At 69.8% G+C, this 56548-nt stretch carries 54 protein-coding genes (1 of these 54 cut by a window edge); 24 read left to right on the forward strand and 30 right to left on the reverse strand.

The genetic code is table 11. The annotated features are described in order from the left end of the window. From BMY74_RS28340 to BMY74_RS28355, 4 genes are all read left to right on the forward strand, one after another. The coding region (locus BMY74_RS28340; protein ID WP_177229963.1) for an alpha-glucosidase C-terminal domain-containing protein at nucleotides 1-480 on the forward strand (480 nt) is incomplete at its 5' end. Nucleotides 481-488: 8 nt separating this feature from the next. Further along, on the forward strand, nucleotides 489-1799 hold the full coding sequence (locus BMY74_RS28345) for an aminoglycoside phosphotransferase (RefSeq protein WP_089921515.1): 1311 nt from the start codon (nucleotides 489-491) through the stop codon (nucleotides 1797-1799). 3 nt (nucleotides 1800-1802) lie between these two features. Continuing rightward, nucleotides 1803-3977 (forward strand): 1,4-alpha-glucan branching protein GlgB, encoded by a 2175-nt coding sequence (gene glgB / locus BMY74_RS28350; RefSeq protein WP_089921516.1) that lies wholly within the window; start codon nucleotides 1803-1805, stop codon nucleotides 3975-3977. Nucleotides 3978-4100: 123 nt separating this feature from the next. After that, on the forward strand, nucleotides 4101-5471 hold the full coding sequence (locus BMY74_RS28355; RefSeq protein WP_089921517.1) for a neutral zinc metallopeptidase: 1371 nt from the start codon (nucleotides 4101-4103) through the stop codon (nucleotides 5469-5471). A 35-nt stretch (nucleotides 5472-5506) separates the two neighbouring features. On the opposite strand, the gene BMY74_RS28360 is transcribed toward BMY74_RS28355, so the two are convergent. The 3 genes from BMY74_RS28360 to BMY74_RS28370 are packed head-to-tail and all read right to left on the reverse strand — an operon-like array spanning nucleotide 5507 to nucleotide 7199. Beyond that, the gene (locus BMY74_RS28360) at nucleotides 5507-6205 is read right to left on the reverse strand and encodes a hypothetical protein (protein ID WP_143091733.1); all 699 of its coding nucleotides are present in this window, start codon (nucleotides 6203-6205) and stop codon (nucleotides 5507-5509) included. Next, the gene (locus BMY74_RS28365) at nucleotides 6205-6618 is read right to left on the reverse strand and encodes a DUF6114 domain-containing protein (RefSeq protein ID WP_089921519.1); all 414 of its coding nucleotides are present in this window, start codon (nucleotides 6616-6618) and stop codon (nucleotides 6205-6207) included. Before BMY74_RS28365 ends, BMY74_RS28360 begins: the two co-directional genes overlap by 1 nt. Next, entirely contained in the window at nucleotides 6609-7199 is a 591-nt protein-coding gene (locus BMY74_RS28370) for a DUF6230 family protein (RefSeq protein WP_089921520.1), read from the reverse strand. The genes BMY74_RS28365 and BMY74_RS28370 overlap by 10 nt, the downstream gene beginning before the upstream one ends. Before the next feature lie 181 nt (nucleotides 7200-7380). On the opposite strand from BMY74_RS28370, the gene BMY74_RS28375 reads away from it, so the two are divergent. Then, nucleotides 7381-8823, forward strand: coding sequence for a neutral zinc metallopeptidase (locus BMY74_RS28375; protein ID WP_089921521.1), 1443 nt, complete (start codon nucleotides 7381-7383; stop codon nucleotides 8821-8823). Nucleotides 8824-8856: 33 nt separating this feature from the next. After that, nucleotides 8857-9651 carry a helix-turn-helix domain-containing GNAT family N-acetyltransferase gene (locus BMY74_RS28380; RefSeq protein ID WP_245786414.1) on the forward strand — a complete coding sequence of 265 codons (795 nt, stop codon included), beginning with the start codon at nucleotides 8857-8859 and terminating at the stop codon, nucleotides 9649-9651. A gap of 378 nt (nucleotides 9652-10029) precedes the next feature. On the opposite strand, the gene BMY74_RS28385 is transcribed toward BMY74_RS28380, so the two are convergent. The 3 genes from BMY74_RS28385 to BMY74_RS28395 form a co-directional block, all read right to left on the reverse strand. Beyond that, a complete protein-coding gene (locus BMY74_RS28385) occupies nucleotides 10030-11001 on the reverse strand; it encodes a tetratricopeptide repeat protein (protein WP_089921523.1) in 972 nt (323 codons plus the stop codon). Beyond that, a complete protein-coding gene (locus BMY74_RS28390) occupies nucleotides 10998-11822 on the reverse strand; it encodes an SCO6745 family protein (protein WP_089921751.1) in 825 nt (274 codons plus the stop codon). The genes BMY74_RS28385 and BMY74_RS28390 overlap by 4 nt, the downstream gene beginning before the upstream one ends. A gap of 84 nt (nucleotides 11823-11906) precedes the next feature. Next, nucleotides 11907-12212 carry an MTH1187 family thiamine-binding protein gene (locus tag BMY74_RS28395; RefSeq protein WP_089921524.1) on the reverse strand — a complete coding sequence of 102 codons (306 nt, stop codon included), beginning with the start codon at nucleotides 12210-12212 and terminating at the stop codon, nucleotides 11907-11909. Nucleotides 12213-12262: 50 nt separating this feature from the next. Between BMY74_RS28395 and BMY74_RS28400 the strand changes: the two genes are divergently transcribed. The 3 genes from BMY74_RS28400 to BMY74_RS28410 are packed head-to-tail and all read left to right on the forward strand — an operon-like array spanning nucleotide 12263 to nucleotide 14898. Next, nucleotides 12263-12760, forward strand: coding sequence for a MarR family winged helix-turn-helix transcriptional regulator (locus BMY74_RS28400; RefSeq protein ID WP_089921525.1), 498 nt, complete (start codon nucleotides 12263-12265; stop codon nucleotides 12758-12760). A 42-nt stretch (nucleotides 12761-12802) separates the two neighbouring features. Beyond that, nucleotides 12803-13858, forward strand: a complete 1056-nt coding sequence (locus tag BMY74_RS28405; protein WP_177229964.1) for a phosphotransferase — start codon at nucleotides 12803-12805, stop codon at nucleotides 13856-13858. Further along, entirely contained in the window at nucleotides 13855-14898 is a 1044-nt protein-coding gene (locus BMY74_RS28410; protein ID WP_089921527.1) for a phosphotransferase family protein, read from the forward strand. Before BMY74_RS28405 ends, BMY74_RS28410 begins: the two co-directional genes overlap by 4 nt. On the opposite strand, the gene BMY74_RS28415 is transcribed toward BMY74_RS28410, so the two are convergent. From BMY74_RS28415 to BMY74_RS28440, 6 genes are all read right to left on the reverse strand, one after another. Beyond that, complete coding sequence (locus BMY74_RS28415; protein ID WP_089921528.1) at nucleotides 14870-15193, reverse strand: DUF3817 domain-containing protein; 324 nt, start codon at nucleotides 15191-15193, stop codon at nucleotides 14870-14872. The two genes, BMY74_RS28410 and BMY74_RS28415, sit on opposite strands and share 29 nt — an antisense overlap. A 59-nt stretch (nucleotides 15194-15252) precedes the next feature. Next, nucleotides 15253-16296, reverse strand: a complete 1044-nt coding sequence (locus BMY74_RS28420; protein WP_089921529.1) for an ABC transporter permease — start codon at nucleotides 16294-16296, stop codon at nucleotides 15253-15255. Next, complete coding sequence (locus BMY74_RS28425) at nucleotides 16293-17204, reverse strand: ABC transporter ATP-binding protein (protein WP_089921530.1); 912 nt, start codon at nucleotides 17202-17204, stop codon at nucleotides 16293-16295. The genes BMY74_RS28420 and BMY74_RS28425 overlap by 4 nt, the downstream gene beginning before the upstream one ends. Before the next feature lie 77 nt (nucleotides 17205-17281). Then, nucleotides 17282-18076 carry a hypothetical protein gene (locus BMY74_RS28430; RefSeq protein ID WP_089921531.1) on the reverse strand — a complete coding sequence of 265 codons (795 nt, stop codon included), beginning with the start codon at nucleotides 18074-18076 and terminating at the stop codon, nucleotides 17282-17284. 92 nt (nucleotides 18077-18168) lie between these two features. Next, the gene (locus BMY74_RS28435) at nucleotides 18169-20409 is read right to left on the reverse strand and encodes a helix-turn-helix transcriptional regulator (RefSeq protein ID WP_089921532.1); all 2241 of its coding nucleotides are present in this window, start codon (nucleotides 20407-20409) and stop codon (nucleotides 18169-18171) included. A gap of 28 nt (nucleotides 20410-20437) precedes the next feature. Beyond that, nucleotides 20438-22645 carry a GH92 family glycosyl hydrolase gene (locus BMY74_RS28440; RefSeq protein WP_089921533.1) on the reverse strand — a complete coding sequence of 736 codons (2208 nt, stop codon included), beginning with the start codon at nucleotides 22643-22645 and terminating at the stop codon, nucleotides 20438-20440. Nucleotides 22646-23163: 518 nt separating this feature from the next. Between BMY74_RS28440 and BMY74_RS28445 the strand changes: the two genes are divergently transcribed. The 8 genes from BMY74_RS28445 (at nucleotide 23164) to BMY74_RS28480 (ending at nucleotide 32707) form a co-directional block, all read left to right on the forward strand. Beyond that, nucleotides 23164-24147, forward strand: coding sequence for a LacI family DNA-binding transcriptional regulator (locus BMY74_RS28445; protein ID WP_089921534.1), 984 nt, complete (start codon nucleotides 23164-23166; stop codon nucleotides 24145-24147). A gap of 29 nt (nucleotides 24148-24176) precedes the next feature. Continuing rightward, nucleotides 24177-25169, forward strand: coding sequence for a class I mannose-6-phosphate isomerase (locus BMY74_RS28450; protein ID WP_245786415.1), 993 nt, complete (start codon nucleotides 24177-24179; stop codon nucleotides 25167-25169). A 2-nt stretch (nucleotides 25170-25171) separates the two neighbouring features. Then, nucleotides 25172-25939: an ATP-binding cassette domain-containing protein gene (locus tag BMY74_RS28455; protein WP_089921536.1), complete on the forward strand. Its 768-nt coding sequence runs from the start codon at nucleotides 25172-25174 to the stop codon at nucleotides 25937-25939. Nucleotides 25940-25959: 20 nt separating this feature from the next. After that, entirely contained in the window at nucleotides 25960-26973 is a 1014-nt protein-coding gene (locus BMY74_RS28460; RefSeq protein ID WP_425434865.1) for an ABC transporter permease, read from the forward strand. A 14-nt stretch (nucleotides 26974-26987) separates the two neighbouring features. Next, nucleotides 26988-27962 carry an ABC transporter substrate-binding protein gene (locus BMY74_RS28465; protein WP_089921538.1) on the forward strand — a complete coding sequence of 325 codons (975 nt, stop codon included), beginning with the start codon at nucleotides 26988-26990 and terminating at the stop codon, nucleotides 27960-27962. Nucleotides 27963-28143: 181 nt separating this feature from the next. Beyond that, on the forward strand, nucleotides 28144-29670 hold the full coding sequence (locus tag BMY74_RS28470) for an alpha/beta hydrolase (protein ID WP_089921539.1): 1527 nt from the start codon (nucleotides 28144-28146) through the stop codon (nucleotides 29668-29670). Between the two features lie 11 nt (nucleotides 29671-29681). Next, nucleotides 29682-31196: an alpha/beta hydrolase gene (locus tag BMY74_RS28475; RefSeq protein ID WP_089921540.1), complete on the forward strand. Its 1515-nt coding sequence runs from the start codon at nucleotides 29682-29684 to the stop codon at nucleotides 31194-31196. Next, the gene (locus BMY74_RS28480; protein WP_089921541.1) at nucleotides 31193-32707 is read left to right on the forward strand and encodes an alpha/beta hydrolase; all 1515 of its coding nucleotides are present in this window, start codon (nucleotides 31193-31195) and stop codon (nucleotides 32705-32707) included. Before BMY74_RS28475 ends, BMY74_RS28480 begins: the two co-directional genes overlap by 4 nt. A gap of 4 nt (nucleotides 32708-32711) precedes the next feature. Here the strand turns inward: BMY74_RS28480 and BMY74_RS28485 are convergent, their stop codons facing one another. The 5 genes from BMY74_RS28485 to BMY74_RS28505 all read right to left on the reverse strand — a co-directional run bounded on the left by BMY74_RS28485 (nucleotide 32712) and on the right by BMY74_RS28505 (nucleotide 37876). Further along, on the reverse strand, nucleotides 32712-33365 hold the full coding sequence (locus BMY74_RS28485) for a response regulator (protein ID WP_089921542.1): 654 nt from the start codon (nucleotides 33363-33365) through the stop codon (nucleotides 32712-32714). Beyond that, the gene (locus BMY74_RS28490; RefSeq protein WP_177229965.1) at nucleotides 33356-34855 is read right to left on the reverse strand and encodes a sensor histidine kinase; all 1500 of its coding nucleotides are present in this window, start codon (nucleotides 34853-34855) and stop codon (nucleotides 33356-33358) included. The genes BMY74_RS28485 and BMY74_RS28490 overlap by 10 nt, the downstream gene beginning before the upstream one ends. A 265-nt stretch (nucleotides 34856-35120) precedes the next feature. Continuing rightward, entirely contained in the window at nucleotides 35121-35729 is a 609-nt protein-coding gene (locus BMY74_RS28495) for a hypothetical protein (protein ID WP_089921544.1), read from the reverse strand. After that, nucleotides 35726-36676: a methylmalonyl Co-A mutase-associated GTPase MeaB gene (gene meaB, locus BMY74_RS28500; RefSeq protein WP_089921545.1), complete on the reverse strand. Its 951-nt coding sequence runs from the start codon at nucleotides 36674-36676 to the stop codon at nucleotides 35726-35728. Before meaB ends, BMY74_RS28495 begins: the two co-directional genes overlap by 4 nt. Before the next feature lie 9 nt (nucleotides 36677-36685). After that, the gene (locus BMY74_RS28505; RefSeq protein WP_089921546.1) at nucleotides 36686-37876 is read right to left on the reverse strand and encodes an acetyl-CoA C-acetyltransferase; all 1191 of its coding nucleotides are present in this window, start codon (nucleotides 37874-37876) and stop codon (nucleotides 36686-36688) included. A 125-nt stretch (nucleotides 37877-38001) separates the two neighbouring features. Here BMY74_RS28505 and mce point away from each other — a divergent pair, with 125 nt between their 5' ends. Beyond that, complete coding sequence (gene mce, locus BMY74_RS28510) at nucleotides 38002-38451, forward strand: methylmalonyl-CoA epimerase (RefSeq protein ID WP_089921547.1); 450 nt, start codon at nucleotides 38002-38004, stop codon at nucleotides 38449-38451. On the opposite strand, the gene BMY74_RS28515 is transcribed toward mce, so the two are convergent. Then, nucleotides 38411-38980, reverse strand: a complete 570-nt coding sequence (locus tag BMY74_RS28515) for a TetR/AcrR family transcriptional regulator (protein ID WP_089921548.1) — start codon at nucleotides 38978-38980, stop codon at nucleotides 38411-38413. The genes mce and BMY74_RS28515 overlap by 41 nt on opposite strands. A 62-nt stretch (nucleotides 38981-39042) precedes the next feature. Then, complete coding sequence (locus BMY74_RS28520) at nucleotides 39043-39402, reverse strand: SPW repeat protein (RefSeq protein WP_089921752.1); 360 nt, start codon at nucleotides 39400-39402, stop codon at nucleotides 39043-39045. Between the two features lie 164 nt (nucleotides 39403-39566). Between BMY74_RS28520 and ccrA the strand changes: the two genes are divergently transcribed. Beyond that, on the forward strand, nucleotides 39567-40880 hold the full coding sequence (gene ccrA / locus BMY74_RS28525) for a crotonyl-CoA carboxylase/reductase (protein WP_089921549.1): 1314 nt from the start codon (nucleotides 39567-39569) through the stop codon (nucleotides 40878-40880). 36 nt (nucleotides 40881-40916) lie between these two features. Next, the gene (locus BMY74_RS28530) at nucleotides 40917-42323 is read left to right on the forward strand and encodes a coiled-coil domain-containing protein (RefSeq protein ID WP_089921550.1); all 1407 of its coding nucleotides are present in this window, start codon (nucleotides 40917-40919) and stop codon (nucleotides 42321-42323) included. Nucleotides 42324-42428: 105 nt separating this feature from the next. On the opposite strand, the gene BMY74_RS28535 is transcribed toward BMY74_RS28530, so the two are convergent. Continuing rightward, the gene (locus BMY74_RS28535; protein ID WP_177229966.1) at nucleotides 42429-42956 is read right to left on the reverse strand and encodes a histidine phosphatase family protein; all 528 of its coding nucleotides are present in this window, start codon (nucleotides 42954-42956) and stop codon (nucleotides 42429-42431) included. Nucleotides 42957-42978: 22 nt separating this feature from the next. On the opposite strand from BMY74_RS28535, the gene BMY74_RS28540 reads away from it, so the two are divergent. Together BMY74_RS28540 and BMY74_RS28545 are read left to right on the forward strand one after the other, a co-directional pair. Further along, entirely contained in the window at nucleotides 42979-43521 is a 543-nt protein-coding gene (locus BMY74_RS28540; protein WP_089921551.1) for a GNAT family N-acetyltransferase, read from the forward strand. Next, complete coding sequence (locus tag BMY74_RS28545; RefSeq protein ID WP_089921754.1) at nucleotides 43521-44213, forward strand: alpha/beta fold hydrolase; 693 nt, start codon at nucleotides 43521-43523, stop codon at nucleotides 44211-44213. The genes BMY74_RS28540 and BMY74_RS28545 overlap by 1 nt, the downstream gene beginning before the upstream one ends. Here the strand turns inward: BMY74_RS28545 and BMY74_RS28550 are convergent. After that, the gene (locus BMY74_RS28550) at nucleotides 44210-44503 is read right to left on the reverse strand and encodes a hypothetical protein (RefSeq protein ID WP_089921755.1); all 294 of its coding nucleotides are present in this window, start codon (nucleotides 44501-44503) and stop codon (nucleotides 44210-44212) included. The two genes, BMY74_RS28545 and BMY74_RS28550, sit on opposite strands and share 4 nt — an antisense overlap. A 33-nt stretch (nucleotides 44504-44536) precedes the next feature. Here BMY74_RS28550 and BMY74_RS28555 point away from each other — a divergent pair, with 33 nt between their 5' ends. Beyond that, the gene (locus BMY74_RS28555) at nucleotides 44537-44743 is read left to right on the forward strand and encodes an FmdB family zinc ribbon protein (protein WP_089921552.1); all 207 of its coding nucleotides are present in this window, start codon (nucleotides 44537-44539) and stop codon (nucleotides 44741-44743) included. Between the two features lie 6 nt (nucleotides 44744-44749). Here BMY74_RS28555 and BMY74_RS28560 read toward each other — a convergent pair whose 3' ends face one another. The 5 genes from BMY74_RS28560 to dhaK all read right to left on the reverse strand — a co-directional run bounded on the left by BMY74_RS28560 (nucleotide 44750) and on the right by dhaK (nucleotide 50640). Continuing rightward, nucleotides 44750-45355 (reverse strand): DUF3558 family protein, encoded by a 606-nt coding sequence (locus BMY74_RS28560; RefSeq protein WP_177229967.1) that lies wholly within the window; start codon nucleotides 45353-45355, stop codon nucleotides 44750-44752. Nucleotides 45356-45399: 44 nt separating this feature from the next. Next, a complete protein-coding gene (locus BMY74_RS28565; RefSeq protein ID WP_089921554.1) occupies nucleotides 45400-47175 on the reverse strand; it encodes a 3-hydroxyacyl-CoA dehydrogenase family protein in 1776 nt (591 codons plus the stop codon). 1149 nt (nucleotides 47176-48324) lie between these two features. Continuing rightward, a complete protein-coding gene (gene dhaM / locus BMY74_RS28570) occupies nucleotides 48325-49023 on the reverse strand; it encodes a dihydroxyacetone kinase phosphoryl donor subunit DhaM (protein WP_089921555.1) in 699 nt (232 codons plus the stop codon). Further along, nucleotides 49020-49646 carry a dihydroxyacetone kinase subunit DhaL gene (gene dhaL / locus BMY74_RS28575; RefSeq protein ID WP_089921556.1) on the reverse strand — a complete coding sequence of 209 codons (627 nt, stop codon included), beginning with the start codon at nucleotides 49644-49646 and terminating at the stop codon, nucleotides 49020-49022. The genes dhaM and dhaL overlap by 4 nt, the downstream gene beginning before the upstream one ends. A 1-nt stretch (nucleotide 49647) precedes the next feature. Continuing rightward, nucleotides 49648-50640, reverse strand: coding sequence for a dihydroxyacetone kinase subunit DhaK (gene dhaK, locus BMY74_RS28580; protein WP_089921557.1), 993 nt, complete (start codon nucleotides 50638-50640; stop codon nucleotides 49648-49650). 144 nt (nucleotides 50641-50784) lie between these two features. Here dhaK and BMY74_RS28585 point away from each other — a divergent pair, with 144 nt between their 5' ends. After that, the gene (locus tag BMY74_RS28585; RefSeq protein ID WP_089921558.1) at nucleotides 50785-51777 is read left to right on the forward strand and encodes an ABC transporter substrate-binding protein; all 993 of its coding nucleotides are present in this window, start codon (nucleotides 50785-50787) and stop codon (nucleotides 51775-51777) included. A 22-nt stretch (nucleotides 51778-51799) separates the two neighbouring features. Here BMY74_RS28585 and BMY74_RS28590 read toward each other — a convergent pair whose 3' ends face one another. The 4 genes from BMY74_RS28590 to BMY74_RS28605 form a co-directional block, all read right to left on the reverse strand. Further along, a complete protein-coding gene (locus BMY74_RS28590; RefSeq protein WP_177229968.1) occupies nucleotides 51800-53305 on the reverse strand; it encodes an aldehyde dehydrogenase family protein in 1506 nt (501 codons plus the stop codon). A gap of 76 nt (nucleotides 53306-53381) precedes the next feature. Continuing rightward, on the reverse strand, nucleotides 53382-54392 hold the full coding sequence (locus tag BMY74_RS28595; RefSeq protein WP_143091734.1) for a DUF3558 domain-containing protein: 1011 nt from the start codon (nucleotides 54390-54392) through the stop codon (nucleotides 53382-53384). 228 nt (nucleotides 54393-54620) lie between these two features. Next, nucleotides 54621-54857 carry a hypothetical protein gene (locus BMY74_RS28600; RefSeq protein ID WP_089921560.1) on the reverse strand — a complete coding sequence of 79 codons (237 nt, stop codon included), beginning with the start codon at nucleotides 54855-54857 and terminating at the stop codon, nucleotides 54621-54623. 11 nt (nucleotides 54858-54868) lie between these two features. Then, nucleotides 54869-56548, reverse strand: partial view of a sodium:solute symporter family protein gene (locus BMY74_RS28605; RefSeq protein ID WP_089921561.1) — the 3' portion only. The gene runs 12 nt beyond the window's last position; only the last 1680 of its 1692 coding nucleotides appear in the window; the start codon falls outside the window, past its right edge; its stop codon occupies nucleotides 54869-54871.

The following is a 56548-nucleotide window of genomic DNA, read 5'->3' on the forward strand; positions in this document are numbered from 1 at the left end:
TGGACCCCGGACCGCAACGCCGGGTTCTCGAGCTGCGACCCCGGCCGGATCTACCTGCCGGTGATCATGGACCCGGTCTACGGCTACCAGGGCCTGAACGTCGAGGCGCAGCTCAACAGCTCGACGTCGCTGCTCAACTGGACGCGGCACATGATCGAGGTGCGCAAGCAGCACCACGCGTTCGCCGAGGGCGACTTCACCGAGCTCGGTGGCTCCAACCCGAGCGTGCTCGCCTACAAGAGGCAGTGGAAGCGCCCGGACGGCCGCGAGGACATCGTGCTCTGCGTGAACAACCTGTCACGCTTCCCGCAACCCGTCGAGCTCGACCTCTCCGAGCACCGCGACCACACGCCGGTGGAGCTCACCGGAGGTGTCAAATTCCCCGCGATCGGGGAACTCCCTTACCTGTTGACCCTCCCGGGTCACGGTTTCTACTGGTTCCAGCTGGTAGAGGCGGGCGACGACGGTGAAATGAGGTGAATCGCGGCGTGACCGATCCCCACGAGCTCGTCGAGAAGCTCGTCGCCTCACTGCCCGACCTGCTCCCGAACGCACGGTGGTTCGGCGGCAAGGACAAGCCGATCACGGCCGTCCGTCCACTCAGGACGACGGTGGTCGACGGCGACCTGGTGCACGTGGTCTTCGAGGTCGAACAACCCGGCCGCACCGAGAACTACCAGGGCGCGTTGAGCCTGAGCACCGGCGCTTGGGACGTGCTGCTCGACCCCGAGCACAACGGCGTCCTGCTCGACCGGATCGCCACCGGGCACGAGGTCGACGGCATCGTCTTCGCGCACGAGCCCGGCACGGAGCTGAAGTCGGGCCTGCGCGGGCGGCCGATCGGCGTCGAGCAGTCCAACACGTCCCTGATCTACGGCCAGCAGTACATCCTGAAGATCTTCCGCAAGCTCGCGAACGGCGAGAACCGGGACCTGACGATGCACCGCGCGCTGCGGTCCGTCGGCTGCGAGCACATCGCGCTGCCGCTGGGGTCGATCTCCACGAAGCTCCACGGGCAGCCGGTCACGCTCGCGATGCTGCAGGAGTTCCTGCCGGACGCGGTCGAGGGCTGGGACATGGCCAAGACGTCGGTCCGCGACCTGATGGCCGAGGCCGACCTGCACGCGTTCGAGGTGGGCGGCGACTTCGCCGGCGAGGCGCAACGACTCGGCCACGCCGTCGCGAAGGTGCACGCCGACCTGGCGGAGGCGCTGGGCACGAAGATCGCCGACGAGGACGCGATCTCCCGCGCGATCGAGGGCATGCAACGCAGGCTTGGCGTCGTGCTGGAGGCGGTGCCGGAGCTCGGCCGCTACGAGGAGCCGCTGCGCGCCTCGTTCGAGCAGGCGCGCGAGCACGTCGGCGCGTTGCCGATCCAGCACATCCACGGCGACCTGCACCTCGGTCAGGTGCTGCGGACCGTGCACGGCTGGCTGCTGATCGACTTCGAGGGCGAGCCGGCGGCGAGCGTCGAGGACCGCCTCGCGTTGCGGTCGCCGTTGCGCGACGTGGCGGGGATGCTGAGGTCGTTCGACTACGCGGCACGGCAGCTGCTGGTCGGCCAGCCCGACGACGACCAGCTCGCCTACCGCGCGATGGAGTGGACGAAGCGCAACCGCGCCGCGTTCTGCGACGGCTACGCCGAGGTGGCGGCCGACCCGCGGGACAACGTGCCGCTGCTGCGCGCTTTCGAGCTGGACAAGGCGGTCTACGAGGTCGCTTACGAGCACGCCAACAGGCCGGAGTGGTTGACGGTTCCCCTGTCGTCGATCGCCCGGATGACCAGCGGAGGAGAGTAGACCGTGAAGGCCGACCTGGACCGGCTCCTGTCAGGTGCGCACCACGACCCGCACTCGGTGCTGGGTGTGCACACCGTCGGCGACCAGGTGATCGCGCGGGCCCTGCGCCCAGGCGCGACGTCGGTCGCCATCTCCTGGGGCGACAAGCAGGTCGAACTGCCGCGCATCGCGGACGCCCTGTTCGAAGGCGAGCTGCCCGAGGCGCCCGGTGACTACCGGCTGCTGGTCAGCTACGGCGACCACACGGTCGAGGTCGACGACCCGTACCGGTGGCTGCCGACCGTGGGCGAGCTCGACCTGCACCTGATCGGCGAGGGCCGGCACGAGCGGCTGTGGGACGTGCTGGGCGCGCACGTCCGTTGCTACGAAACGGTTTCCGGTGACGTCACCGGTGTCTCGTTCGCGGTGTGGGCCCCGAACGCGCGCGGCGTGCGTGTGACCGGTGACTTCGACGGCTGGGACGGGCGCGCGAACCCGTTGCGCTCCATGGGTTCCAGCGGTGTCTGGGAGGTGTTCCTGCCGAACGTCGTGCCGGGGTCGCGGTACAAGTTCCGCATCCTCGGCCAGGACGGCGTGTGGCACGAGAAGGCCGACCCGATGGCGTTCGCCACGGAGGTCCCGCCGCAGACGGCCTCGGTCGTCACGCGGTCGGAGTACGAGTGGCAGGACGAGGAGTGGACGGCGAAGCGCGCGGCCACGCAGTGGGCGAACGCGCCGATGTCGATCTACGAGGTGCACCTGGGCTCGTGGAAGCCGGGGCTGAGCTACCGCGAGCTCGCGACCGAGCTCGCGGACTACTGCGTGGACATGGGCTTCACGCACGTCGAGATGCTGCCGGTGGCCGAGCACCCGTTCGGTGGTTCGTGGGGCTACCAGGTCACGTCGTACTACGCGCCGACCTCGCGGTTCGGCACGCCGGACGACTTCCGGTACTTCGTCGACACGCTGCACCAGCGCGGCATCGGCGTGCTGGTCGACTGGGTGCCCGCGCACTTCCCGAAGGACGCCTGGGCGCTCGCGAAGTTCGACGGCACACCGCTGTACGAGCACGCCGACCCGCGCCGCGGTGAGCAGCTCGACTGGGGCACGTACGTCTTCGACTTCGGGCGCAACGAGGTCCGGAACTTCCTGGTGGCGAACGCGCTGTACTGGATCGAGGAGTTCCACCTCGACGGCCTGCGCGTGGACGCCGTGGCGTCGATGCTCTACCTCGACTACTCACGGCCGGAGGGCCAGTGGCTGCCGAACGAGTTCGGCGGGCGCGAGAACCTCGACGCGGTCCGGTTCCTGCAGGAGCTGAACGCGACGGTCTACAAGCGGCACCCCGGCATCGTCATGATCGCCGAGGAGTCGACGGCGTGGCCGGGCGTCACGCGGCCGACGCACCTGGGCGGACTCGGGTTCGGCTTCAAGTGGAACATGGGCTGGATGCACGACACGCTGCACTACCTGTCGCGTGAGCCGGTGCACCGCTCGTTCCACCACAACGAGATGACGTTCTCGCTGGTCTACGCGTGGAGCGAGAACTTCGTGCTGCCGCTCTCGCACGACGAGGTGGTGCACGGCAAGGGCTCGCTGTGGGAGCGGATGCCGGGCGACGACTGGAACAAGGCCGCGGGCGTGCGGTCGCTGCTGGCGTTCATGTGGGCGCACCCCGGCAAGCAGCTGCTCTTCATGGGCGGCGAGTTCGGGCAGCGGCAGGAGTGGTCGGAGTCGCGGTCGCTCGACTGGCACCTCGTCGAGCAGGAGCCGCTGCACCAGGGCATCCAGAAGCTGATGCGCGACCTGAACGCGGTGTACAAGCAGGCGGCGGCGCTGTTCAGCCACGACATCACGCCCGAGGGCTTCCAGTGGATCGACGCGAACGACTCCGGCGGCAACGTCCTGTCGTTCCTGCGGATCGGTGAGGACGGCTCGACGCTCGCCTGCGTGGCGAACTTCTCCGGCTCGCCGCACCACGACTACCGGGTCGGTCTGCCGTCGTCCGGGCGCTGGAAGGAGCTCGTGAACACCGACGCCGCGCACTACGGCGGGTCGGGCGTGGGCAACATGGGCGGCGTCGAGGCCGAGGCCAGGCCGTGGCACGGACGCCCGTACTCGGCGATCCTGCAGCTGCCGCCGGCCGGTGTGCTGTGGCTCGTTCCCGAGACCCCCGGCGTGCTGGGCGAGGCGGACTGACGCGGCGCGGCGGGCTGATCCGGTCAGGTGAACCTGTTCAGCCCGCCGCACGTTGCCCCTTGTATGCGCCTGACTTGGACGAGAAGGACGCCCCTCGAGCCGGCCGGCAGGCACAATGGGTTCATGCGGCACCGGAGCATCGCGCTGATCGTCGCCACCGCCCTGCTCGCGGTGGGTTGCACCGCTGAGATCCCTGGGCGGCCCCGCGCCGCCAAGGTGGTGAAGAAGGAGGCGTCCAGCCCCACCGTCCAGGTGCGGGGTTCGGACAACGGCCCCATCGACAAGCTGGCCGCCACCGCGCTGACGGACATCGAGGAGTTCTGGACGGACTCGTTCCAGAGCACTTTCAACAAGCCGTGGAAGCCGCTGACCGGCGGATACTTCTCGGTCGACACGGCCGACGCCACCGCGAAGCCGCCGCCGTGCACGCAGAAGGCCGCGGACGTGGAGGGCAACGCCTTCTACTGCCCCGCCGCCGACGCGATCGCGTGGGACCGCGCGTCGCTGCTGCCGGTGCTGCAGGACCGCTTCGGCGAGGCCGCGGTGGTCGTGGTGCTCGCGCACGAGATGGGTCACGCGGTGCAGAACCGCATGGGCATCACCCCCGAGGCGGAGCGCCGCGAGCCGGACCGGTACCCGACGATCCTCACCGAGGCGCAGGCCGACTGCTTCGCGGGCGCGTTCGTGCGCAACGTGACGGACGGCAAGTCGCCGCGCCTCGACATCAACGCGGACGCCCTGGACAAGGCGCTGGGCGCGCTGATCACGTTCCGCGACCCGGTCGGCACCTCGCCGGAGGACGAGCAGGCGCACGGCAGCGCGTTCGACCGCGTGGCGGCGTTCCAGGACGGCTACGAGCAGGGCACGAAGTTCTGCTCCCAGATGACGGTCCAGAACCGCCAGTTCACGCAGCGCGCGTTCACCAGCACCACGGACCGCGCGAACGGCGGCAACCTGCCGTTCGACGACATGCTCGAGGCCGTCACGCCCGACCTCGACGGCTTCTTCAAGGACGTGGCCACGAAGGCGGGCAAGACCTGGCAGTCGCCGCGTGCCGAGGCCTCCCAGACCGAGCCGACGTGCTCCGGTGACCAGGGTCCCGTCGCGTACTGCCCGTCGGACAAGACGATCAAGATCGACACCAAGGAAGAGCTGCCGGACCTGCACAAGGAGTTCGGCGACTACGCCACGGGCACGCTGATCGCGACCCGGTACGCGATGGCCGAGCTCGCGGTGCTGGGCAAGCCGACCGAGGGTGAGAAGGCGTCCGCGGCGGCGCTGTGCCTGGCCGGGGCCTACACGGGCGCGGTGTTCCAGCGGCAGGACGGCTTCGGGCTCTCGCCGGGCGACTTCGACGAGGCCGTGACGGTGCTGCTGCAGTTCGACTACGCGGCCCGTGACGCGAAGGGCGGCAACCCGGTGGACCCCGGCTTCCAGCGCGTGGCCCGGTTCCGCGAGGGCGTGTTCGAGGGCGCGAAGAAGTGTGGCGTCTGACGTTCTGAGAGCCCGCACCGGTGCCGGTGCGGGCTTCAGCGCCTTTCGGCCGGTGCCTGGTCGGACACGACCGAGATCCGCGCGCCCGGGATCTTGAGCGTGCCGCCCCTGAGGTCGGTGTTGCGCACCGTGACCTCGGTGAACGTCACGAACGGCACGATCAGCGGCGGTGGGTGTGCCGCGGTGTAGTCGACCGGGATCTTGACCCCGAGCAGGTCGAGGTTGCCCTTGAGCTGCAGCGTGTACAGCTCGATGCGGCCCGGCGACACCGTGGACGTGCTGCCCGGCCGTGCCGCCGTGACGAGCTTGACGCCCGGCGAGACCTCGGCGGACTGCACCAGGTCCCTGATCTTCATGTCCGACGCGGTGAACTTCAGGACCTTGACGACCTGGCCGTTCAGCAGCGCGTCGACCACTCCGGCGAAGTTCAGCCCGCCGAGGTCGAGCCTGGACGCCGTGAGCGTCCACTCGCGCCCTCCACCCGCCACCGGGGCAGGGACCGGTGGCGGGGGCGCCGGCGTCGAAGGCTCCGTGCTGGTCGGCGGAACGGACGCGGACGACGCCGGCGGCGGAGTGGCGCTGGTGCTCGACGCGGGTGGTGGCTCCGACGTGGTGCTGGTCGGCGCCGGTGAGCTGCTGCCGGGAGCGGACGACGGCGGTGGCTCGGTGCTCGACGGCGGTTGCAGCGCCAGCACCGCGGCCATCGCCGCGGCGGCCAGCGGATGTGCTCGCATCACGTGGGCTGGACCGTCTGCGAAGACACTTCCGCCGCCTTCGGCTTCTTGGGCTCGTCGGTCCACGCCACGGCGAGCGCACCGCCGAGCAGGCTGAGGACCGTGCCCGCCAGGAAGCCGCCGAGGTTGGTCACCACGAGCGCGACCAGCGACAGCAGCACCGTGACGATGCCCGCCGCGAGCCGGAACTTCGGCTGCACCCACAGCGACACCGCGCAGATCGCGAGCAGCGTGCCGATCAGCAACGCGGACGTGCCGCCGATCGTCTTGATCGAGATGACCATGTCGCCGAGCTTCACGCCGACGAACGGTGGGAACAGGATGATGAGCGCGCCCGCGGCCACGAAGAGACCGGCCCAGAAGGGCCGGCCACGCCGCCACGCGGTGAAGCCGCGCCAGAACGTCAGAAGCACTCTTGCTTCCCCTGGCGAATGGTCAGGTTCATGCCCTTGAACCTGATGGTCTGGGCCGTGGTGGCCCAGGCGGTCTGCTGCAGCGAGGTGATGTTCGCCGTGTCGGCCTGCAGGCCGAACGAGCCCGGCAGACCCCGGAGGTTCTCCGGTCCCTTGGTCACCTTGTTGGCGTCGATGCCGATCTCGGGGTTGCCGAGGACCAGGTCCCCGTTGAGGTCGGTGAGGTTGACGACCAGGTTCTCGGCCGACATGCCGCCCACGCCGTCCGCGGTGATGCGCATCGTGATGTCACCGACGATCGGCATGTTCGCGACGAACACCGACTGGCAGAACTTGTCGAGCCTCGCCGTCTTGAACCCGCTGACCGCGACGACGTGCGTCTTGCCCGCGCCCGCGTCCACCCCGCCGAACTGGACGAACCCCTGGCCCACCAGGTTGTCGGCGGACACCTTGAAGTTGGTGCCGGACACCGCGAACGAGGCGGCCAGCGCTCCCTGGGACATGCCGAAGAGGAGGGCACCGGCGCCTATCGCGCCGATGCCGAGCACCCCGGCGAACCGTGCCCAGCGCGTTCTACCCATACCCCCGGACTCCTTCCACGCTGAAGGCTTGCGTGAGAGGGACTTTGGGCCGGAAACATCGGCGGGACAACGAAAACGAGCCCGCGCAGTTTTGAAATCACCCCAGGGAGTGAGCAGGTTTCACGTTCGGCCCTGGCACTTGCTGCACGTGGCCGAACGCCGCTTAGTAGGGTCTGACCTCATGGGATTCGGACGAATCGCCGTCGCGCTGGCCGTGACCGCGACCTTGACGGCGTGCGCCTCCGTGGTCGAGGGCGACCCGAAGGGCGAGCGACCCGACCCCACGAAGGTCGCGGGACTGGAGATCTCCAACGGCCCGTCCGGCCCCAAGCAGGGCGTACCGGACGCGGACCTGAGCGTCGAGAACGGTGACGGCGGCGAGATGGACCGCCTCGCCATCAACACCCTCGCCGACGTGCAGGAGTTCTGGAAGGCCGAGATCCCCAAGTCGTTCCCCGGCAAGACCTTCGAGCCGGTGAAGCGCTTCCTGTCCTACGACTCGAACGGCAAGGGCGTCGAGGTCTGCAGGCTCAACACCACGGGCATCGCCAACGCGTTCTACTGCGCCCTCGACGACAGCATCACGTGGGACCGCGGCGAGCTCCTCCCGATGCTGCAGGACTCGTTCGGCCCGATGGCCGTCGTGACGGTCCTCGCGCACGAGATGGGCCACGCCGTGCAGTACAAGCTCGGCCCCGCCTCGAACATCGGCCCCAACACGTCGTCGATCGTGAAGGAGCAGCAGGCCGACTGCTACACCGGCGTCTTCATGCGCTGGGTCGCCGAGAACAAGGCGAAGCACTTCGAGCTCTCCACCGGCGAGGGCCTCAACCAGGTGCTGCAGACGATGTTCTTCATCCGCGACAGCGCCGGCACGTCGTTCGAGAAGCAGGGCGCCCACGGCAGCGCGTTCGACCGCGTCTCGGCCTTCCAGTTCGGCTTCGTGCGCGGCGCCGCCCGCTGCGCCGAGATCAACGAGGCCGAGATCAACAAGCGCATCACCGAACGCCCCTTCGACCTCTCCGACACCGACCAGGGCCAGGGCCGCGGCAACGCCAAGATCGACGAGGAGAAGTACCTCAGGGCCCTCGAGGAGTCGCTGCGCGACGCCTACAAGTCGAGCGGCGCCGTCTTCCCCGCCTTCGACCGCGCGGGCATCAAGCCCTGCTCCGACGCCCAGACCACATCTCCGGCCTCCTACTGCCCGGCCGTCAACCAGGTGCAGCTGGACCTCCCGCAACTGGTCAAGATCGGCACACCCCCGAAGAAGGGCACGAAGGGAGGCATCGGCGACTTCGCGGCGTTCGCCGTCATCGCCTCCCGCTTCTCCCTGTCGATCCAGCACGCCACGGGCTTCAAACTGGACGACGACGCCGCAGGCCAGCGCACCGCGTGCCTCACCGGAGCCTGGGCGGGCCTCACCAACCGCCCGGACGCGGCGGCGAACCTCAAACTCTCCCCCGGCGACCTCGACGAAGCCGTGGCGGAACTCCTGGCCGACGACAGCCTCATCGCGGCAGACGTCAACGGCAAAGCCGTCCCCTCCGGCTTCGCCCGCGTGGAAGCCTTCGGCGACGGCTTCTTCCGAGGCCTCTCGTTCTGCGTGAAGAAGTACTCGGTTTGATCAACCGATCGACCCCGGCCGATACTCGCTGACGTGCTCACCGATGAAGCCACGACCTACGCCTCGTGGTTCGCGACCCTGTCCGACCCGACCAGGGTCCGCCTGCTCCACCACGTGGCCTCGGCGCCGGCCCCGGTCACCGTGGGAGAGCTGACCACCCTGCTGGGCGTGAGCCAGTCCACCTGCTCGCACCACGTCCGCAAACTGGCCGAGGTCGGCTTCCTCCAGATCCAGCGCGAGGGCACCACCACCCTCGTCACCGTGAACCCGGCCTGCTGCACAGGCCTCCCCCACGCAGCGGACGCGGTCATGGGCGCCCTCTCCACAGGCACCCTCCGCCCAGCGGAGGGCGTCGCGATGCGCGCGATGACCGCCGCCGACTGGCCAGAGGTCCGCCGCATCTACGGCGAGGGCATCGCGTCGGGCAACGCCACCTTCGAGACCGAGGTCCCGTCCCGCAGAACCCTGGAGTCCAAGTGGCTACCGGACCACCGCTGGATAGCCGAGGTGGACGGCACCGTGGCGGGCTGGGCGGCGGCCACCCCGGTCTCGGCGCGCGAGTGCTACGCGGGCGTGGCGGAGACGTCGATCTACGTGGCCGACAGCGCGCAGGGCAGGGGCGTGGGCAAAACCCTGCTGCACCACCAGGTCGCGGCCGCGGACGCGGCGGGCCTGTGGACGCTGCAGGCGGTCATCTTCCCGGAGAACCGGGCCAGCATCGCGCTGCACCACAAGGCGGGGTTCCGCACGGTGGGATTGCGGGAGCGGATCGCGCAGCACCACGGCAGGTGGCGGGACACCGTCCTTTTGGAACGGCGACGCGCCTAGGGCGGGGTGGCACGCCTGACGGCCGCGATGCCGCAGGCGAGCCGTCCTGAGCAAAGAGGTACCGGCGGTGGGGTCCCATCACGAGTCGCGCCACAGCTCTTGCTGCATGCCTGAGGGGGTGTCAACTCGACACGCTTTTCGTCGAGTTGACACCCCCTCAGGCATGTGGCCCGCTCTTGGTGCGGCTTGGGATGGGACCCCACCGCCACCGCAACCAAACCAAGCAACCGGCAGCCGCTCTACGCAGCAGGCGTGCCATCAACCTGCCCCCAGCGCTGGCCCCCATCTCAGATTGCCGGGGTCTGGGGCAGAGCCCCAGAGGAAGCACGCAAAGCGACCAGGCCGCCCGCAACAGGGGTACGCGCCAAAACCGACGCGTCAGTACAACGCAGAAGCCAACGCCCGCCGAGCAGCGGCAACCCGAGGATCGTCAGCCGGGAACAGCTCGAACAACCCCACCAAATGGGCCCGAACCCGATCCCGGTCCTCCCCGAAAACCCGCCGAACGGTGGAAACCAACCGAGAGAACGCTTCCTCGACCATCTGCCCGGCAACCTGGGCATCGGCGGCAGCCAACTGAGCGTCGATGTCCTCAGGCGCCCCATCGGCCTTGGCGATCACCGCAGGGTCAACGGCCTCGGCCCGCTCAGCGAACCGAGCCTGCGCAAGCCCTTCCTTGGCCAACTCGTTCGAAGGCTCAGAAGCGAGAATCTCCGAGTAGAACCCCTGAGCGGCAACGTAGTCCCCCCGCTCGAAGGCCTCCTCAGCAGCAACGATCCGAGGGTCCTCAGGAATCTCCTCGGGCTCGACCGGACCCCCGGCCCGAGCCTCCCCGGCACGAATCCCGGGCAACCGGTCCCGCAGAGCGTCCAGCAACCGGGCGATCCACTGCGACAGCTCGGCGTCGGCAATGGGCCCGCCGAAAGCGTCGATGGGCTGACCAGCGGCAACGGCCACGGTGGTCGGCACGGACTGCACCCCGAACGCCTGCCCGATCCGCGGCGCGGTCTCCAGATCGACCCGCGCCAGGATCCAGGCGCCGCCGGACGCCGACGCGTGGCGGGTCAGGGTCGCGGCCAGCTGCTGCGACTCCGGGCTGTACGAGGCGCCCAGCAGCACCACGACGGGCACCTGCAGGGACTGTTCGACGACCGCCTGGAAGGAGGCCTCGGTGACGTCCACGATCCACGGCACGGAAGAGCCGTTGTCAGGCGCCGGGGCACCGGCGGGGGCGGGGGACGCCGCGGCGGTGCGGGCCGCGTCGGCTCGGGCCTTCAGGGCGCCCAGGTCGACGGCGCCCGAGAGCGCGGCGGACAGTGCGGCGGTCTTGCGAGGATCAGGCCTTGTCACGTGTTCCATCCTGGCACGGCTAGTTCCCGGACCGGGTCCAGGGCCATCGGGTTGACGCGCATCGCCTCGTTGGCCGAGGCGATGCGTAGAGCGAGCGGTGTCATCAGGTCGATGAACCGCGATGTGCGTTCCTCACCCAACGCCTCCCACGGCGCCCGAGCGGCCTCATCGGTCGCTCGTTCCACCGCGGGGAGGTCGCCGGGCAGGTCCGCGACTTCTTCCCACTCCTCGACAGTCCAACCACGCGCGGTGCGCATGTATGCCGGGTCGAGGGAATGCTCGCGCGCGTAGAGCGCAAGCGCTTGGCACGGGCCCACGCCGGCCGCGACCAGCGCTGCCACGTGGCCGTCGCCGCGGGCCTCGCGCAGGATCGTGCAGGCGTGCCACAACGCCAGGTGGGGCTCGGAGGGCCACGGCAACGCGCGGTTCGCCGCGGCCAGCGGCCGGCCTGCCAACGGGCTCGCCAGAGCGGCCTCACGAGCCAGAGCAGCGGCTTCCGCGATCTCCGGCGTGTCCACCGAGCCCAGCAACCGGCGCAGAGCTCCGTCGACGCCCTCCAGCCGGGCATCGAGAAAAGCAGAAGGCGACGCCACCTCCCACGCGTCCGGCAACGCGCGGTGGACCATGCGCGGCGCGAAGTTGTAGAAGACCGCCGTCACCAGTTCCGGAGACGCGGCGCCCAGGGGTGCGGCGCGCATGCCGAAGTAGCCCATCCAGCCGCCCTTGCAGCCCAGCGCGTCGGTCGCCGCGCGGGATTCGGGCGTGAAGTACGTGACGTCGTGGTAGGGCTCGAACCTCAACCACAGCTGCCTCGCGTCCACGCCCGACACGCTAACCCAGCCGGAGCCGCCGCACGGGTCCACTCACCGTGGCGGCGTAGAGCGTTCGGCCATCCGAGGACGCTCTCACGGCGTGTCGGCGAGGTGTTCCTCGATCCGGTCGACCTTGGCCTTGAGCTGACCGGTGTAGCCGGGCCTGATGTCGGCCTTGAGCACGAGGGACACGCGTGGCGCGGCGGCCTGCACGGCCTCCGTCGCGCGCTTCACGACGTCCATCACCTCGTCCCACTCCCCCTCGACCAACGTGAACATCGCGTTGGTCTCGTTGGGCAGTCCGGACTCCCGCACGACGCGGACCGCCTCGGCCACGGCCTTCGCGACGCCTCCCGACGAGTCCGAACCGGACGGAGCAACGCTGAACGCGACGAGCACACGAGCCTCCTGCTGATCACGGGTTGTACTGACTGGTAGCTTCGGTGCCCATGACACCGCTGCCGTTCGATCCGATCGCCCGCGCGGCCGAGCTGTGGGACGACCGGGTGGGGTCGTCCACGTCGATGGCCGCGGTCACGAGCGTCATGCGTGTCCAGCAAATCATCCAGTCCGCCGTGGACGCAGCCCTCAAGCCGCACGGTCTCACGTTCGCGCGCTACGAGGCGTTGGTGCTCCTCTACTTCTCCCGCAAGGGCGCGCTGCCGATGAGGGTGATGGGCGAGCGCCTGCAGTTGCACCCGACGAGCGTCACGAACATCGTCGACCGGCTGGAGAGCGACGGCCTCGTCCGCCGCACGCCGCACCCGACCGACCGCCGCACCACGCTGGTCGAGATCACCGAGGCGGGCCTGCAGCGCCGGGAGAACGCGACCGCGGCCGTCGTCGACGTCAACCTCGGCCTCAAGGGCCTCACCGACCGCCAGACCGAGCAGCTCACCGACCTGCTCGCGAAGGTGCGCCGGGCGAGCGGCGACTTCGAGGATTAATTCGGCTGCGCGGCCGGGCCCGCCTGTGGCCTGATGGGGCGCATGTGGGATCGACCGGACCGTTCTGTCGTCGCGCTCGTCAGCACCCCCGGCGGGTTCACCGGGCGCACCGGGGTGATCCCGGTCGGGACACCCGACTGGAACCACGTCGAGCCGGTCAACACCGCCCTGCGCGCCCTGCTGGACGTCGAGACGAGCGTCCTGCGCCTGCTCTCGACCGAGGGCGGCAAGGTGCCTTTCGGCGGCGTCGTCACCTACCACGTCGAGGCGCACGACGAGCCCGACCACGACCTCCTCGAACCCGCTGAGGCGCCGGCACCGGACGCCGAGCACCGGCTGCCGTGGGCACGACCGGGAGGTCCGTCCGAACTCGTCGCGTGGGCCGACTCGGTGATCACCCGCACCGGCCCGGCCGCGCAGGTCCGCACCTGGAACCTGTCGAGCGTGCACCGCCTGCCCACCGCGAACGGACCGGTGTGGCTCAAGGCCGTGCCGCCGTTCTTCGCCGACGAGGGCTCGGTGATCAAGATGGTCGCCGCCCACGACCCGGCGCTCGTGCCCGAGGTGCTGGCCTGGGCACCCGGCCGCGTGCTGATGAGCCAGGCCGAGGGCACCAAGTGCTGGCCGGTCACCGCCGGACACGTCGAGGAGGTCGTGCCGCGCTGGGTCGCCGTCCAGCACGCGCTCGCGGGAGAACCCCAGCTCAGGCCGTCCGCCGTGCCGATGCCGGACTTCGGTCTGCCCGACACGCTCACCCACGGCGACTTCCACCCCGGCAACTGGCTCGACAGCGGCGTCGTCATCGACTGGTCCGACGCCGTCTGGGGCCACCCGGCGCTCGACGCGTGCCGGCTCATGGAGTACGCGCAGCCCGAACTGCACGACCTCATCCGTCGCGTGTGGAGCGAGGCGTGGCTGCGGCACCGCCCGGACAGCGAGCCCCTGAAAGCCCTGGAGATCGCGCCGCGCGCGTCCAGGCTGCACAACGCCGTGAAGTACCAGGAGTTCCTCGACAACATCGAGGAGTCCGAACGGATCTACCACGAGGGCGATCCCCAGATCGAGCTCCGCGAAGCGCTGCGGCTGGTGAGCGGGTGAGCGAGCGGTCGGTCATCGCCCTGGTCAGCGGCCCGAGCGGGTTCGCGGGCCGCACGGACGCCCTCCCGGTGAGCTCACCGTGGTGGCCCGACGTCGAGCCCGTCAACGAGGTGCTCGAGGAGCTGCTGGGCGTCCGGACGAGCGTCCTCAGGCTGGTCTCGGTGCAGGGCGGCGGGCGGCCCGCCGGTGGCGTGGTCACCTACCACGTCGAGGCGCACGGCGAACCCGACCGCACCCACCTGCACCCGGCGGAGGAACCCGCCGCGGACGCCCCGCACCGGTTGCCCTGGGCACGGCTCGGCGGACCGTCCGAGCTGGTCGCGTGGGCCGACGAGCACGTCGAACGGACCGGCCCGCCCGTCCAGGTCAAGTCGTGGAACCTGTCGAGCGTGCACCGCCTGCCCACCGCGAACGGCGACGCGTGGCTGAAGACCGTCCCGCCGTTCTTCGCGGACGAGGGCGAGGTGATCAGGATGGTCGCCGCGCACGACCCGGGCCTGGTGCCGGAGGTGATCGCCTCGGCACCGCGCCGGGTCCTGCTGGCCGGGGCCGCGGGTCAGGCGTGCTGGGACCCGAGACCGGAGCACGTCGAGGAGGTCGTGCCGCGCTGGGTCGCCGTCCAGCACGCGCTGGCGGGCGAGCCGCGGCTGAAGCCGTGCGTCGTCCCGATGCCGGACTTCGGGCTGCCGGACACCCTGGTGCACGGCGACTTCCACCCCGGCAACTGGTTCGACAGCGGCGTCGTCATCGACTGGTCCGACGTCGTCTGGGGCCACCCGGCGCTCGACGCGGGCAGGCTCATCGAGTTCTGCCGGCCCGAGCTGGGCGACCTGATCCGCCGGGTGTGGAGCGAGGCGTGGCTGCGGCACCGGCCGGACAGCCGCCCGCTCGAAGCCCTCGACACCGCCCGGCGCGCCTCACACCTGCTGCTCGCCGTGCAGTACCAGGAGTTCCTGGACAACATCGAGGACTCCGAGCACGTCTACCACCGCGACGACCCGGCGAGGGAGCTCAGAGCTGCTCGGCGGCGGGCTCGCTGAGGCGGCCGGTCTTCGAGGCCCAGCGCTCGAAGAGCACCGTGCCGAACGGCGGGATGCTCGACAGCAGGCCGAGGACGAGCGTGCGCGCGTCCCACTTCAGCGGCTCCTTCGTCATCAGCGTGACGAGGATGAAGCCGACGAAGACGATGCCGTGGATCGGGCCGAAGATCTTGACGCCGATCTCGTTCTGCACGACGACGTACTTGAAGAACATCCCGAGCAGCAGGCCCGCCCAGGAGATCGCCTCGGCGAGGGCGAGGATGCGGAACCGGCCGGTCACGCTGGAGAACGTCATGGCTCCCCATCATGAACCGTGACGGGGAGCACACGACCACCGGGCCTGTCTGGTGTGTCCTATTCCTCCCACTTGAAGACGCGGGAGGCGAGGAAGCCGACCACGAGCGAGAACCCGACGAGGACGGCGGCCGGCACCGCCAGGGCCTCGATCCCCTTGCCGCGCACCAGCACGTCGAGCATGCCGTCGTTCATGTGCCGCAACGGGAACGCCTTCGACACGGCCTGCAACCACGCGGGCGCCTGGTCGACGGGGAAGAACGTGCCGGACAGGAACGCCATCGGCAGCACCACGATGTTCGCGGCGGCCGACGCGGCCTCCTCGGTCTTCGCGAACGCGCCGACCAGCATGCCGAGCGCGAAGAACGCGATGGTTCCCAGCAGCAGCAACGGGATCGCGAGCCACCACGCCCCGGACAGCCGCAGGCCGAACACGGGCAGCGAGGCGACGCCGATGAAGGTGACGCCCTGCACGAGCGCGACACCGGCGCTGACCAGGATCCGCGACGACAGCACGGACGTCGTCGAGATCGGCGCCAGCCGGATGCGGCGCAGCACCTGCTTGCGGCGCCACGACACGAGTGTCAGCGCCGACCCGAACACCGCCGACACCGCCACACCCCACGACAGGATGCCCGGCGTCAGGTACTGGATCGGCTTGAGCGTGGCGTCCTCGACCTTCTCCGCGGTGAACGTGAAGGTCGGCGGCTGCCCGGTCGCGGCGAGGTTCGCCCTGTCCACGAACCCGTTCACGATGCCGACCACCGTCGCGGACCGCACCTGGTCGCTCTGCGCGAACCGCAGGTCGATCCGCTGGCCGCGAACGATCAGCGCGGCGGGCAGGTCGCCGTCCTGCACCTTCCGCACAGCGGCGTTCTCGTCGTCGTAGGACTCGAACTCCAGCGCGCCGCTCTCGCGCAGCGCTGACACGACCGACCCGTCCCCGACCAGCGCGATCTTGGTCCTGTCCTCGCCCGCGTCCCGCAGGAGCAGGCCGAAGATGATCAGGAACATCAGCGGGAACAGGAACGTGAAGAACAGCGTGGCCTTGTCGCGCACGAAACCCTTGAGCATCGCCACCGAGAGCGTCTTGAACGCGGTCATGCCCTGTACTCCCGTCCGGTCAGGTCGAGGAACACGTCCTCGAGAGTGGCCGTGCGGACCTGCAGGCCGTCGAGCGCGCCGCGTTCGGCCAGCGCCGACAGCACGGGAGCGGGGCGGCGGGTCGAGAGCGTCAGCGACACCTCGTCCTCGTGGGCCTCGTCGACGCCGTCGAGCGCGGAAGCGTCCACAGCGGACAGAAGCCCCTTCTGCAGCGTCACGTGGGTCGGCGCGTCGAGTCCGCGCACCAGCACCGCGGGCCGGTCGAGTGCGAGGACCCTGCCTTTGTCCATGATCGCGACGCGGTCGCAGAGGATCTCGGCCTCGTCGAGGTAGTGCGTGGTGTAGACGATGGTCTTGCCGCGTTCCTTGATGGCGCGCAGCACGTCCCAGAGGTTCCGGCGCGCCTGCGGGTCCAGCGCCGCGGTCGGTTCGTCCAGGAACACGATGTCCGGGTCGTGCACGAGCGCGCACGCGATCGAGAGCCGCTGGCGCTGACCGCCGGAGAGCTTGTTCTCCTGCTCGTTCGCCTTGTCCGCCAGGCCGACCAGCTCGAGCATGTCCGCGGCCGTGCCGGCGCTCACCCCGTAGAGGGCACCGAACGTCTGCAGCTGCTCCTTCGCCGTCAGTTTGTCGAAGAAGGACGTCGCCTGGAGCTGAACACCGATGCGCGGCAACAACTTCACGTTGCGCGGCCACGGGCTCTCACCGAGCAGCACCACCTCGCCGCTGTCGGGTTCGCGCAGCCCCTCCACGATCTCGAGCGTGGTGGTCTTCCCGGCGCCGTTGGGCCCCAGGATGCCGAAGAACTCGCCTTCGGCCACGGTGAACGAGACCCCGTCCACCGCCTTCAGCTCGCCGTAGCTCTTGCGGATGTCCCGCACCACGACCGCGGACCGTTCCTCCGTCATGGCCGTGACGGTAGGTCAGCGGGTACGGGTTCGCGGCGCGGAACGACCAAAGTCGCCGCGAAGTCGAGACGAACGACCTATCCGCCCGCGACCAGCAACGGGCAGGCGGTGTACACGTCGTTCAGCCTTCGCAGCGCCGTCGCGAACTGGTCGAACCGGGCGCGCGGGACCGCCGTGCGGACCTCACCGATCACCTGCCACAGGTAGCGGTGCTCGGCGGTCTCCACGACCGGCGCCGGCACCCCGGACGGCACGTCGGCGGCGAACTCGAGCGCCACCGCCGCGGCGCGCAGGCACGCGGTCGCGAGGGTCACGCAGTCCTCGACGAGGGTGCGGTCGTCCTCGGCGCGCAGGACACCGTTGACGGCGAACCGGACGGCCTGCATCAGCGCGAGGTAGAGGCGCTGGCCCGCCAGGGCGCGCTCGCGCGGCAGGTTCTCGGTGCCGGGGCCGGGGGTCACCACGGTCATGCCGACCTGGGGGCGGCGCAGCACGTGGTCGAAGAGCGCGGTCGGGGCCCAGAGCAGGGTCCGCCAGGAGTCCTCGGTGACCGAGGTGCCCATCCTGGCCGCGTTCTCCAGCACGTCGAGGTAGGCGATCAGGACACCGGACAGGAACACGCCGCCGCGGTCGCCGCCGACCCGTTCGACCCCGAATCGCTGGTCGATGGGGCACACCTGCACGCGGTGAGCGGGCGACCACTCGATGACACCGCTGTTCGCGAGCACCACGCGGGCGAGCCGTTGGTGCACGGGCGATGCCGAGAGCACCGTGTCGTCCAGCCCCATCTGCACGAGCGTGGAGGCGGCGTGCTGCAACCCCTCGCGCCGTTGCGGCACGAGGTCGGGGTGCAGCAGGCGGAACGGTTCCACGTCGCCCCCTTGTCGTCGTTCCGACCACGATGAACGGCGAGGGGCGGGAAGTCATCCGGATGCAGCGCAGCGTTACGTCTCAGTTGGACGCATTAGTGCGTTCGGGCCCAGGCCGCAAGCTGCGTCCTGGACGAAAGGTTCAACGTGGTCTTCACGTTGTGCACGTGGGATTCCACAGTCCTGTGCGAAATACCGAGTTTGGCGGCGATCTGGGCGTTCGTCAATCCCTGGGCCACCAGCTCGACGACCACGCGCTGGCGGTCGCTCAGCACCGCGTCCCGCACGATCTCCTTGTCCAGCGCGGTTTCCAGGGCGTGCCGCGCGTCCATCGACCGCCCGGCCGCGAGCGCGCGCTGGAAGGCCGCCGGGGAGAGGGATTCCCGCGAGAGGTCCAGTGCGGCGGCCATCTTCCGCCGCCACCACGGTTCCGGCGGGACGACCCACGTCGTGCGCATCTGCTGGCAGGCCACCAGAAGCCGCACGCCGAGCTCGTGCCGTCCGGACGCCATCGCGACGAGGCCTCGGCCCTCGATCGACTCGACCGCGGCCCGAGGCGTCTCCGCCATCATGCGCGCGCTCTCGGCGAAGTGCGCGCCGGCCGTCGCCAGATCCCCCCGTTCCAGGGCGATGCAGGCCGACGTGTGCACGGCGATGGCCACGACGTCCTGTCGCGCGTGGACTCTGAGCACCGGCAACGCGCTGTCGACGAGGTGGGCGGCCCCGTCGGTGTCACCGTCCACGAGCAACCGCCAGCCGAGGTTCTGGCTCGACACGGCGACGCTCACGTCGTTGCCGTTGCGTGCGCCGTACTCGATCGATCGGCGCAACGCCCGTGCGGCGTTCAGCGCGTCACCCAGGCCCTCGTGGGCGTGCGCCAGCGTCCGGTACAGGCGGCACATGATCAGCTCCTGTCCGCCCGCCTCCGCCGTCGCGATCGCTTCCAGGGCGTGATCCACGGCCTCGTCGTGGCGTTGCTCGTGGGCCGCGAGCAGAGACGCGTACTCCAGCGCGAGGATCCGGTACCGGGCGTCGGCGGCCGACTGGTGCAGCACCTGCATCAGCACCGCGCCCGCCTGGGCGAAGTAGCCGCGGTCGAAGCAGACCCTGAGCAGCATCGTGGCGAGCATCAGCCGGCGGTCGTCCCGCGGTGCCACCAGATGGGCGAACGCGTACGCCACGTTGTCGTACTCCTGGTGCTGCGCCTGCACCTGACCGGGCGTGAGGATCGACGACGAGACGCCGGGCTCGCCTTTTTCGCACAGCCAGGCGATGATCCGCTCGGCCGTCACCTCGCGCTCGCCGTGCTCCCCGAGCCGTTCCTCGGCGTAGAGGCGGATCGACTCGAGCATCCGGAACCGGCCGTCGTTCTCCCGCGCCACCAACGACTTCGCCTGCAACGCCGTGAGCGGCCCGATCACCGAGCGGCCGTGCACGACCTCGGCGATCTCCAGCCCGAACCCGCCGGGCAGCAGCGCGAGCCGCCGGAACAGCTCCTTCTCCTGCGCGGTCAGCAGGTCGTGGCTCCACGTGATGGCCGCGCGCAGGCTCTGGTGCCGAACCTGCTCACCGGCGTCGGTCAGCAGGTCGAGCCGGTGGTCGAGGCGGTCCGCGAGCTCGGGCGGTGGCACGGAGAGCCTCGCCGCGAGCTCCACCGCGAGCGGCAGGCCGTCGAGCCGCGCGCAGATCGTCTCGACCGTGTGGTGGTCGCCGCCCGTTCCGGCGCGTTCACGGAAGAGCTTCGCCGCGTCGGCTCCCATGCCGCGCAACGGGAAGACGGCCTCGCCGATGGACCGCAGCGCCTCCCTGCTCGTCGCGAGGACCTGCACGTGCGGGCAGCGCGACAACAGCGCGTCCACCACCTCGCAGCACTCCTCGACGAGGTGCTCGCAGTTGTCCACCAGCAACAGGACCCGGCGGTGGTGCAGCTCGTGGACCAGCGTCGTCCGCAACGCGACACCTGCGTGCTGGTACACCCCAACGGCTTCCGCGAAGGCCTGCACCACCTGGTCGGGGCGGCTCAGCCGGCCGAGCTCGACGGTGCGGACCTCGGTCCGCCTGCACCGCCGGGCCAGCTCGACCGCGAGCCGCGTCTTCCCGACCCCCGCCGGACCGACGACCGTGAGCATCCTGTGCTTGCGCAGCAACAGGAGCAGCTCGGCGAGCTCGGCCTCCCTGCCGACGAACGCGTCGTCGTAGCCGGGCAACTCCGCGACCACAGTGGACGTACCGGCCGAACGCCGGCGGTAGGCGCGCTGACGGCACGCGTTCGAGCAGTACCGCGCCCGCGACGGCAGCGGCGCGTACTCCGTGCCACAGCTCGCGCAGATGCCCATCGGAGAAGCGTACGACCGATCCGGCGTCTCAATTGGAAAGTGTGTGGAGGTCGACCTCGAGCGTGGTCCCCTGCCACAGCTCCGCGATCTCGATCCGTTCCTTGTCCTTGGACAACCAGCCGCTCCTGATGCGGCGCACCACCTGGGTCTTCGCCGCGTCCGCCTGCTCGGCCCTGATCACGACGTCCTTGCCGTTCTCCAGGTGGATGACGGCCTTGGTGAACTTCGGCGCGTGCGGCACGAACTCACCCGTCCCCGGCACGGCGGGGTACATCCCGAGGGCGCTGAACACGTACCAGGCGGACATCGTGCCGAGGTCGTCGTTTCCCGTGACGCCCGCCGGCCCGTTGACGAACAACGTCTGCGCGGCCCGCACGACCACCGACGTCTTCTCCGGCCTGCCGATCAGCGCGTACATCCACGGCGCGTGCAGATCAGGTTCGTTGTTCGGGTTGTACCTGAACTGGTTGTAGTAGTCGTACGGTCCGACGACCCACTTCTCGCGCACGGTCCGCTTCGGATCGACCAGCAGGTCCTGGTATGCGAAGAAGTCGTCCAGCCGAGCCTCGGCCGCCGCCTTGCCGCCGAGCGCGGTGAGCAACCCGGTGATGTCGTGCTGCGCCAGCCACTGGTACTGCCAGGCAGTGCCCTCGTGGAACCCCTCCGACCCCTGGGGCGTGTAGGGGTCGAGCCACGCACCGCCCTGCAGCTTGGGCCGCGGGAACCCGGAGAAACCCCGGTCCGTGACGCTGTTGTCCCACAGCGTGCGGTGGTTGAGGCCGCGAACCCTGAACCGCTCCGCGTCCTCCGCGTGCCCCAGCTCGCCGGCCATGATCGCGAGCGTGGCGTCGGCCAGCGCGTACTCCAGGGTCGCCGACGCGCCGTGGTGCGGATCGGTGTCCTGCCCCTTCTTGGGGAAGCGCTTGTCGTACTGCACGAACCCGTGGGCGAGGTAGTTCGGGTTGCCGGACCTGCCCTGGAACCGGCTGGCGGCAGGAGGAACGCCGTCGGCGTTCTGGACGAGTGCGGCGTACGCCTGCTCCTCGAAGCCCTTGAGGTGCCCGAAGCGCCACAGGTCGACCAGGAACGGCGTGACCGGGTCGCCGGTCATGCAGTTGGTCTCCTGGTTCGCGTAGGCCCACCGCGGCAACCAGCCACCCTGCTCGTGGATCGCCAGGATGCTCCGGCCGATGTCCTGGGACCGCTTGGTGCGGAGCAACGCGAGAAGCTGGTTGTGCGCCCGGTACGTGTCCCACAGCGAGTAGTACTCGTAGTACGTCCAGCCGTCGGCACGATGGACCTGGTTGTCGAACCCGCGGTACCTGCCGTCCACATCGCTGCCGGTCAGCGGCTGGAGCAGCACGTGGTAGAGCGCGGTGTAGAAGACCGCCCGCTCGTCCCAGTCTTCCGTCTCGATCTCGATGCAGCCGAGCTCCTGCCGCCAGGCGTTCTGGGCCTCGTTGCGGAGCTCGTCGAAGGTCTTGTCGGCGGTTTCGACCGTCAGGTTGTGCGCGGCGCCTTGTTCGTCCACTTGCGACAGTGCGGTGGCCGCCGTGACCGGGCCGGGCGTGAACGTGACCCAGGCACCCCTCAGACCCGCACCGCCCGCGGACTCCCTCTGGTTCGGCCGAGGTCCCGTCGGCCCCCAGGTGCCGAACTGCCGGAACGGCCGGTCGAACCGGGTGGTGAAGTGGGTGAGGTAGGGACGGCCGCCGCAGAACGCCTGCGTCTCCACGGTTCCGGCGATCGTGCGGTCGTCGAGGACCCTGATGGAACTGGCGCTGACCGGCTCCTTGTCGTTGGCCTGGCCGACGTTGACGAGGAGCGTGCCGCCGACGCCGTTCGGGAACGTGTACCGCTCGACCCCGGCGCGCGTGGTCGCGGTGCACTCGACGGTGATGTCGTTCTGCAGCTTGACCTTGTAGTAGCCGGGCTTGCCGATCTCGCCGTCGTGGGTGTAGCCCGCGGCGTACCGCTTGTGGTCGAAGGACTGCGGCAGTTGCACGACCGGGAGGATCGGGACCAGGCCGCCCTGCTCCCAGCAGCCCGCGCCGGACAGGAAGAAGTGGCCGAAGCCGCGGATCTGCTGGTCGTCGTAGCGGTAGCCGGCGTAGTGCGAGCCGATGGGGCTGCTGTGGGCCTTGCCGAACGGCATGGACGCGCCGGGGAAGGTGTTGCCCTCGTCCTTGGTGCCGATGAAGGTGTTGACCGACTCGATGGGATCCAGTGCGTCCACGGCTTCACCCTAGAGGGGATTTTCGGGGATGGCGGGGTGGGCGGGTGGTCCGGTCGGGTGGTGCGGGCGGCGGCGCGAGCGGGTTGGCGGGTGGCGTTGGCGCGGGTGGCGTTGGCACGGATGGCGTTGGAATGGATCGGATTCCGATGCCCAGCCGGTCGGGACGCCTCGGCTTCGCCATTGCGTTGACACCAGGTCTCTTCGCGTCCTTCGAGGGACCGGGCCGGGGTGCAACCGCCGCCGCATGCGCACCCCGGCCCGGGGGCCTTCGACCGGACCACACCCGCCGCAGGAAGCGGAACGCGGTCCGTCACCAAGAGACTGCGGAGCGCACACGCTCAAGGTCAAGACCACGACGATCACTTGTCCACTTCTGGACAAACGAGGGTGGCACGAGGTGCCTTGAACGGTGAGGAAGTGTTGACAAGGGCGTAAAGCCGGGGTGAGATACGGCCACTATGACAACGTTGTCCCCCAGCGGGCCCGTAGCCGGTCAGCGCAAGGTACGTCGCGCGACGATGAACGACGTCGCGCGGTTGGCGGGCGTCAGCATCAAGACCGTCTCGCGCGTGGTCAACGACGAGCCGGGTGTGCACCCGTCCACCGCCGAGCGCGTGCTCGCGGCCATCGACCAGCTCGGGTTCCGGCGGAACCTGAGTGCCCGCAACCTGCGCCGGGGGTCGTCCACCGGCACGATCGGGCTGGTGCTGGAGGACGTCGGCAACCCGTTCTACTCCGGCGTGACCCGCGCTGTCGAGGAAATCGCCCGCCTGCGCGGCAGACAGGTGATCTCGGGGTCGTCGGACGAGGATCCCGGGCGTGAGCGCGAGCTGGCGCTGGAGTTCTGCTCCCGCAGGGTGGACGGCCTCCTCATCGTGCCCGCGGGCTTGCAGCACAGCTACCTCGTGCCGGAGATGCGCGCCGGGACGCCCGTGGTGTTCCTGGACCGGCCGGCCGGGGACGTCGTCGCTGACACGGTGCTGGTGGACAACATCGGCGGGACGGTCGAGGCCGTCACGCATCTGGCTTCGCACGGGCACCGCCGCATCGCGTTCCTCGGGGACGCGCCGGACATCTTCACCGCCAACGAGCGGCTGCGCGGGTACCGCGAAGGCTGCGTGCGGGCCGGGATCGGGTACCACGAGGAGCTCGTGGCGATGGGGCCGCACGACGAGAGCAGCGTCGCGACCACGTTGCAACGACTGCAGACCATGCGTGAGCCCGCCACGGCGATCGTGGCCGGCAACAACCGCATCACCGTGTACATCCTGCGCGCTCTCGCGGGTGTCGCGGAACGGCCCGCGCTGGTGGGCTTCGACGATTTCGAACTCGCTGACCTGCTGTCGCCGCCGGTGACCGTGATCGCGCACGACGCGAGCGCGCTCGGCAAGGCGGCCACCGATTTGTTGTTCGCCCGACTGGACGGCGACAACTCACCACCGCGCCGCGTCGTGCTGCCGGTGCGCTTGGTGCCACGAGGATCCGGGGAGGTCCACGCGTGAGTTCTGGTGTTCTCCACCAGCCTGTCAGCTTGCCCGCCAACCAGCCGAAGCAGTTCTACCGCGGCGGGGAGGCGATCGCCGCGCTGCGCGGCGGGACGAGCGGCGACTTCGGTCCCGAGGACTGGGTCGCGTCGACCACGACGCTCTTCGGGCGCAGCGACGCCGGGTTGACAACGTTGCCGAACGGCGTGCTCCTGCGCGACGCGGTGCAGGCGGACCCGACGGGATGGCTCGGCGCGGACCACGCGGCCAAGTTCGGCGGCGACACGGCGCTGCTGGTGAAGCTGCTCGACGCGGGCCAGCGCCTGCCCGTGCACTGCCACCCGTCCAACGCGTTCGCGTCCTCGCACCTGAACTGCCGCCACGGCAAGACGGAGGCGTGGATCGTCGTCGGCACGACGGGACCGAAGCCGACCGTCTACATCGGATTCCGCGACGACGTGCCCGCCGACACGGTCTCCGACTGGGTCGCCACGCAGGACACGAAGGCGATGCTCGACGCGCTCAACCCCGTCTGCGTCCGGCCCGGCGACACGGTGTTCGTGCCCGCCGGCGTCCCGCACGCGATCGGCGAGGGCGTGTTCATCGTCGAACTGCAGCAGCCCACCGACTTCTCGGTGACGCTGGAGTGGGAGGGCTTCCTCGCCAACGACGACATCGGTCACCTCGGTCTCGGCTACGACGTGGCGCTCGGCTGCGTCGACCGGCAGGGCTGGGGCGGCAGGCTCGACCAGCTCGTCCGCCAGACGTCCGAGAAGTGGGCGCCGTCGGTCGACCTCCTCGGCCCCGACGCGAACCCGTTCTTCCAGGCCGACCGCCTGCACGTGGAGGGTTCCTTCGCGCTGGAGCCGTCGTTCGCCGTGCTGGTGGTGCTGGAGGGGTCCGGCAAGCTCGGCGAGCTGGAGGTGCACAAGGGCAGCACCCTCGTCGTGCCGCACGCGGCGGGCGAGCTGGGGCTGACCGGTGACCTGGTGGCGATCCGCTGCCGCCCACCCATCCTGTCCACAGTGGAGGATGCATAGAGATGAGCCGGCCGCTGCTGGAGGCTCGTGATCTCACGAAGAACTACGGCACCGTGGAAGCCCTCCGCGGTGCCTCGTTCACCGCCTACCCCGGCGAGGTCGTGTCGCTGATCGGCGACAACGGCGCGGGCAAGTCCACCCTGGTGAAATGCCTCTCCGGGGTGGAGCAGCCCACCAGCGGCACGCTCACGTTCGACGGCGAGCCGCTGCACCTGAGCTCCCCCAACGACGCCCGCGACCGCGGCATCGAGACGGTGTTCCAGGACCTGGCGGTCGCGCCGGACCTCGACCCGGCCGCGAACATGTTCCTGGGCAGGGAGATCCTCAAACCCGGCGTGCTCGGCTTCTTCGGCGTGCTCGACAAGAAGGCCATGCGCAGGCAGGCGTCCGAGCACTTCACCCGGTTCGGCGCGACGTTGCAGAGCATCGACGTGCCGATCGCCGCGCTGTCCGGTGGTCAGCGGCAGTCCGTCGCGGTCGCGCGGTCCGTGGCGTGGGCGTCGAAGCTCGTGTTCATGGACGAGCCGACGGCCGCACTCGGTGTGGTGCAACGGGAACGCGTGCTGGACGTGATCAAGCGCGTCCGCGACGAGGGCATCGCCGTCGTGCTGATCTCCCACAACATGCCCGAGGTCCTGTCGGTCTCCGACCGCGTCGAGGTGCTGCGCCTCGGCCGTCGCGTGGCCCGCTTCAAGGCCTCGGACACCAGCGTCGAAGAGCTCGTCGGCGCGATGACCGGCGCGCTCACCCAGGAGGACGCCGACCAATGACCACCGATGAGAAGACAACGATGTCATCTCTGCCGGACGAGCGGCGCACGCCGTTGATCAGGCGGCTGACCGGCGCGAACACGCTGTGGATCGGCCTGGTGCTGCTGGTGCTGGTCGCCGCGTTCGGCGCGATCCGCCCGGACGCGGTCTTCCAGGTGACCACGCTGCAGTTCCTGCTCGCGGAGACCGCCGTGCTGCTGGTGCTGTCGGTCGGCATGACGTTCGTGATCATCACGTCCGGCATCGACCTGTCCGTCGGCTCGGTGCTGGTGTTCGCGAGCGTCTCGTCCGCGCTGGCGATGAACGTGGTGTCCGGCGGTGACGCGACGAACGCGGGCTGGGGTGTCATCGGGTTCGGCCTGCTGGTCGCGCTCGTCAGCGGCGCGGTCTGGGGCCTGCTCAACGGCCTGCTGATCTCGCGGGCGAAGATCCCGCCGCTGATCGTGACGCTCGGCTCGTTCGGCGCGGCGCAGGGCGCGGCCCTGTTGCTCAACAACGGTTCCAACGTGTCGGGCATCCCGGACAGGCTCAACCGCACCTTCGGCTCCGGCACGTACTTCGGCATCCCGAACATCGTGATCGTGGCCGCCGTCGTCACGGCGCTCGGCGCACTCCTGTTGTCCACCACGCGTTTCGGCCGCTACACGTACGCGGTCGGGTCGAACGAGGAAGCGGCCCGGCGCGTCGGCATCTCGGTGCGGGGCCACCTCACGAAGGTGTACCTGCTCGCGGGCACGCTGGCCGGTCTCGCGGGGTTCATGGGCAACGCGTTCTTCCGCGTCGCGGTCGTCACCGGCCACGAGACGGACAACCTGAACGCGATCGCCGCCGTCGTCCTGGGCGGGACGAGCATCTTCGGCGGCACGGGCTCGGTGGTGGGCACGGTGTTCGGCGTGTTCATCCCGGCGGTGCTGGAGAAGGGCCTCGTGATCATCGGGGTGAGGGAGTTCTGGCAGCCGATCGCGGTGGCGATCGTGCTGGTGGCCGCCGTGTGGCTGGACCAGACGCGGCGGCGGGCGCGCAACCAACGTTAGGGAAAGGTGGACCAATGAAGATCCGCTCCGCAGTGGTCGTCTCCGCCGCCTTCCTGCTCGCCGCGTGTGGCGGGGGTGGGCAGATCGGTGACTCGAACTCTCAGAACTCGGCCGCGAACAAGAAGCTGGTGCTGATCCCCGGCATCACGGCCGAGCCGTTCTACATCTCGATGCAGTGCGGTTTCGAGCAGGCGGCGAAGGCCGCGGGCTACGAGTTCGACACGCAGGCCCCGGCGAAGTTCGACGCGGCCCAGCAGACCCCGATCGTCACCGGCATCCTGGCGTCCAAGCCCGCCGCGGTGCTCATCGCGCCGACCGACGACAAGGCCATGGCGGGCCCGATGAAGTCGCTCAAGGACGCGGGCATCAAGGTCGTCGAGGTCGACACCAAGCTCCAGGACACCTCGATCGGCGTCTCGTCCATCTCCTCCAACAACGAGCAGGGCGGCAAGCTCGCCGCCGAGACGCTGAACAAGCTCGCCGCCGGTAAGTCCGGCTCGGTGCTGGTGCTCAACACCAAGGCCGGCACGTCCACGACCGACGCGCGCGCCAAGGGCTTCGAGGACGCCATCAAGGCCTTCCCGAACCTCAAGTACATCGGCCAGCAGTACACCGACAACGAGCCCGCCACCGCGGCCTCGAAGGTCACCGCGACCCTGGCCGCGAACCCGGACCTGATCGGGGTGTTCGCGACGAACCTCAACACGGGTGAGGGCGCGGCGACCGGTCTGCGCAACGCGGGCAAGACCGGCGCGGTGAACCTGGTCGGCTTCGACGCCTCGCCGAAGCAGGTGGAGGACCTGAAGGCGGGCACCGTGCAGGCCCTGATCGCGCAGGACCCGGCCACGATCGGCAAGCAGGGCGTCGAGCAGGCCCTGGCCGCGATCGAGGGCAAGGAGAACAAGCGCAACATCGAGACGGACCTCGTCGCCATCACCAAGGACGACGCGGCGGCCAACGAGAAGTACTTCTACAAGCAGTCCTGCTGATCCGACCGGTCGACACCGGGGCCGTCCCCACCGGGGGCGGCCCTGGTGCGTTCCATGACGTACGTCATCAGGGTTTGCCCGCAACGGCGTAAGACGAGAGTCGTACCCGTTTGCCTCCTTAAGGCCGATGCTGCCACCCCCTGGAAAGCGATGAGCTGGGTGGACATTGGAGGGGGCTCGGATGTCACGAAGGAAAATCGCGGCGGCGCTCGCCGTCGTCACGGCGTCATCGCTGCTCATCGCACCGCAGGCGCTCGCGGAACCGGTCCAGCGGATCGAATGGCAGAAGTGCTTCGACACTCCGCCGCCGGGATTCCCCGCGGGTTCGGAACGGCTGGAGTGCGGCAGCTTCACGGCGCCGATGGACTGGAACAACCCGCGCAACGGCAAGACGATCACCATCGCCGTCAGCCGGCTCACGCCGAAGAACGGCACGGCGAAGTCCACGGTCTTCACCAACCCCGGCGGTCCGGGAGGCCCCGGCCGCACGATGCCGCTGCTCTACCTGGAGCGACCCAGGCTCAGCGAGAACGCCGAGATCATCGGCATCGACGTGCGCGGCACGGGCGCGAGCAGCAACGTCACCTGCGGCAGCTTCAACACCGACGGCCAGGTCGATCCGCGCGATCGCAGCAAGGCGAACCTCGACCTGCTCTACGGCGGCATGGAGCTGCTCGCGAAGTTCTGCCAGACCAAGTCCGGCGAGTTCGGCCGGTACGTCTCCACCGACCAGACGGTGAAGGACCTGGACCTGCTGCGCCAGGTGCTCGGCAAGAAGAAGGTCAGCTGGCTCGGCTACTCCGGCGGCAGCTGGATGGGCGCGTACTACGCCACCTACTTCCCCAAGACCCTCGACAGGATCGTGCTCGACTCGAACGTCGACTGGACCCTGCCGTGGCAGCCGATCTTCGACGACTGGGGCATGGCCTTCGAACGCCGGTTCCGCGTCGACTTCCTGCCGTGGGTGGCGAAGTACGACGACGTCTACCACCTCGGCAAGACCGGCGAGGAGGTGCGCCGGTCCTACGAACGCACCCGCGCCGCGCTGAACGAGCAGCCCGTCACGCGACCGGAAGGCGTGTACAACGGCGTGACGCTCGACCTGTTGCTGCGGGGCACGCTCTACAGCAAGGACAGCTTCGCCAGTGGCGCTCAGACGTTCGCGGAACTGGCCGGTGCGGTGCCCGCGCGGATGAACGCGCTGGCCAGCTACCCGGACGCCCAGCTGGGCACCGCGTACTCGATCCTCTGCAACGACACGCCGTTCCACGGCGACCGGAAGTACCTGGAGCGCGACGGCGCGCGGGACGGCGCCAAGTGGCCGCTCGTCGGCTACACGCAGATCGCCGGCCCGTGCGCCTTCTGGGACCGGCCGAACATCAAGCTCAAGCAGCCCACCGGGACCGGTGTCGCACCGACGCTGATGGTGCAGTCGGTGCGCGACCCGGCGACGCCGCTCGAGCAGGCGCAACGGGCGCACCGGAACTTCAAGGGTTCCGTGCTGCTCACCGTCGAGGGCGAGGGTGACCACGGCATCTACGGGTTCGGCAACGCGTGCGTCGACGACGTCGTCGAGCGCTACCTGGTCGACGGCGTCACGCCGGCCAAGGACCTCACGTGCCCCGGCGTTCCGCTGCCCGCACCCGGACAGAGCTCCGGCACCTCGCTCGCCACGGCACAGCAGTTCGCCACCCAGCTCGGTTGGTAAGGGGGAAACACATGCACCGCAGGAAGATCGCGGCGGCTTTGGCCGTCGTCACGGGGACTTCACTGCTGATCGCACCACAGGCGCACGCGAGCGGTTTCGCCGCGCAGCAGATCGCCTGGCAGAAGTGCACCGACGAGCCCGGCTTCGAGCGACTCCAGTGCGGCAGCTTCACGGCGCCGATGGACTGGAACAACCCGCGCAACGGCAAGACCGTCACCATCGCGGTCAGCCGCACCGTCCCGTTGAACGGCAAGGCGAAGACCGCGGTCTTCACCAACCCGGGCGGACCCGGTGGCGAGGGCAGGACGTTGCCGCTGGTCTATCTGAACCGGCCGAAGCTCAGTGAGAACGCGGAGATCTACGGCATCGACGTGCGCGGCACGGGGGCGAGCAGCAACGTCACCTGCGGCGGGTTCGACACGCTGGGCTCGACGGACCCGCGCGACCGCAGCAGGGCCAACCTCGACCTGCTCTACGGCGGCATGGAGCTGCAGGCGAAGTTCTGCCAGACCAAGTCCGGTGAGCTCGGCAGGTTCATCACCACCGAGCAGACCGTGAAGGACCTGGACCTGCTGCGCCAGGTGCTGGGGCGCAAGAAGGTCGACTGGCTCGGGTACTCCGGGGGCAGCTGGATGGGCGCCTACTACGCCACCTACTTCCCGAAGACGCTCGACAAGATCGTGCTCGACTCCAACACCGAGTTCACCGCGCCGTGGCAGACGGTGTTCGGCGACTTCGGCCTGGGCTTCGAGCGGCGGTTCCGCGTCGACTTCGCGCCGTGGGTGGCCAAGCACGACAACGTCTTCCACCTCGGCAAGACCGGCGAGGAGGTGCGGCAGACCTACGAGCGGACGCGTGCGAAGCTCGCCCAGCAGCCCGTCACGCTGCCCGACGGCACGTACTACCCGGTCACGCTGGACCTGGTGCTCGTCCAGGGCCAGTACAGCAAGTACGCGTTCGACGGCGCCGCGCGCAAGCTCGCCGAACTGGCGGGCACGGTGCCGGCGCCGATCACCGCGCAGGCGAGCTACCCGGACGCGGCGGTCTCCACCCGCCACTCCATCCTGTGCAACGACACGGAGTTCCGCGGCGACCGCAGGTTCCTCGAGCGCGACGCGGCGCGGGACGGCGCCAAGTGGCCGTTGCTCGGCTACTACCAGGTCATGGGGCCCTGCGCGTTCTGGGACCGGCCGGACGTGAACCTCAGGCAGCCCACCGGGATCGGGGTCGCGCCGACGTTGATGGTGCAGTCCGAGCGGGACGCGCCGACCCCGATCGAGGGCGCGCGCCGGGCCCACGCCGGGTTCGCCGGATCGCGGATGCTGACCGTGGAGAACGAGGGTGACCACGGCATCTACGGGTTCGACAACGCCTGCGTCAACGACGTCGTCGAGCGCTACCTCGTCGACCGCGTGACGCCGCCGCGCGACCTGTCCTGCCCCGGAGTCCCGCTGCCCGAACCGGGTCAGCAGCAGGCAGGACCGCTGGAGCAGGCCCGCGACCTCGCCGTCAGGCTCGGCTGGTGAGGCGCCTGGCGGCCCTGACCGCCGCGACCGTCGCCACCTCGCTCCTGGTGGCACCGCAGGCCGTCGCCGGCACCGCGTTCGCGAACCAGGAGGTCCAGTGGCGCCAGTGCACTGACCAACCCGGTTTCGAACGACTGCAGTGCGGCGAGTTCACCGCTCCGATGGACTGGCACAACCCGCGCAACGGCAAGACCGTCACCATCGCCGTCAGCCGCACGGTCCCGTTGAACGGCAAGGCGAAGACCGCGGTCTTCACCAACCCGGGCGGGCCGGGCGGCGCGGGGCGCACGTTGCCGCTGGTCTACCTGAACCGGCCGAAGCTCAGCGAGAACGCCGAGGTCTACGGCATCGACGTGCGGGGCACCGGCGCCAGCGACAACGCCACGTGCGGCGGCTACCAGCACCGGCTCGCCACCGACTGGCGCGACCGCAGCAAGGCGAACCTCGACCTGCTCTACGGCGGCATGGAGTTGCAGGCGAAGTTCTGCCAGGCCAAGTCCGGCGAGTTCGGCCGGTACGTCAATACCGAGCAGACCGTGCGCGACCTCGACCTGTTCCGACAGGTCCTCGGCCGCGAGAAGGTCAGCTGGCTCGGGTACTCGGCGGGCAGCTGGATGGGAGCCCACTACGCCACGTACTTCCCGAAGACGCTCGACAAGATCGTGCTCGACTCCAACACCGAGTTCACCGAGTCGTGGCAGACGGTGTTCGACAACCTGCCGGCGGGGTCGGAACTCCGGTTCCGCGTCGACTTCCTGCCGTGGGTCGCGAAGTACGACAACGTGTTCGGGCTCGGCAAGACCGCGGAGGAGGTGCGCCAGAACTACGAGAAGACGCGCGCACGGCTCGTCGAACAGCCCGTGACGTTGCCGGACGGCACGGTCGTCACGCCGGTCCTGCTGGACGCGTTGATCTTCACCGGCCTGTACAGCAAGGACTCGTTCGAGGGGACCGCGCAGCTGGTCGCCCTGATCGCGGGCACGACACCGATGACCCTGGCCGCCCCGAAGCAGTACCCGGACTCGGTCATGGGCACCCAGATGTCGGTGCTGTGCAACGACACCCCGTTCCGCGGGGACCGGAGGTCGCTGGAGCGCGAGGGCACCAGGAGCGTCCAGCGCTACTCGCTCGTCGGCGGTTATCAGATCACCGGTCCCTGTGCGTGGTGGGACCGGCCGAACCTGAAGCTGAAGCGCCCCAACGGTGCCGGTGTCGCGTCCGCGTTGATGGTGCAGTCGGTGCGCGACCCGGCGACGCCTCTCGCGGGCGCGCAACGGGCACACGCCGGTTTCGCCGGCTCGCGCATGCTGACCGTGCGCGACGAGGGCGACCACGGCATCTACGGGTTCGGCAACGACTGCGTCGGCGACGTGGTGGAGAGCTACCTCGTCGACGGCGTGGTGCCGCCGAGGGACCTGAGCTGTCCGGGCGTGCCGCTGCCGGCACCGGGTGAGAGCACGGGCAACCCGCTCGTGAAGGCGCGGGAGCTCGCGGTTCGAGCCGGTTGGTGATCGATCAGAACGTGCCGGGGTGGGTGCGTCTGCGGCGAGCCGCGTACACACCCGCCTCGGTGCGGCGGTCGAACCCGAGCTTGTGCAGCAGCGACGACACGTAGTTCTTGACGGTCTTCTCGGCGAGGAACAGGCGGTTCGCGATCTGCCGGTTCGTCATGCCCTCGGCGATGAGGTCGAGGATGCGGCGTTCCTGCGGACTCAGTGCGGCGTAACGCGGATCCTCCTCGGGGCCGCCGCGCAGCCGTTGCAGGACGGTCGCCGTGACGCCGGCGTGCAGCAGCGACCCGCCCGCGGCGAGGGTGCGGACGGCGGCGACGAGGTCGTTGCCGGACACCTCCTTCAGCATGTACCCGGAGGCGCCCGCCATGATCGCGCCGAACAGCGCCTCGTCGTCCGAGTAGGACGTGAGCATCAGGCACGCGGGCGGCGGGTCCACCAGGCTCTTGATCTCCCGGCACACCGTGACGCCGTCGCCGTCGGGCAACCGCACGTCGATGATCGCGACGTCGGGCTTGAGCCGCGGTGCCTGCGCGACCGCCGACGTCGCGCTGTCCGCCTGGCCGACGACGTGGATGTCCTCCGCCTGCGCCAGCAACTGGACGAGTCCGCGCCGCACGATCTCGTGGTCGTCCACCAACAGCACTGCTATCGCCATCTCGCCTCCTGCAGGACCAGCGGAACGAACCAGGTGATGCTCACCCCCGCACCGGGGATCGAGTCGACCGCGCAGTCACCGTGGTGACGCCGCGCCCGAGCCGCCATGTTCGCCAGCCCACCCGCGTGGTGGGGCGAGCCGGCCGAATCGTCAGCCAACGGCAAGCCACGGCCGTCGTCCTTGACCATGAGCTCAAGACTCGACACGGTGCGATCGACGCTCACGGCAACAGCGACGTGCTCCGCTCGCGCGTGCCGCACAACGTTCGTGAGCGCTTCTCGCAGCGTCGCGAGCAGGTCGGGCCTGACGTGGTCCGGCACGACCGTGTCCAACGGCCCCTCGAGCGACACGTCCGGCTCGAACCCCAGCAACCGCGCGGACTCGTGCACCGCGTTGAGCAGCTGCGCGCGCAGACTCGTGCCCCCGGAAGGCGGTCCCTGCAGGGAGAAGATGGTGCGGCGGATCTCGCGGATCGTGTGGTCGACCTCCTCCACGAACCCGCTGATCCGCTCGGTGACCTGTGGCTTCGCGATCATGCCCGTCAGCCCCTGCAACCCGAGCCCCAGCCCGAACAGCCGCTGGATGACCAGGTCGTGCAGGTCCCGCGCGATGCGGTCGCGGTCCTCCAGCACCGCCAGCCGTTCGGTGTCTCCCCGCGCCCGCGTGAACTCCAGCACCAGCGCGGCCTGCGCGGCGAACGCCTCGATGAGGTCCGGATCGTCGAAGCTGGGCTCGTTCTCCGGCCGCGCCACGATCAGCACGCCGATGGTCCGCTCCCCCACCGTGAGCGGCACGATGGCGCACGGACCCGGCACCGTCGGCACCGTGCCCTCGTCGTGGCACTCGCCCATGCCCGACTCGAAGACCCGGTACGTCACCGTGCCCTCCTTGGGCACCCGCATGCCTTCGGCGTCGTACCGGCCGCCGTCGGTCACCTCGATGACCAGGTCCCCGTTGTGGTCGGGCAGGACGACGGCGGCGAAGTCCGCACCGGCCGTCCTCCGCGCCGTCTGCGCCACGAGGTAGAGGGCGTCACGACCGTTCGTGCCGAGGAGCAGCCTGGTCGTCACCTCGGCAGCGGCCCGCAGCCACACCTCACGCTTGCGCGTCCGCTCGTACCGGTCCAGGTGCCCGACGGCGCTGCCCGCGGCCGTGGCCAGTGCGGTGAGGATGTCGCGGTCCTGGCTGGTGAACTCGGCCTTGCCGCTGAGGAAGAGGTTGCCGAACGTCTCGTCCTGCACCTTGATCGGAGCGCCCAGGAAGTCGGCGGGCCCGATCGAGCGCGGGTCACCGGACGTGATCTGCACCTGGCCGTCGTGCTGCGCGGTGAACTCGGCCAGCTCCTTGTGGCCGTTGATCACCGCCAACGCTCCGTAGGGGGCGCCGATGAGATCGCAGGCCGACTCGACGACGTGGCGGAGGAGATCGGGGAGGGTGTCGTCTTCGGCGAACGACAGCACAACGTCCAGCACCCGCTGTTCTGTGCTCACGTTGCCGCCCACGGCTTCACCCCTTGGGGGGATAGAAGTGCACCGTACGAACGACTGAGGGTAACTCCCCTGAGTAGTCAAGGGGGAGAGCATCACTGCAAACAGTGAACTTTGGGACTACTGAGAGTAGAGGGATGTCTTGTTCGGAGGGTGGCGGGACCGGTTTGGACGAGCTGGTCCGCGTGGCCTGTTCGCGTGGGCCGGTCTGCGTCGGCGATGTCGAGCCGGGTCATGTGGCTTCACCGTCGACAGCAGGTGTGTCGGCTCAGTGCAGGCCGACGCTGAACCCCTCGTCGATCACCCCGCGGTAGATCTGCGGCGCGAACGTCCGCAGCCCGTGGTCGATCGGCCCGATGAACCCGGCCGAGTCCCCGAGCGGCAGCCGGTACCCGTTCTGCACCCGGTGGAACTCCCACAGGGGCTCCATCGTCGGGTGCGCGGGACGGAACCGCTGCGGATCGCGCGGGTGCAGGTCGACGCGCACCAACGTCCGGCGGACCAGGGCGTCGGCGAGCTGGACCGCGCGTTCCTGGGTTCGGGAGATCGAGATCGCGCCCAGTTCCTGCCAGGGCACCGCCCACGGCATGCCCTGCGGGTCGTCGAGGCGGATGCCGCCCTGCTCGATGACGAGCTTGCGGGGGCGCGAGATCGTCTTCCACTTCACCACCGCCATCACGCCGATGCCGGTGAACGCGATGCCGATGACGGCCGCGATGCTGCCGCCGACCGGTTCGCCGTCCATGAAGGCGGTGACGGCTCCCACCAGGGCGAGGATGCCCAGGGCGCCGGCCACCGTGCCGCCGATCAGGACTTTGCGGGTGTCGCTCTTGCCGAGGTCCAGGACCACGGGCTGAGGCGCTCCCCAAGCAGTCATGACCGCAGGTTACCGCTGATCAACAACTCCGCGGCGGCGAACGGGTCGAGCTCGCCGGAGACCACGCGCTTCGCCAGGTCGTCCACCGGGCCGAAGCGGGTGCGGACCCGTTCCACGGCGATCGCCTCGATCTCGGCGCCCGCGCGGCGCAGGCGGCGTTCGGTGAGTTCGCCGTGGGTGGTCATCCACTCATGGTGCTCGGCGATCGCCTCCACGACGCGGTCGAGGCCCTCCATCCGCGCGGCCACCGTCTTCACGACCGGTGGGCGCCAGGCCGGGCCGGAGCGGTCGCGGCGGCCCAGGGAGATCATGTACTTGAGGTCTCGCGCGGTCTGGTCGGCGCCGTCGCGGTCCGCCTTGTTCACGACGAAGACGTCGGCGATCTCCAGGATGCCCGCCTTGGCGGCCTGGATGCCGTCGCCCATGCCCGGTGCGAGGAGCACGATCGTGGTGTCGGCGAGGGCGACGACCTCGACCTCGGACTGGCCCACGCCGACCGTTTCCACGAGGACCACGTCGAAGCCGGCGGCGTCGAGCACGCGCAACGCCTGCGGGGTCGCCCAGGACAGGCCGCCGAGGTGGCCGCGGGTGGCCATCGAGCGGATGAAGACGCCGGGGTCGGTGGCGTGGTCGCCCATGCGGACGCGGTCGCCCAGCAGTGCGCCGCCGGAGAACGGGCTGGACGGGTCGACGGCGATGACCGCGACGCGCTTGCCCTGCTCGCGGTAGGCGCGCACCAGGGCGTTGGTGGAGGTCGACTTGCCGACGCCGGGCGCGCCGGTCAGGCCGATGACCTGGGCGTTTCCCGTGTGGGGCGCGAGTGCCGCCGCCACCTCGGGCAGCGCGGAGCTCGACTGTTCCACCAGGGAGATCAGCCTGGCGACCGCGCGCGGCTCGCCGTCACGCGCGCGGTCGACCAGTCCTGTTACGTCAACAGCTGTGCCCACAGACGCAGGCTAGGCCTTGGCGGGCACGCGGATGATCAGCGCGTCGCCCTGACCACCACCACCGCACAGCGCCGCGGCACCCACGCCACCGCCGCGCCGCTGCAGCTCGAGAGCGAGGTGCAGGGCGATGCGGGCGCCGGACATGCCGATCGGGTGGCCCAGCGCGATGGCGCCGCCGTTGACGTTGACCTTGTCCTCGGAGATCCCGAGCTGACGGGTGGAGACGATGCCGACCGCCGCGAACGCCTCGTTGATCTCGATGAGGTCCAGGGAGGCGGGGTCGATGCCCTCCTTGGCGCACGCGGCCTTGATGGCGTTGGACGGCTGCTCGTGCAGCGAGGCGTCCGGGCCCGCGACGACGCCGTGGGCGCCGATCTCCGCGATCCACTCAAGGCCCAGTTCCTCGGCCTTCGCCTTGCTCATCACGACCACGGCCGCCGCGCCGTCGGAGATCTGCGACGCCGAGCCCGCGGTGATGGTGCCGTCCGCCGCGAAAGCCGGGCGCAGCTTGCCGAGCGTGTCGACGGTCGTGTCGCCGCGCACGCCCTCGTCGGTGGCGAACTGGATCGGGTCGCCCTTGCGCTGCGGGATGGAGACCGGCGCGATCTCGGCGTCGAAGACACCGTTCTCGGCGGCCTTCGCGGCGAGCTGGTGCGAGCGCGCGGAGAACGCGTCCTGCTCCTCGCGCGTGACGCCGTAGCGCTCGTTGTACTTCTCCGTCGAGACGCCCATCGCGACCTGGTCGAACGCGCAGAACAGACCGTCGTGCGCCATGTGGTCGACCATCGTCACGTCGCCGTACTTGAACCCGCCGCGCGTCTTCGGCAGCAGGTGCGGCGCCTGGGTCATCGACTCCTGGCCACCGGCCACGACGACGTCGAACTCGCCGGCGCGGATCAGCTGGTCGGCCAGCGCGATCGCGTCGATGCCGGACAGGCAGACCTTGTTGATGGTGAGCGCCGGCACGTTCATCGGGATGCCCGCGGCCACCGCGGCCTGGCGGGCGGGGATCTGGCCCGCGCCGGCGGTGAGGACCTGACCCATGATCACGTACTGCACCTGTTCGGGGGCGACGCCCGCGCGTTCCAGTGCCGCCTTGATCGCGACGCCACCCAGCTGGGCGCCCGAGAAGTCCTTGAGCGATCCCAGCAGTCGGCCCATCGGGGTGCGCGCCCCGGCGACGATCACGGAACCGGACACAACTGCCTCCATTGGAAGAGCGAACGGTCGTTAACAAGGAACCATACCGGCGGCTACCGTGCGGTAATCGTGTGAGACCCCGCACAGGAGCACCTGCACCGATCACGTGGATACCCTCACGGACCATGAACGCAGAACTCACTCGATTCGTGACCGCGATCGACCACGTCGGCATCGCGGTGCCTGACCTCGACGTGGCCATCGCGTTCTACCGCGACAACTTCGGCCTCGAGGTGGCCCACGAGGAGGTCAACGAGGAGCAGGGCGTGCGCGAGGCGATGCTGCACGCGCCCGGCGACCACGGCGGCACCGCGATCCAGCTGCTCGCGCCGCTGAACGAGGACTCGACGATCGCCAAGTTCATCGGCCGCTCCGGCCCCGGCCTGCAGCAGCTCGCCTACCGGGTGTCCGATGTGGACGCCGCGGCGGACGCGCTGCGGGCGAAGGGCCTGCGCCTGCTCTACGACGCGGCCAAGCGCGGCACGTCCGACAGCAGGGTGAACTTCGTGCACCCCAAGGACGCGGGAGGCGTGCTCATCGAGCTGGTCGAGCCTGCGGCTGCCCCAGCGCACTAGCCACGAACGCCAGTTCGCGGTCGATCGGGTCGTCCTCGTCGCTGTGCCGCGCCACCGAGTGCCGGTAGCTCACGGCCAGCGCGAGGAGGGCCGCGGCCGCCTCGACGTCCTTGATCGCGACGGCGGCACCGCCCGCGGCCAGGATGACCTGCTTGATCTGCGCGGCCACGTTGTCGTAGCGCGCCCTCACCGCGTCGCGGACGGCCGAATGCGTGTCCGCCTCGCGCCACAACAGGTGCGAGAGCAGCGGTGACGCGTTCAAGCGCGCGTCGAGCGCGGCGACGAGCCTCCTGAGCGACTCCGCGATGTCGCCCGCGACGACGACCCGGCGGTGGTCGACCGTGCTGTCCGGCAGGCGCGCGACCAGGGCGGCGAGCAGGTCCTGCTTGCGGTTGAAGTAGTAGTGCACCAGGCCCTTGGGCACGCCGGCGCGTTCGGCGATCCGCGAGGTCGGGGTGGCGTCGAAGCCTCCGTCGGCGAACAGCTCCTCGGCCGCGGCCAGGATGCGCTCCTTGGCCGAATCCTCCACGCATCGCCTCCACGGGGTGTGTGGGCCCGGGAAGCTCTCGGGCCCACAGTTCTGCCTGCTGATCAGTGCGGTTGAGCCGCGGCCGAGTGCGCCGCGTTCGCGGCGGGCATCGCCAGCGCTCCCGCGGCGATGGTGAGCACACCACCGACCCAGGAGACCCACGAGGCCGCCATCAGGTCGCTGTAGCCCATCACCCACGGAGAGATGAACAGCAGTGCTCCGAGCACCATCTGCACGTACTCCCCGTAGATCATCGCGGGCCGTGCGAGCTCGACGAGCCCGTCGAGCGCGATGAGCGCGCCGAGCACGATCATCGTCCACATGGCCGCGTTCGAGGTGTCCACGACGAGCGGAGACAGCAGCACCAGCACGCCGATAGCCACCTCGGCCCAGTCCTGCCACCTGGTCCACGCCTTGGTCATCTCCACCACCTCCTCCTTCTCGGACACCTCCGATCGTCCTCCTTGGTTGGCCGCCCGGTCAACTCTTCCGAGTGGAATCCCTCACAAGCGGGATTCTGAATCGGTTACTCCTGAGTAACCTCCGGCAACCTGCGACTATCCCTCACTAGGGAAGGAATGCCGCCGTGCAGAAGATCCTTGACGCGATCCTGGCCGACGAGCTGGACGCCATCGGTTCCTTGGACGTTCCGGAGAGCTATCGGGGCGTGACCGTGCACGCGGACGAGGCCGACATGTTCTCAGGCCTTGAGACGAGGGACAAAGACCCGCGCAAGTCGCTGCACGTCGACGAGGTCGCCACGCCGGAGCTCGGTCCGGGTGAGGCGCTGGTCGCCGTGATGGCCTCCGCGATCAACTACAACACCGTGTGGACCTCGATCTTCGAGCCGGTGTCGACGTTCGGGTTCCTGCGGAAGCTGGGCGGCCGCCACGACCTGCCGTACCACGTCGTGGGATCGGACCTGGCCGGCGTCGTCGTGCGCGTCGGGCCCGGCGTGACCGCGTGGAAGCCGGGCGACCGGGTCGTGGCGCACTGCCTGGACGTGCCGCTGGAGGCCCCGGACGGCCACAACGACACGATGCTCGACCCGCAGCAGCGGATCTGGGGCTTCGAGACGAACTTCGGTGGCCTCGCGGACCTCGCGCTGGTGAAGTCGAACCAGCTGATGCCGATGCCCAAGCACCTCACGTGGGAGGAGGCGGCGTCGCCGGGTCTCGTGAACTCCACCGCGTACCGGCAGCTCGTGTCGACCAACGGCGCGAACATGAAGCAGGGCGACACGGTCCTGATCTGGGGCGCGTCCGGCGGCCTCGGTTCGTACGCAACCCAGTTCGCGTTGAACGGCGGCGCCACGCCCATCTGCGTCGTCTCCTCGCCCGAGAAGGCGGAGATCGTCCGTTCCATGGGCGCCGAACTGATCATCGACCGCTCGGCCGAGGGCTACAAGTTCTGGAAGAACGAGCACGAGCAGGACCCGCGCGAGTGGAAGCGGTTCGGCGCGAAGATCCGCGAGCTGACCGGCGGCGAGGACCCGGACATCGTGTTCGAGCACCCCGGCCGCGAGACGTTCGGCGCGTCGGTGTTCGTGGCGCGCAAGGGCGGCAAGATCGTGACGTGCGCCTCGACCTCCGGGTACATGCACCAGTACGACAACCGCTACCTCTGGATGAACCTCAAGCACATCCTGTCGTCCCACTTCGCGAACTACCGCGAGGCGTGGGAGGCGAACCGGTTGATCGCCAAGGGAAAGATCCACCCGACCGTGTCCAAGGTGTACTCAATGGACGAAACGGGCCAGGCGGCGCACGACGTCCACCGCAACGTGCACCAGGGCAAGGTCGGCGTGCTGTGCCTTGCGCCGGAAGAAGGTCTTGGTGTCCTCGATCACGAACTGCGCGCGAAGCACCTCACAGCTATCAATCGATTCCGGGGTGTGTGACCTTCCGGGGTTACCCGAACGGGTAGCGTGAGGGGCATGGGCCTCGCCGACGACCGTGACCTCGTCCCACTGGGATCCGGCTTCGACATCGTCAAGCGCGGTTATGACCGCGCCCAGGTCGAGGATCATCTCGAACGCCTCGACTCGGACCTGCGGCTGCTGGCCGCGGACCGCGATGCCGCCGTGTCCCAGACGTCCGACCTGGCGCGCCAGCTGGAAGCCGCGCGCTCGGAGATGACCGAGCTGCGCAACCAGGTGGAGCGCCTGTCGCTGCCGCCGACGACGCTGGAGGGGCTCTCCGAGCGCCTCCAGCGCATGCTGCGGCTGGCCCAGGACGAGGCGAACGAGATCAAGGCGCGCGCCGAGGCCGAGGGCGGGCACATCCGCGCCAAGGCGGAAGCCGACGCGGGCGTGCTGCGCCAGCGCTACGAGAAGCTGATCGCCGAGCTGGACGAACGCCGCGCCGCGATGGAGGCCGAGCACAAGGGCGTCCTCGAAACGGCGCGCAACGAGGCGGAGAAGATCGTCTCGGAGGCGGAGTCCGCCGCCCGCAAGATCGCCGACGAGTCCGAGCAGCGCCGCATCACCGTCGAAGAGGACTTCGAGATCGCGATGGCGGCCCGCAGGTCCGAGGCCATGGCCACGCTCGCCACCCAGGAGGCCACCTCGAAGGGCGAGGCCGACCGCCGCGTCCGCGAGGCGGCCGAGGAGGCGGCCCGCGTCCGCGCGGCCATCGCCCAGGAGCAGGCCGCCTCGAAGGCCGACGCCGAGCGCCGGATCCGCGAGGCCACCGAAGAGGCGAACCGCCGCCGCCACGACTCGGTCACCGAGGCCACCGCCCGCATCCAGGAGGCGACCGAGGAGTCGAACCGCCGCGTGCGCGAGGCCACCGAGGAGGCCAACCGCCGCACCACCGCCGCCACCCAGCGCGTCGAACAGCTCCGCAACCTGCGCAACCGCCTGTCGCACCAGCTCCACAACGTGCGGACGGCGCTGCAGGAGGTCGTGCCGCTGCTCGACCCTGTGGAGGAGGAGAAGCCGTCGGCTCCCACCCAGGGTGGGCCCGCGCAGGGCGCTCCTGCCCAGGGCGCTCCTGCCCAGGGTGCTCCGGCGCAGGGCGGTCAGGTTCAGGGTGCTCCGGCGCAGGGCGCTTCGGTTCAGCCCCAGCCCGCGCAGCCCCAGCCCGCGCAGGCCAAGGCCGCACCGGCCCAGGCCGCACCGCAGGCACCGGCTCCCCAGGCACCTGCCGCCTCGCCCCAGGCACAACCGCAGGCTCCCGCGGCCACTCCGGCACAGCAACCTGCTCCGGCGCAGCAGGCCGCCCAGGCTCAGGCCAAGCCACAGGCTCCCGCCACCCCGAACAAGCCGGCGCAGCCCCAGGCGGCGCAGCTCGACGGCCCCACGGCCAAGCTCACGCGCCCGCAGCCGGCCAAGAAGTCCTGACGCCGCAGGCTCACGCAGGGGTCCCCCGCCCAGGGGGACCCCTGATTTCAATTATCCCAGCCGGCACCGACAATTCCGCGTCGCCGCAGGTCAGCACCCTGCAGGTCAGCGCGTGACCTCGTAGACGGCCGGCATCGGCATCGCGCGGCACGACTCCCAGTCCGCGCGGTGCCCGGCCGCGATCAGCGCACGCGACAGGAACGTCCCGTGCGACCCCACCAGCACGGTCGCGTCCGGGTACTCCACAGCCATGCGCGCCAACGCTTTCCCGGCTCGCACCGTCAACGCGTCGAGGCTCTCCCCCGCCCCGTGCGCCGAATCGGGACGAGCCCAGCTCCGCGCGTACGACGACTCCCAGTCTGCGCTCGGCAGCAGCCCGGACTCCCACTCCCGCAGCTCGGGCCACGTCGTCACGGCGAGCCCCAGCGCGTCCGCGGCCGGTCGCACGGTCTGCACCGCGCGCAGCTGCGGACTCGACAGCACCGCCGCAGGCTCGTACGCGACGAGCCGCGAGACCAGAGCCTCCGCCTGCTCCAGGCCCAGAGCGCTCAGCGGGCGCCGGTCGTCGTCGGGCACGCCGAGGCGCGGCGGCACGGACTGCGCGTGGCGCACCAATACGATTCGCGTGGTCACCACACCATCTTGGGGGAACAGGATGTTCGCGAAACCGCTCGGCACGGACGCCGAGCTCAGGCCGTTGGAACCGTGGCAGGCCGAGGAGTTCTTCGCGCACATGGAGCGCGGCCGCGAGTTCATCGGGCAGCACATCGGGTTCGCCGACGCGGCGAAAGACCTTGAGAGCGCGCGCAAGCTGTTGCAGGGCTACGCGGACAAAGCGGCAGCCGACGTCGGACGGATCTTCGGCATCTGGCTCGACGACGAGCTCGTCGGCGGGGTGCTGTTCCGCGTGATGGACATCCCGCAGGGGCGCGCCGAGGTCGGGTGCTGGCTCGAACCCGCCGCGACCGGCAGGGGGTTGATCACGCGGGCGGCGAAGGTGCTGATCGACTGGGCGATTCGCGAGCGCGGCGTGCATCGGGTTGAGTGGCTGGTGTCGTCGGCGAACGCGCCCAGCATCGCGGTCGCGCGGCGGCTCGGGATGAGCAGGGACGGGGTGCTGCGCTCGTACTCCCTGCACCGCGGCGTCCGCCAGGACGTCGAGGTGTGGTCGGTGCTGGCGCCGGAGTGGGAGAGCTGATGGACGACCTGGTGCTGCTGCACGCCTTTCCGCTCGACGCGCGGATGTGGGACGTGCCGGGCGCGCTCACGCCGTCGTTGCGCGGCCACGGCGAGCCCGACCTCGACACCGTCGCGGCCCAGGTCCTCGGCGTGCTGGACGAACGGGGGCTGGACAGCGTCGTGCTCGGCGGTTGCTCGATGGGCGGTTACGTCGCGATGGCGCTCCTCAGGCGTGCGCCGGAACGCGTCAAGGGCTTGGTCTTCGTCGACACGAAGCACACCGCGGACGCACCGGAGGCGGTCGAGAACCGGCACGCCATGGCGGACCGCGTCGAACGCGAGGGCGTCGGCGAGTGGCTGGCGGACGCGATGCTGCCGAACCTGCTCGCCCCGGACGCCTCGGACACCGCACGGGCGTTGGTGCGCACCATGATCCTCGACCAGCGCGCCGAGGACGTGGCGTGGTGGCAGCGGGCGATGGCGAAGCGGCCGGACTCGACGGACGTCCTGGAGTCGCTGGACGTCCCGTCGCTGGTGCTCGTGGGCGAGCACGACAAGCTCACGCCACCCGACGTGGCCGCGAAGCTCGCCGTGACGCTGCACCACTCCACCAGCGAGCGCATCGAGAACGCGGGCCACCTGCCGCCCGTCGAGCAGCCGGACGAGTTCCGCGCCCGCCTCGAACGGTGGCGCGTGCAGGTCGGGCTCTAGCGGCGTCGCGCGGTCGGCCCACGCCGGCCGCGCGAGTCCCAGCACGCCTGGTGCCAGTGCCGGCGTTCCTCCACCGAACCGGTCTCCTGCGCGGGCCACGCCACGACGTGCGCGACGCCGGGGCGGATCTCGTGGTCGCAGCCGGGGCAGCGGTAGGTCTTCTGCGCCTGTGCTCCCGAAATGGCGCGGACCAGCCATTCTCCGTCCGGACCCGACTCGGTGCGTGCCCAGCCGACGCCACCGCCGAGTGGTCGGTGGTCTTCCGGCTTGGGGCTGTTACGACGAGGCACGGCCACACGGTAATCCGCTCGTAGAATCGGTCCGTGCCGACCTACGAGTTCCGTTGCCGAACCTGCGACGACACCTTCGACGTGCAGCGACCGATGAGCGAGTCGTCCGCGCCGGCGTCGTGCCCCGAAGGCCATCCCGACACGGTGAAGCTGCTGTCCATGGCCGGGATCGGCGGCACGCAGCAGGCCGCGCCCGGTGGTGGCGGTGGCGGGTGCTGCGGTGGAGGCTGCTGCGGCTAGGTGCCGTCAGGCCGTCTCGCGGTCGACCATCACCTCGGCGACCTTGCGGGCCTGGTCGCAGACGGTGCCGAACTTGCCGCTCGAGTCGATGACGATGATCCCGAGCCCGCCGCCGGCGTAGGGCAGCGCGACGACGCACGACGGTTCGACGTCCGGCTCGTCGGACCGGTCGAGGTACATGACCTTGTGGTCCTTGACGTTCCACTCGCCGGTGGTGCGCTCGATGGTGATCTGCTTGGCCTCGCGGTACCGCAGCGAGACGCCGACCTCCACGTCGTCGACCTTCGTCGTCCAGCGGCACGACTCCTCGAACGTCGAGTCGTAGTTGATCTGCGTGGGCGGCGTCTCGGCCTTGGCACCGGGGTAGGGCAGGTCCGTCCACTTCAGCTTGGCGCACACGGGAGTGATCTCGCCGTCGATCGGCGCCGTGTCCGGCTCGGTGGACTCGCTCGGGTCCGTGCCGGGGTCGGTGCTCGGGTCGGTCGAGCTCTCCTGGTCGAACGGCGAGGTGACGTCGAGCGGTTTCTGCGCGACGGGACTGCCCTCAACGGTCGCCCGCGCACAGCCGGACGCGAGGACGAGGACAGCCAACAGGAGCACCAGTCGACGCATGGCCACCACCATGCCAGACGCGACATGGTGCCCCTGTTAGCGGCTCACGAGTAGTCGCGGAACCCCTTGCCGGTCTTGCGGCCGAGCCGGCCGGCCGTGACCAGGTGCTCCAGCAGCGGCGCCGGCGCGAACCCGGGCTCGCGGAACTCGTTGTAGAGCGTCCGCTGGATCGCCAGCGACACGTCCAGCCCCACGACGTCGAGCAGCGCGAACGGTCCCATCGGCAGACCGCAGCCGACCTTCATGGCGTTGTCGATGTCGTCGGCCTCGGCGTAGTGGGCCTCCAGCATCCGCACCGCGTCGTTCAGGTACGGGAAGAGCAGCGCGTTCACGATGAACCCGGCCACGTCACCGCAGTGCACGGGGTGCTTGCCGAGGTCGAGGCAGATCTTGCGGGCCGTCGCGACCACGTCGGCACCCGTCGCGATGGTCTCGACGACCTCGACGAGCTTCATGACCTGCGCGGGGTTGAAGAAGTGCAGCCCCACGACGTCCGCAGGCCTGCTCGTGGCCGCCGCGACCTCGATGACGGGCAGCGAGGACGTGGTCGTCGCGAGCACGGCGCCGGGCTTGCACACCTCGTCGAGCGCCGCGAAGACCTCCTTCTTGATCCCGATCTCCTCGGCCACCGCCTCCACGACCAGGTCGCAGTCCGCCAGGTCCACGAACTCGACGGCGGGCGAGATGCGGTTCAGCGCCGCGTCGCGGTCGGCCTCCGAGAGCTTGCCCTTGCTGACCGCGCGCTCCAGCGACTTGCGCACCGCGCCGATCGCCTTCTCCGCCTTGTCGAGACCACGAGCGCGCAACACCACGTCGTACCCGCGCTTGGCGAACACCTCGGCGATGCCCGTGGCCATCGTCCCGGTGCCGATGACACCGACCCGCTGGACCTCCCGCGCCTGCACCGCACTGTCCACTTCGGACGGCGTGTGCACGTCGTCGACCACGACAGGCGAATCGGGCCCGTCGTAGGTGTAGAAACCCCGCCCGGACTTCCTGCCGAGCAACCCGGCGGTGATCATCTGCTTGAGCAGCGGCGCCGGCGAATGCAACCGGTTGCGCGACTGGTGGTACATCGTGTCGAGGATCTCGTACGCCGTGTCGAGACCGATGAGGTCAAGCAGCGCCAACGGCCCCATCGGATAGCCACACCCGTACCGCATGGCCGCGTCGAGGTCCTCACGCGTCGCGTACTTGGACTCCAGCATCTTCACCGCATGGTTGAGGTACGGGAAGAGAAGCGCGTTGGCGATGAACCCGGCCCGGTCCCCGATCACCACGGGCGACTTGCCGAGCCGTTCGGCGAACGCGACCACGTCGGTGATCACGTCCGGCTCCGTGACGACCGTCCGCACGACCTCGACCAGCTTGAGGACCTGCGTGGGGTTGAAGAAGTGCAGTCCGACGACCTTGCCGGGCCGCTTCGTGTGCACGCCGATCTCGGTGATCGACAGCGACGACGTGTTGGACGCGATGATCGCGTCGGGCTTCACGATGTCGTCGAGCCGCTGGAAGATCCCAGCCTTGAGCTCGACGCTCTCCGGCACCGCCTCGATGACGAGATCGCAGTCCGCGAGGGTGTGGAGGTCAAGACTCGTGCTGACCCTCGCGTGCAGCGCCGCGCTCTCCTCCGCGGTCAACTTGCCGCGCCGCACGGCCCGCGCGGTCGAGTGCTCGAGGTGCCCGAGGCCGCGCTCGACCCCGGCCGCGTCGACCTCCACCACCTTGACCACGAGCCCGGTGCGCGCGAGTACCTCCACGATGCCCGCGCCCATGGTTCCGAAGCCGACGACTCCGACGGTGCTGATTTCGCGCGCCACTGCAGACCTCCCATGCGGGGTAAAGCGTGGGCTACCAAGGAGTAACTTGCGGGCGACTATGCCACTCCCGGCGCTGGTGGGCGGGGTGAGCTTCGCCATCAGGATCGAAACAGTGATCGGTGCAGGGGGTGGTGGGGCGGGGCGTTTCGGCTGTTGAACCCGTGTGGGGGAACGGTGGGTTCCGCCATCTGAGGGCGGGGACGCGGGTGGCGGCTGTGGGGTGGTGGCGGCTGTGGGGTGGTGGCGGCTGGGGTGGCGACGGCGGGGTGACGACGGCTGGGTCGGCGGGGGCGACGACGGCTGGGTCGGCGGCTGAGCGTCGCCCGCCGGGGGTCCGCCGCCGGGGATCGGCCGCCAGGGTGGCCGCTCGGCTGCGGCGGTGGAGGCGACCGGAGCGAGGAGGCAGCGAACTGACAGGGATGGCGGGCGACTGGCGGCGGGGTGCTGCCCCCGGTGGGTCGTGATGACCGGGCTCTGGTGGCGGCCGTGTGAGAGGTCGCCGAGTGCGCGGTTGCGCCCACGCGCACGGCGGTGGCGAGCGGCAAGCGGCGGCCAGGCGGCGTGGCCCCAGGCCGTCGGGCGTGGCGCGGGCTGGCACCCGTGGCGGCCACGCGGCGCGGGCCAGGCGGTCGGCATGGCGCGGGCTGGCGCCTGTGGCGGTCAAGCGGGCTGGGCGAGCCGGTCGGGCGTGGCGGGCGGGCTGGGCCCGGGCGGTCGGACTGGGCCAGGCGGTCGGGCGTGGCGGGCGGACACCTGTGGCGGTCAGGAAACAGGCGGTGGCCAGGCACGGGTGGCGGCCGACGCGAGGCTCAGAGCCTGGACGAGGTCGCGGCGCACGCGCGTCCGAGCGGGTGGTGGCGAAGCCAGGCACAGCGCGGGTGAAGGTCAGCGGGCCGAGGGCGGAGCAGTCGGTCTGAAGCGCGGCACGTACCCGGCGGAGCGCCGGCACAAGCCCGCCGAAGCAGTCGGCACGAGCCGGTCGAGCAGCACGGTCGCGAGGCGGAGAGCCGCTGCTGCCCCGCGCGCTTCCTTGTCACGCAACGATTGAAAAGCGACTTCGGTTCCCCGTTGTCCACAGGTTCGCGCGCCGAGCATTTTCCCTGCTCAGGGCGCCCGCAACCTGTGGACAACCCGACAACCCGACACGAGCTAGTCGTCGAAGCCGCGCTCGGCCAGTTCCTCGATCCGGCGCACCGCCTCCTCGGCGTCCTTGCCCGTGGCCACGACGGTGATCGACTTGCCGCCCGGTGCGCTGAGGCCCATGAGGGCCAGGACGCTGGCCGCGTTCGCCTCCTCTGTGCCGTAGCGGACGGTCACGTCGGCGTCCAGCTCCGCCACGGTTCGGGCCAGCAGTGCGGCTGGGCGGGCGTGTAGGCCCACCTCGTTGGTCAGCTGCACCTCTGCTGACACCGCGCCCTGCACGAGGTGCAGGGCGGGGCGGTTGGGGGTGGCGGCCGGGGTTTCGCTCGAGGCGCCTTCTGCTGTCGCTGCCACGTCTGCCAGGGAGGCGCCCCCCTGTGCGGCTACGGCTGCGGCCACCGCGCCTTCCACCAGTGGGGCGTCCACCACCGCGTAGCGGGACGGGTCGTCTGCCGATTCCACGGCCATCTCGGCCGTCATCTTGGCGCTGCCCAGGTCGTAGAGCACCACCACGCCCGCGCCGGAATCCGCGTCTGCCAGGGCTTCGACCACTGCGCCGTAGTCGGTGCCGAGGCCGCCTTCTTCGGTGCCGCCGACTGGTTGCACGGTGACGTCCGGGGCCATCTGGGCTGCCAGTTCCGCTACGCCGTTGGCCAGCATGTCGCTGTGCGAGACGACCACCAGGCCCACTCGGGTCGTGTCCGTCATGCCTTGGCCGCCGTGTCGGCGAGGGCGCGCAGGAGCAGCGCCGTCGAGCGGGCACCTGGGTCCATGTGGCCCGCGCTGCGCTCGCCCAGGTAGGAGGCCCGGCCCTTGCGCGCGACCATCGGCACCGTGGACGACGCGCCTTCCGCTGCCGCGTCGGCTGCGGCGGACAGTGTTGCCGCCACTGAGCCGTCGGCGGAGGCGGCTGCCGTGACGGCCGGGGTCAGGGCGTCGACCATCGTCTTGTCGCCCACTGCGGCCTTGCCGCGCGCTATCACGCCGTCGAGTGCCGCTTGCAGGGCTCGGGCGACCAGGGCGCTGTCGAGTTCCGCGGCGTCGCCCAGTGCGGACGACGCGCGGAGGAAGGCGGTGCCGTACAACGGGCCCGCGGCGCCGCCCACCGTCGAGATGAGCGTGGTGGCCACGAGCTTCAGCACCTTGGCCGGGGTGTCGGGTGGTTCGGCGTCCAGACGGGACACCACGGCGGTGAAGCCGCGCTTCATGTTCTCGCCGTGGTCGGCGTCGCCGATCGCCTGGTCCAGGCGCACCAGTTCGTCGCGGTGCTCCTGGACGACGGCCGCGGCGGCTCGCACCGCCGCCACGACGTCCGCTGCCGTGCACCCCACGTCAGACTCCCCACCGCAGTGCGGGCGTGTGGACCGGCGCGTCCCACAGTTCGACCATCTCGTCGTCCAGGCGCAGCAGCGAGAGGCTCATGCCCTGCATCTCCAGGCTCGTGATGTACGGGCCCACCAACCTGCGTTCCACCGTGATCCCCCGATCCGCCAGCAGCTGTTCCGCGATGCCGTGCGCCAAGTACAGCTCAAGCAGCGGTGTGCCGCCCATCCCGTTCGTGAACAGCAGCACCCGGTCGCCCGACGCGAACGGCAGGTCGTCCAGGATCGGCTCCAGCAACGCCGACACCATCTCGGACGCCGTCCCCGCCTTCACCTTCTGCCGGCCGGGCTCGCCGTGGATGCCGATGCCGACCTCCATCTCGTCGTCCGCCAGCTCGAACGACGGCGACCCCACGTGCGGCACCACGCACGAGGTCAGCGCCAGACCCATCGACCGCACCGACGCGATCACCCGCAACGCCAGCGCCTCGCACGCCGCCAGGTCGTCGCCGCGCTCCGCCGCCGCGCCCACGATCTTCTCCAGCAGCACCGTGCCGCCGACGCCGCGGCGGCCGGCCGTGTACAGCGAGTCCTTCACCGCCACGTCGTCGTCGATCACGACCGATCTGACCTCCGACTCCGCGAGCTCGGCGGCCATCTCGAAGTTCAGCACGTCGCCCGTGTAGTTCTTCACGACCAGCAACGCCCCCGCGCCACCGTCGGTGCGGGCGATGGCGTCGACCACCTGGTCCGAGGTCGGCGACGTGAACACGGGCCCCGGACAGGCCGCGTCGAGCATGCCGCGCCCGACGAACCCGCCGTGCAGCGGTTCGTGGCCCGAACCCCCGCCCGAGATGATCGCGACCTTGCTCCGCACAGGACCACCGGCGCGCACGACGACCGCCGGATCCGGGTGCACGGCGAGCAGATCGGGATGGGCTGCCTGCATGCCCCGGAGCGCGTCCTGCACCACGGTTTCCGGATCATTGATGATCTTCTTCATCGAACAGCCCTTCCGATCGGCGGTGACCGTGTTCCTTCTTACTCCGGGGGTCTGACACTCGGAACCGGCAAAGGTCCCCGCTACCGTTAGCCTGCCCTAATAAATGCTGGTCAACATCACTTTCCGTAGCGGAGGAACAACGTCGTGTCGAAGAGAGCAGCGCTGCTCGTCGCAGTCGCACTGGCCCTGACCGCCTGTTCCAGCGCGCCGGACAAGCCGACCGTCGCCCAGGGCGGCGAGGACTTCGGCAAGGCGACCGAACTGAGCAACGGCTTCGGCACGACGCAGAAGCCCGGCGAGTTCCCCCGCACGATCAAGCACGCGATGGGCGAGACCAAGCTCGAGAAGAAACCCGAACGGGTGATCGTGCTCGACACCGGCGAGCTCGACAACGTCGTGGCGCTCGGCATCAAGCCCGTCGGCATCGCCTACACCGACGGCTCCCCCACCATGCCGTCCTACATCGGCGAGAAGGGCGGCACGCCGGAGAACGTCGGCACCACCAACAACCTCAACCTCGAGGCGATCACGAAGCTGAACCCGGACCTCATCCTGGGCTCGCAGCTGCGCGCGGAGGCCCTCTACCCGAAGCTCGCGGCGATCGCCCCGACGGTCTTCTCCGTGCGCCCCGGCTACGTGTGGAAGGAGAACTTCCTCCTCAACGCCGCCGCGCTCGACCGCCAGGCCGACGCCGCGAAGATGCTCGAGGACTACACGAACAAGGCCACCGAGACCGGCAACGCGATCGAGAAGAAGCTCGGCGTGCGCCCTGCGGTCACGGCGCTGCGCTTCATGCCCGGCCGCATCCGCCTCTACGCCAAGAAGTCGTTCATCGGCACGATCCTGGTCGACGCGAAGATCGGCCAGCCGAGCCCGTCCCAGGTGGACGACCTGGCCGCCGAGGTCAGCGCGGAGCAGATCGGCAAGGCCGACGGCGACTTCATCCTCTACTCCACCTACGGCGACCCGGCCAAGACCGCGCAGGCGTCGGTGCTCGGCGGTCCGTTGTGGACCGGCCTGAACGCCGTGAAGGCGGGCAAGGCCAAGCCGGTCCTCGACGAGACCTACTTCCTCGGCCTCGGCGTGCTCGCGGCGAACGTGGTCCTCGACGACATGAAGACGCAGCTCGGCGCCTGAGAACCCCTGGAGCGGATGCTCTTCAGCGACCGAAGAGCATCCGCGCGAGGCGCAGCATCTGCTTGCCCGCCATGGAAGACCTGTCGAACGTCGCCATGTCGATCAGCGACTTGAACTTCAGCTTCGTCACGGCCTTGGCGTAGGCGAACTCGCGCAGCCCGTCCTCGCCGTGGATGCGCCCGAAGCCGGAGTCGCCGACGCCGCCGAACGGCAGCCCCGGCACCGCCGCGTAGGTCAGCACCGAGTTGACCGACACCATCCCGACCCGCAGCTCGGCGGCCAGTTCCTCGCCGCGCGACTTCGAGAACACGGCCGCGCCCAGCCCGTACTTGGACCGGTTCGCGAGCCGCACGCCCTCGAGCGCGTTCGGCACCCGGTTGATCACCACGGTCGGCCCGAAGGTCTCCTCCGTGACCGCCAGCGAGTCCTCCGGCACGTCCGTCAGCACCACCGGCTCGACGTACGGCGGCCTGATCGACTCCGGCCCGCCCACCAGCGCCTTGCCGCCGCGGTCCAGCGCGTCCTGCACGTGCTCGCGGATGATCTCGACCTGCGACGGCATGGTGATCGGCCCGAGGTTCGCGTTCGGCTCACCGCCCGGCTTGAGCTTCTTCGCCCGCTTCACCACGATCTCTATGAACGCGTCGGCGACGTCCTCGGCCACGTAGATCCGCTCCACGCCCGCGCACGTCTGGCCGGCGTTCGACACCGCGCCCCAGATCGCGGCCTCGGCGGCGGCGTTCAGGTCGGCGTCCGAGTCGACGATCAGCGCGTCCTTGCCACCGCACTCGACCAGCACCGGCGTCAGCGAGGTGGCGGCGGCGGCCATGACCTTCTTGCCCGTGCGGGTGGAGCCGGTGAACGCGATCTTGTCGACGCCCGCCGAGACGAGCGCCGCGCCCGTCTCACCGAAGCCCGTGACCACCTGGAACACCGAGTGCTCCGGCACCGCCTCGGTGAACGTCGACGCGAGGAACGTGCCGACACCGGGCGTGAACTCCGAAGGCTTGAACACGACGGCGTTGCCCGCCGCCAGCGCGTACGAGATCGACCCCATCGGCGTGTGCGCGGGGTAGTTCCACGGCCCGATGACGCCGATGACGCCCAACGGCCGGTACTCGAGCGACGCGCTGTGGTTGAACATCAACATGCCCGACGACACCCGGCGCCTGCCGAGCACCCGGCTCGCGTTCCGCGAGGCCCAGTGCAGGTGGTCCATCACGAGCGCGACCTCGACGCGGGAGTCGTCCGCGGGTTTGCCCGTCTCCGAGCTGATCAGCGCGATGAACTCGTCCGTGCGCTGCGAGAGGATCTTGCGCCACGCGTCGAGCTTCGTCCGGCGGCCCTCGAACCCGAGCCCTGCCCACCACGCCGCGGCCTCGCGCGCGGACGCCACCGCGTCCTCGACCTCGGCGGCGGTGTGGACCGGGTGGTGCGCGACGACCTCACCCGTGCGCGGGTCCAGTGATGCGAACCGCCGCTGCTCGCCATCAGCCGACAGCGCGCTGTTCGAAGCGGTCTGCGTCATGGACCCTCCCGGTGTACTCGTCAGTAACCTCGACACTAACGCGTACTCGAAGAACTTTCAGCCCCCGCGGGAGCCGTCAGGCTTGGGGCAGAGAGGGGAGGACCGCCTTGGCGAACGCCTGCGCCGCCTGGCACCGGTCCAGTTCCTTCTCCTTCGAGGCCGCGACGATGAACTCCACGATCTCACCCGCGTTGCTCTGGTCCTTCGTCCGGACCAGCACCAGTTCGCAGGTCGGGAACGAGCCGTCCTTGAACGCCTGGTAGCCCTTCACCCCGCCGCCGAGATCGGCCTCGACGGACTTCGAGTCGAACTTGCCGTCGGCCGGGATGCGCGCCGTCTTGAACTCGATCTGCATCTGCGCGCTCTGCCCCGTCCACGAGCACTGGTGCAGCCCGAACGGCAACGCACGGGGCGAGGCGCCGAGCACGGGCGCGAGAGTGGCCTTGTCGACGATGGTGCACGGGTCGACCTCGACCGGCGACCCCTTCGGCGGGCTGTACTTCTGCGGGTTGCCCCGGAGCTTGCGCACCGCGCCCTCGAGCACCGTGCGGCCCGGCTCGCACGCCTCGGTGCCACCGGTGCCGGTGCTCACCTGGACGCGCACGGCCTGTGCGGGGCTCTCCTGCGTCACGGCCGAGATGAAGCACGACGTGTTGCTGAGCTTCTGCTCACCGCTTTTGAGGCCCGCGATCTGCTTCGTCGCGTTCTTCACCTCGGTGGACGTCAGCGAGTAGCCGATGTCCAGCGTGATGTTGAGGGTCTTGCCGCCCTTGTCCTTCATGTAGTTGGAGCAGCGCGTGTAGGAGCTGCTCGTGTACTTCGACGGCGTGCCGACCGCCTGCAGCACGTCCTTGTCGATCAACGCGCACGGGTTGATCAGCCGCAGCCGTTCCGCGGCGAACGCCGGGTCGACCGGCTTGCCCGCCTGCGCCGACTTCGTGGTCGACGGGTCGGGCGAGTTCGCGTCCGCACCCGCCTGCACGGTGCGGCGCGGCGAGTTGGTCTTGGCAAGACCCGGCCCGGTGGCGCAGCCGGCCATCAGCAACGCAGCGGCGGCGACCACGGCGGTGGCACGAAAACGAGGCACGACGTGCACGGTAGCGACCTTTGCGTGCGTTCGTGGGCGGTACCCCGACCTTGCCCCGTGGCCCATGTCACCCAGAGCTACGGGAACGATTCAGAAGATCAACGCGATGTACAAGGTGAAGACCCCGACCAAAGGAGAGACGTGCGAAACCGAATTCGCCGCGCAATCACCTGGCTCGACGCGTGGACGATCGAGGCCTTCAACCCTGTTTACCCTGGTCGTCCCCAGTCATAGCTCCTTGAGCGGCTGCTTGTCCGTGTCCGCGAACTGAGGCCGCAGCGTCGCCCAGGCGGCGAACACCGCCGCCAGCACCGCCATGGCGATGCCCGCCCACAGGTTGATGTTGACCCCTTCGGCCTTCTTCAGGTCGTCGTCGGACGTGAACCCGAGCCCGATGACGACCAGTACAACGCCGTACAGGCCGAAGAGGAAAGCGATGATCAGTCGCAGGTCGAACAACCTCATGGCAGCCTCCCTCAGCCGAAGATGAAGTAGAGAACGGTGGTCAGGGCCAATACGCCGCCACCGAGCAGTGCGGGCGAGCGGTACCAGCCCGCGTCCTCACCGGTGGTGCCGTGCGCCCTGTCCGCCTTGGGCGTGAGGCTGTAGACCAGCCCACCGAGCTCGCTGTCCGGCTTCGGCCTCGTGACGAGGCTGACCGCGACGCTCACGACGATGTCGACCACGAACGCGAGACCCGCGCCGAGGAAGCTCGCGCCCTGGCCCGGCAGCTCCAGCAGCTCGATGCCGAACGACGGCTCCGAGATCGCGTAGATGAAGATCGCGGTGAACGTACCCGCGAGCAGACCGACCCAGCCGGCGGTCGGCGTCATCCGCTTCCAGAACATGCCGAGGATGAACGTCGCGAACAGCGGCGCGTTGAAGAACGAGAACAGCGCCTGGATGTAGTCCATGATGTTGGACCCGCCGAGCGCCGCGGCGATGAACGCCGTGCCGATCGCGAGCACGCACGCACCGACCGTGGCGAGACGTCCGACGCGCAGGTAGTACTCGTCCGGCCGGTCCTTCTTGACGTAGTCCTGCCACAGGTCGTACGTGAAGACGGTGTTGAACGAGCTGACGTTCGCCGCCACACCGGCCATGAAGCTCGCCAGCAGACCGGTGATCGCGATGCCGAGGATGCCGTTGGGCAGCAGATCGCGCATCAACAACGGCAGCACGTCGTTGTAGGCCACGCCACCGCTCGTGTCACCGGACTTGAGCTGGGCCATCTCCGGCACGATCAGCGCGGCGATGATGCCGGGGATGATGATGATCGCCGGGATCAACGCCTTCGGGTACGCGCCGATGATCGGCGTGCGCTTGGCCGCCGACATCGACTTGGCGCTCATCGCGCGCTGCACCTCGGCGAAGTTCGTCGTCCAGTAACCGAACGACAGCACGAACCCGAGACCGAACACCAGGCCGACGACGCTCCACACCGGACTGTTGATGCCGGTGAGCTCCGTGGCGGGCCAGGCCGACAGCTGCTCCTGGTCGGTGACCTTCTCGACGATGCCCTGCCAGCCGCCGACCTTGATCAGGCCGACGATCGTCAGCGGCGCCAGCGCGGCCACGATGACGAAGAACTGCAGCACCTCGTTGTAGATGGCGGCGGACAGACCGCCGAGCGTCGTGTACGCGAGCACCACGAGGGCCGCGACGCAGATCGACACCGGCAACGGCCACCCGAGCAGCGCGTCGATGATCACCGCGAGCGCGAACAGGTTGATGCCCGCGATCAGGATCTGCGCGACGGCGAAGCTGATGGCGTTGACGAGGTGGGCGGGTTTGCCGAACCGGCGGCGCATGAACTCGGGAACGCTGCGCACCTTGGAGCCGTAGTAGAACGGCATCATCACCAGACCGAGGAACACCATCGCGGGGATGGCGCCGATCCAGTAGTAGTGCACGGTCGCCAGTCCGTACTGCGCGCCGTTGGCCGTCATGCCCATCAGTTCGAGCGCGCCGAGGTTCGCGGAGATGAACGCGAGACCGGTGACCCACGCCGGCAGCGACCGCCCGGACAGCAGGAAGTCGAGGCTGGAGGAGACGGATCGTCGCGCCATCACACCGATGCCGAGAACCACCACGAAGTAGATGATGAGCAACGCGTAGTCGATCGGTCCCGCGTCGAGCCGCAGGTCCGCCTCGGC

It is taken from the genome of Lentzea albida, from assembly GCF_900111005.1.
Lineage (GTDB): Bacteria > Actinomycetota > Actinomycetes > Mycobacteriales > Pseudonocardiaceae > Lentzea > Lentzea albida.

What these genes read in the sequence shown, in the direction of transcription:
- BMY74_RS28495 (WP_089921544.1), bottom strand. Translation starts at nt 35,729, where the DNA reads ATGACTGCTTGGGGAGCGCCTCAGCCCGTGGTCCTGGACCTCGGCAAG.
- BMY74_RS28545 (WP_089921754.1), top strand. Translation starts at nt 43,521, where the DNA reads ATGGACGACCTGGTGCTGCTGCACGCCTTTCCGCTCGACGCGCGGATG.
- BMY74_RS28600 (WP_089921560.1), bottom strand. Translation starts at nt 54,857, where the DNA reads ATGAGGTTGTTCGACCTGCGACTGATCATCGCTTTCCTCTTCGGCCTG.
- BMY74_RS28455 (WP_089921536.1), top strand. Translation starts at nt 25,172, where the DNA reads ATGAGCCGGCCGCTGCTGGAGGCTCGTGATCTCACGAAGAACTACGGC.
- BMY74_RS28560 (WP_177229967.1), bottom strand. Translation starts at nt 45,355, where the DNA reads ATGCGTCGACTGGTGCTCCTGTTGGCTGTCCTCGTCCTCGCGTCCGGC.
- mce (WP_089921547.1), top strand. Translation starts at nt 38,002, where the DNA reads ATGAACGCAGAACTCACTCGATTCGTGACCGCGATCGACCACGTCGGC.
- BMY74_RS28460 (WP_425434865.1), top strand. Translation starts at nt 25,960, where the DNA reads ATGTCATCTCTGCCGGACGAGCGGCGCACGCCGTTGATCAGGCGGCTG.
- BMY74_RS28590 (WP_177229968.1), bottom strand. Translation starts at nt 53,305, where the DNA reads ATGACGCAGACCGCTTCGAACAGCGCGCTGTCGGCTGATGGCGAGCAG.
- BMY74_RS28405 (WP_177229964.1), top strand. Translation starts at nt 12,803, where the DNA reads ATGTGGGATCGACCGGACCGTTCTGTCGTCGCGCTCGTCAGCACCCCC.
- BMY74_RS28540 (WP_089921551.1), top strand. Translation starts at nt 42,979, where the DNA reads ATGTTCGCGAAACCGCTCGGCACGGACGCCGAGCTCAGGCCGTTGGAA.
- BMY74_RS28470 (WP_089921539.1), top strand. Translation starts at nt 28,144, where the DNA reads ATGTCACGAAGGAAAATCGCGGCGGCGCTCGCCGTCGTCACGGCGTCA.
- dhaM (WP_089921555.1), bottom strand. Translation starts at nt 49,023, where the DNA reads ATGACGGACACGACCCGAGTGGGCCTGGTGGTCGTCTCGCACAGCGAC.
- dhaK (WP_089921557.1), bottom strand. Translation starts at nt 50,640, where the DNA reads ATGAAGAAGATCATCAATGATCCGGAAACCGTGGTGCAGGACGCGCTC.
- BMY74_RS28445 (WP_089921534.1), top strand. Translation starts at nt 23,164, where the DNA reads ATGAACGACGTCGCGCGGTTGGCGGGCGTCAGCATCAAGACCGTCTCG.
- BMY74_RS28360 (WP_143091733.1), bottom strand. Translation starts at nt 6,205, where the DNA reads ATGCGAGCACATCCGCTGGCCGCCGCGGCGATGGCCGCGGTGCTGGCG.
- BMY74_RS28485 (WP_089921542.1), bottom strand. Translation starts at nt 33,365, where the DNA reads ATGGCGATAGCAGTGCTGTTGGTGGACGACCACGAGATCGTGCGGCGC.
- BMY74_RS28520 (WP_089921752.1), bottom strand. Translation starts at nt 39,402, where the DNA reads ATGACCAAGGCGTGGACCAGGTGGCAGGACTGGGCCGAGGTGGCTATC.
- BMY74_RS28475 (WP_089921540.1), top strand. Translation starts at nt 29,682, where the DNA reads ATGCACCGCAGGAAGATCGCGGCGGCTTTGGCCGTCGTCACGGGGACT.
- BMY74_RS28425 (WP_089921530.1), bottom strand. Translation starts at nt 17,204, where the DNA reads ATGACGGAGGAACGGTCCGCGGTCGTGGTGCGGGACATCCGCAAGAGC.
- BMY74_RS28355 (WP_089921517.1), top strand. Translation starts at nt 4,101, where the DNA reads ATGCGGCACCGGAGCATCGCGCTGATCGTCGCCACCGCCCTGCTCGCG.
- BMY74_RS28420 (WP_089921529.1), bottom strand. Translation starts at nt 16,296, where the DNA reads ATGACCGCGTTCAAGACGCTCTCGGTGGCGATGCTCAAGGGTTTCGTG.
- BMY74_RS28400 (WP_089921525.1), top strand. Translation starts at nt 12,263, where the DNA reads ATGACACCGCTGCCGTTCGATCCGATCGCCCGCGCGGCCGAGCTGTGG.
- BMY74_RS28375 (WP_089921521.1), top strand. Translation starts at nt 7,381, where the DNA reads ATGGGATTCGGACGAATCGCCGTCGCGCTGGCCGTGACCGCGACCTTG.
- BMY74_RS28370 (WP_089921520.1), bottom strand. Translation starts at nt 7,199, where the DNA reads ATGGGTAGAACGCGCTGGGCACGGTTCGCCGGGGTGCTCGGCATCGGC.
- BMY74_RS28465 (WP_089921538.1), top strand. Translation starts at nt 26,988, where the DNA reads ATGAAGATCCGCTCCGCAGTGGTCGTCTCCGCCGCCTTCCTGCTCGCC.
- BMY74_RS28530 (WP_089921550.1), top strand. Translation starts at nt 40,917, where the DNA reads ATGGGCCTCGCCGACGACCGTGACCTCGTCCCACTGGGATCCGGCTTC.
- BMY74_RS28415 (WP_089921528.1), bottom strand. Translation starts at nt 15,193, where the DNA reads ATGACGTTCTCCAGCGTGACCGGCCGGTTCCGCATCCTCGCCCTCGCC.
- BMY74_RS28435 (WP_089921532.1), bottom strand. Translation starts at nt 20,409, where the DNA reads ATGGGCATCTGCGCGAGCTGTGGCACGGAGTACGCGCCGCTGCCGTCG.